Genomic DNA, 57,671 nt, shown 5'->3' with positions numbered 1-57,671 from the left:
AATTTCCTATATGGGTATTTTTAAGCTGGCATTTTGGACGCAAATGCGCTAAAGGCCCTACATCGCTATTTTCTACTATACTATCTTCAATCACACTTGAGCTTTTAATGATAGAATTAATGATTTTTGATTTTCCTTCTATACGCACATTTTCATACACTTCACACTCGCCTACAAACTCAACCTCATCTGAAATAAAAGTCGTCGCAGGCATGTGAAAAATCACCCCTTGCTTCATCCATTCTTTTTTAATCGCTTCTTGCATAAGATCTTGAGCTAGACAAAGCTCTACTTTATCATTTACCCCCATAAAATCTTGCTCATTTACAAACACCGCATCGATTTCATAGCCCTTTTCTTTTGCTAAATAAACCGCATCGGTTAAATAATACTCTTTAGCTTTATTATTATTTTTTATCAAAGGCAATACTTCTTTTAAAATTTGTGCTTTTATGGCATAAACACCGCTATTGCAGATGTTTATAGCAAGTTCTTCTTTGCTTGCATCTTTTGTTTCTACTATTTTTTGAATTTTATTTTCTTTTAATACTATTCTTCCATAACTTTTTGGATCTTTTGCCTCAAAAACAGCCACATTAAAATCACTCTCATTTAAAGCTATTTTTTCCAAATCATCTGCTTTAACTAAAGGCATATCACCACATAAAATCAAAACTTTTTCATGCTTACTCTCATAACCCCTTAAAGCTCCTGCAGTGCCTGGAAAATTTTGCAAGTCTTGCTCTAAAAAGCGTGTATTTGGAAAATGCTCTAAAACAACTTGCTCAACCTTTTCTTTTTGATGAGAAAGCACCACACATACATCATCACTAATTTTATATGCTTGTTTTAAAATATGTAAAATCATTGCTTTTGAGCAAATTTTTTGAAGCACTTTTGGATTTTGTGATTTCATACGCGTGCCAAGTCCAGCAGCCAAAATAAGCACAGAAATTTTCATAATTTACCTTTGTTTTAAAAATTATTGCTTATTTTAACAAGCTAAAGTAAAAATTCTTATTTTTTATAAAATCATTTTTATTCTTTTAAGAGTAAAATTGCTAAAATAACGCTTTTAATTTTAACCAAGGAAATATTTTGAGGGTTTTACTAGCTTTATTTTTATCAAGCTTGGCTCTTTTAGGCGCTGAAGCAACCATACCAACTGTAAATTTAAGTCTTAGTGCTCCAAATAGCCCACAACAACTCGTAACAACCCTAAATATAGTCATAGTTTTAACCATACTAGCTCTTGCGCCTACCATTGTTTTTGTAATGACTTCTTTTTTAAGACTTGTTGTAGTGTTTTCTTTTTTAAGAACAGCTCTTGGCACTCAAACTATGCCACCAAATACTATTTTGGTTACCTTAGCTTTGATTTTAACTTTTTTCATTATGGAGCCTGTGGCTACAAAATCATACAACGAAGGTATAAAACCCTATATCGCTGAACAAATAGGTTATGAAGAAGCTTTTGCTAAAGGTGTTAAGCCTTTTAAAGATTTTATGCTAAAAAACACCAGGGAAAAAGACTTAGCGCTTTTTTATAGGATTAGAAATTTAGAAAATCCAAAAACCATAGATGATGTGCCTTTAACAGTTTTAGTGCCAGCCTTTATGATAAGCGAGCTTAAAACTGCTTTTGAAATAGGCTTTTTACTTTTCTTGCCATTTTTGGTTATTGATATGGTAGTAAGCTCGGTGTTAATGGCTATGGGTATGATGATGCTACCTCCTGTTATGATTTCTATGCCTTTTAAACTTTTGATATTTGTGCTTGTAGATGGATGGAATTTACTCATACAAAATTTAGTCAAAAGCTTTTTAACCTAGCAGAATAAAATGTATATTTTTTCTTCCTTATTTAGTATATTTTGTTTGCTTTTTGGTGGATATTTTGCTAAAAAAATCAAAATTTTAAAACAAAAACAAGCGCGTGCTTTTTTAGATTTTGCTATTATTTTTGCCTTGCCTTGCTTGATTTTTGAGCGTGCTTATCATTTAAATTTTGATTTTTCTTTGATTGTTATTATATTGCTTGGGTTGGGTTGTGCTATTTTTTCAGCATTATGTTGTGTATTTTTAGCTCTTTGCTTTAAATTTAGCAAAAGCACTCTTGTAAGTATTTTTTTACTTTCTAGTTTTGGAAATACTTTATTTGTAGGTATACCTATCATTAGTGGAATTTATCAAGATCCTCATTTTTTAGGCGAGATTATCCTTTATGATGCGCTTGCTACTTCTTTGCCAGTGGCACTGCTTGCTCCCTTTATCATCTCTTTAGCTAGCGAGCAAAAAGTAAGCTTTTTACAAAATCTTAAAAAAGTTTTTACTTTTCCACCTTTTGTTGCTTTGATTTTAGGACTTTGTTTTAAGTTTACTGCACTTCCTGATTTTATCTTTGAACCTTTGCGTATGCTTGGAGCTAGTGCCACACCTATAGCGCTTTTTGCCATAGGTTTAAATTTAGGCTTTTTAAGTATAAAAACTTCTTATAAAGCAACTATAATAGTCATTTTTGGTAAAATGATACTCACACCTTTAATCTTTTTAGTGCTTTTAAAGCTTTTAAATTTCAAATTAAATCCTAGCTCTATCATCGCCTTACTTGAATCAGCTATGCCTACTATGACAATGGTTGCAGCTATGATTATGAAAGCAAAACTTGATACGAATTTAGCAGTTAGTTCTGTGGCTTTTGGTATAGTTTTTGCCTTTATTTCTTTACCTATTTGGGTATATTTATTAAACTAAGGATATAAATGGCATTTGCTATCTTTGGAAAATATCTTTATAATGATCTTGCCTTTACCCTTAAAGCCTATACTCAAAAAGAAAGTAAAAAAGCTTTTAAAACCATAGAAAAATATAAAAATCAATATTATTTTTTAGGTTATATTCAATATGAATTTTATAAATATTTAGAAGATAAAAATTATAAAAGCAAAGAGCCTTTTTTATATTTTTTTGCTTTTAAATCAAAAAAAATCTTTGCAAACGAAGAAAAAAATTTAGACTTTTATCCAAGCTTTTCATCTAATTTAAATCAAGAAAAGTATTTTGAAAACTTTGACAAAGTCAAAGATGCCATAGCTAAAGGTCAAAGTTATCAAGTTAATCTTACTCAAGAACTACACTTACAATCAAATCTTAATGTGTATGAGAGTTTTTTAAGCCTTTATCCTAAGCAAAATACCCCTTATAAAGCTTATATGAAAAATGAATTTTTAGAACTAGCTTCATTTTCACCTGAACTTTTTTTTAAAATCAAAAATAAAAAAATCATCACAAAACCCATGAAAGGTACAATCAAACGCTCAAATGATCCAAAAGAAGATGAAAATCTAAAAAACTTTTTAAAATGTGACGAAAAAACCATTAGCGAAAATGTAATGATAGTTGATTTATTACGCAATGATATTTCAAAACTCATCAAAAAACATTCTTTAAAATGCGAACTTTTTAAGGTTAAAACCTACCCTACCCTACACCAACTCATTTCAAAAATAAGCGGAAAATTAAAGCAAAAAAATGATTATTTTAAAATTTTCAAAGCCCTTTTTCCATGTGGATCCATCACAGGTGCACCCAAAATAGAAACCATCAAACTTATAGAAAATTTAGAGCAAAGAAAACGCGGAATTTATTGTGGAGCTATAGGTTTAATCCATAAAAACAAAGCAAAATTTAGCGTAGCTATACGCACTTTAGAGAAAAAAAATAATGATGATTTTTTAAGATATAGTGTAGGAAGTGGACTTGTGTGGGACTCACAAAAACAAGATGAATTTGAAGAATTAAAACTAAAAAGCAAAATTTTAGAACCCAACTTTTACTTGTTTGAAACAATGTATTATAAAAATCATTCTATTTTATTTTTCAAAGAACATTTACAAAGAATTTTAAACTCAGCTAATTTTTTTGGCTTTGATACTCAAAGATTAATACATGATTTTAAAAATATACTAGAGAGTAAAGATAAAAAATTCCATTGTAAATCTTTACAAAATTTTAATAATTTTGTTTTCAACCATCATCATTTTTTTACAAAAAGTAATTTTACTCAAAAAGGTTCAAAAGCTATTAAACTAAAACTTTTCAAAAATGGCCTTTATGAGTTTGATTTTAACAATATACAAGAAAATTCAAGCAAAAAACTACTCATAAGTAAAGACATCGTAAAAATAAATCTTTTAACACACCATAAAACATCTCTGCGTAGTTTATATGAAGCAAATTCACATCTATGGAAAGAAAATATTTGCTATGATATGGTTTTTTTTGATGAAAAAGGCATACTTTGTGAGGGTTCAAGAACTAATATTATCATAAATTTAAACAACAAATATTTTACTCCTTATGCTAAAAACTGCCTCAATGGTATTTATAGACAAGCACTCTTAAAACATAAGCTCATCAAGGAAAAAGATATCGCTAAAAATGAGCTTTTAAATGCTAAAGAAATTTATGCTATTAATTCTTTAAGAGGCTTAAAAAGGGTGTTTTTGTGAAAGTTTTGATTATAGATAATTATGATTCTTTTACCTACACCATAGCCTTTTATTTAAAAGAATTAAACATTACTTATAAAATCATTAAAAACGATCAATTTAAAAATCCAAAAAAGCTTAAAAAATATGATTTTACCCATCTTTTAATCTCCCCTGGACCAAATTCTCCAAAAGAATCAAAGTTAAGCTTAAAAGCTATAAAATATTTTAAAAAAGATAAAAAAATTCTTGGAATTTGTCTAGGACACCAATGCATAGCACATGTTTTTGGTGGTAAAATTTCTAAACTTCCAAATCCAACTCATGGTAAGGTAAAAACTATAAAATTTAAACCAAATCCACTTTTTAATAATCTTGAACAAAATTTTAAAATTTGTTTATATCACTCTCTTTATGTTAGTCATATAGGTAAAAAATGTGAAATTTTAGCCCAAAGTGAAGATAATATCATCATGGCTTTAAAACATAAAAAATACGACATTTATGGAGTTCAATTTCACCCAGAAGCCATACTAAGTCAAAATGGCAAAAAGCTACTTAAAAATTTTCTTGCTTTATCATTACTTTAAGTTATATTTTCTATAATAAAACAAAAAGTTTAAAAATGAAAATTTTATATTTACTTTTCTTGCCCTTATTTTTGCTAGCTAATAATCTTAAAGAATTTATAGATTTAAGTTTAAACAATGAAAATTACTTACAAAAGCAACTCCAATTTTCAAAAAGTATTTTAGAACAAGAAAGCGTGCAAAATGCTTATTTGCCAAGTTTACATTTAGGTGTTTCTTATCTTGGCTCAAACAAAGATCGCTTTATCATAGAACCCCAAGAAAGTCTAATGAGCACCCTTTCACTTAAATTTTTACTTTTTGATGGGGGGTAATAGAGAAGCAAAAATCGCTAGCATGCAAAGTCTAAAACAACTTGCTCATCTTGAAAAAGAAAACATGGCAAATTATATGGCACTTAGTGCTAGTGTTTTGTATTTTAATTATCTTAGCTTAGAAAGTATTATAGCAAGCGATAAACAAAAAGAAATCACTCTGCAAAATCAACTCAAGCGCTTAGAAAATTTTTACCAAGCTGGACTTGCTAGCCAAAGTGAGCTTGAGAGCATAAGAGCAAAATTTGAATTAAGCTCTTATGAATTAGCTCAAAATGAATTAAAACTATATGAATTAAAAAATGAAATTTATAATCTTAGTAAAACGCATTTTACGCCTTCTTTTCAAAATATTTTACAAGAACCAAGTGTAGAAAAAAACAAAAGCTATGAAATAGCCCTTATGCAAGAAAAATTAAATTTAGAAAATTTAAAAATAGACTCTGCTAGAGCTGAGTTGTTTCCAAAAATATTTTTACAAAATAGTTTTAGTTTTTATGATATGAACTACAATCCTAAATTACCGCATGAGCTAAAATCAACAAGCGAAAGCTTTCTAAAAGAACATGGGCAAAGCAATCGTTTTATTTTAGCTTTTGAGTGGAAAATTTTTGATTTTGGCGCTAATCAAAAAGCCTTAGAAGCTCAAAAATATACAAGTAAAATCACTCAATTAGAGCTTGAAAAAACTAAAAGAAAAGTAAATATAGAACTAGATAATCTTTTACAAGAAATTGAAATTTCTAAAGTTAAAATAAAAGCATTAAATGCAAGTTTCAAAGCAGCTAACTTAGCTTTTGAGGCTATTGAGAAAAAATACACCGCAGGACTTTGCTCATATGTAGAATACCTAAATGCATTAGAATTAAAATACAAAAGTCAAAGTCAGCTTGAACTAGCTAAAAATGAACATGAAATCACAAAAGCAAGGTATTATTTTACAGCTGGAATTGATATAAAAACAAAGGTTTTAGAATGAAACTGGTATTTTTAATTTTATTTTCTCTACTCGCTTTAAAAGCTGAAGAAATTTATGCTAGTTTTGATGTGCTCGCACAAAATCAATCAAAATTATCCTTGCAAAGTGCTGGTATAGTTAAGGCAATTTATGTGAATGTTAATGATAAGGTAAAAAAAGATCAAGTTTTACTTAAACTTGAAGATTCTAGCGAGCAAATAGCCTTAAAATTAGCACAAAATGAATACAAACTTGCCACTCTTACACTAGAACATGCTAAAAGTTCTTTAGAAAAATTTAAAAAGGTACAAGAAGTTATAGATAAGCAAAGTTATGAAAATATTTTATTTGAGTTTCAAAAAGCACAAAGCTTGCAACAAAAAGCCTTTTTAAATATACAACATTACAAAGACTTAATTGATAAAAAAACTCTAAAAGCACCTTATGATGGGATTATTTCTAACAAATATATCGACATAGGCGATGGAGCTAGGGGAATTTCTCATGTTTTATTTGATTTTTTTTCTTATCCAAAAGTAAAATTGCTTTTAAGTTTTGATGAAAAATTTAAAGACAAGGTAAAAATCGATGATATTTTTATTTATAAAATAGACTCAAATGAAAAAGAATATCAAGGTAAAATCACACTTATTTATCCAAGTATAGACATAAAAACACGAAAAATTTATGCAGAAGTTGAGGCCTTAAACTTTACTCCAGGTTCTTTTGGAGAAGGAAAAATCATTACCAAGGATTAATCTTGTATCGTTTTGCTATTAATAATCCTATTGCTGTTTTGATGTTTTTTATCGCTTTGGTGATTTTTGGTACTTTTTCTATTTTTAGTATGCCCATTAATCTTTATCCAAAAGTAGATATTCCTTTGATTAAAATTACCACAACCGCTAATGGAGATTTAAAATTCATAGAATCTAAAATAACCAAAGAAATAGAAAATGCAATTTCAGATGTACAAGGAATAAAAAATATCAATTCTACAAGTTATAATAATTTTTCTATTTCTGTTGTTGAATTTGAATTAGGCAAAAACTTAGAAGTAGCTGCAAATGATATTAGAGATAAACTTAACACTATTAATCTTCCAGCAAAGCCAACCTTAGAAAAAATATCCCCTGATGCAGGATCTGTTGTATCATTATTTTTAAGCTCCAAAGATCATTTAAAACTTATGCGTAAGATTAACAATGATATAAAACCATTTTTACAAAAAATTTCAGGAGTTGGAACGATCAATGATATAGCCTTTTTAAAACCACAAGTTCAAATCAAACTCTTGCCTAATGCCTTACAAAAATACCACATTAATGCACTTGATGTAGCTAAAATCATCCAAAGCCATAATTTTAAACAATATCTAGGTGAGTTTGAAAATTCAAAAAATAATTTCACTATCAAAGGATATTTTGAAGCACAAAATTTAAAAGAGTTAGAAAATATACGCATTTTTAGTGGAATATTTTTAAAAGATATAGCAAATATTAGCTATGGTTTAGAAGATCAAAAGCAGTTTGCAATGCTTGATACAAAAGATGGGGTATTACTTGAGCTTAATAAAATTTCTGGTTATAACTCCTTAAAAGTTATAGAAAATATCAAAAATTCCTTAAAAACACTACAAACAATAGCAGGCAATGAAATAGAAATTAAAATAGTTTATGATAAAAGCCAAAACATCTTAAAACATATCAATCAGGTTATTTTTGATATGGTTTTTGGTGTGATTTTAACACTTTTAATAGTGTATGTATTTTTAAGAAATATCAGTGCGACTATTTTAGCTTTTATTGTTTTGCCAACTTCAATTATTTCTAGTTTTTTTCTCATTAATCTTTTAGGTTATGATATTAATCGCTTAACCATCATAGCTCTTACTTTAAGTATAGGAATTTTTATAGATGATGCTATAGTCATCATTGAAAGTATAGCCAAAAAAGCAAAAACACTTCCTCCTTTACAAGCTTCATTTGAAGGGATCAAAGAAATAGGCTTTAGCGTCTTAAGCATTAGTGCGGTTTTATTGTGTGTATTTATACCTATTGCTTATATGAATTCAGTTCCTGGTTTATTTTTTAATGTATTAGCTACCAGCGTTGCTTCTGGTGTGATTATAAGCTATCTTGTAAGTGTATTTTTAATACCTACCTTAAGTGCTAGATTTTTAAATACTAGCGAAAGCACATTTTATAAAAAAAGTGAATTTTTATTTATAAAACTTGACTTATTTTATGAAAAGCTACTTTATAAAGTTTTAGCTAATAAAATTAAATTTATCCTATCAACGCTTGTTGTAATTATTTTATGTTTTTCTTTAGCTCCTAAAATAGGCTTAGATTTTCTACCTATAGAAGAAGATAGTGAAATACAAGTTTTATTAGAAAGCAAAAACGACTTATCTTTAGAAGCTATGAAAGCAAAAAGTTTAAAAGTATATGAAAATATAAAGCAAGATCCAAGTGTTGCTTATGCATATTTACTTATAGGATATAATGACGCAAAAGAAATTAAAAAAGCAAAAATTTATGTAAAATTAAAACCTTTAAATGAAAGAAAATTTAGACAACCTAAGCTTATTAGCCTTTTTCAAGAAAAATTAAACTCCTATGAAGACTTAAAGATAAAAGTTTTAGAACTCCCTAAAATAGAAGGAGCAGGCATTGAAGATCCGGTTCAAATTCAAATTTTAGGTGATGATTTAAAGCTAATAAAAGAAGCCATTGATAGAATGAAAGAAGTGTTTTCAAAACACGAAGGTTTTGTTGCTATAGATGATAATGAAGGGGATTTAAAAGAAGAAATTGCTATTAACATCAATAGAGAAAAAGCTGCTAAACTTGGTATTAACCCCCAAGAACTTGCTTATGTCTTGGCTTATTCCTTTGGAAATTTAAGCGTTGGAAATATGGATTATAAAAATTTTAAAGATGAAATTATCCTTAGCTTTGATGAAGCTTTTAAGCAAAATCCAACTAGTTTAGAGCTAATAGAACTTAAAAATCATAACAATGAAAGTATAAAACTTGCTAGTATTGCTAGCTTTTCTTATAAAAAAGATCTTTCTTTAATTAACAGACACAATAAAACTACTAGTATAAAACTCACTTCAAGCATAGAAAACATTTCTTTAGGTGAAGTAAGAAAAATTTTTAAGTCCAATTTAGCTTATATTTTAGGAAAAAATAACCTATCTTTTGCTTATTCTGGTTTTTTGGACTTTTTAGATGATACCATTAGTGGGTTTTTGTTTTCTATATCTTTGGGGATGATTTTGATTTATTTAATCCTTGCTTCTTTGTATTCAAGTTTAATACTTCCTTTAATCATCATGATAAGCATGCCTTTGGCTTTTGGTGGAGCTTGTTTTGGAATTTTTATCACAGGAAATCACTTTTCTTTATTTGTACTTGTAGCTATTATTTTGCTTTTTGGAATGGTAGGAAAAAATGCTATATTATTAGTAGATGTAGCTAATAAAAAATGCGATGAAGGTATGGAAGTAGAAAAAGCACTAATTTATGCAGGAAAAAGTCGTTTAAGAGCTATTTTAATGACAACTTTTGCGATGATTTTTTCCATGCTTCCACTAGCACTTTCAAGGGGTTCTGGCTTTGAAGGAAATTCTCCTATGGCCATTGCTATTATATTTGGTCTTATTAGCTCAACCTTACTTACACTTTTAGTAGTGCCAGCTTTATTTAAATTTGCTCACAATTTAGATGTAAAAATTAAAAAAATCTACCAAAGAGAGAAAATTTAATTAAAAATTCTCATATTCTTTAGCTATAAAAACTTCATCATCTTTTATGATTAATGGGCGTTTTATAAGCGTTGGATTTTGTAAAATCATCACTTTAATCTCATCTTGGCTTAAATTTTGGAGTTTTTCTTTATTTAAGCCTAATTTTCTAGCACTCATACCCGCTGTATTTACAAGCTCTAAAACACTTCTTTTACTAAGCCAAAAATCCAAAGTTTCTTCATCTAGCTTTTTAATGTCTAAAAATTCAAATTCAACTTGCTTAGAATTTAAATAATCCATAGCTTTTTTAACACTATTGCAATTTTTAATACCATAAAATTTTAACATTTTCTTGCCTTTTTAACTAAGTCTGCTATGATAAATGCTAATTCTAAAGCTTGATCAGCATTTAATCTTGGATCACATTGTGTTTCATAGCGTTTAGAAAGTTCTTCTTGAGTGATATTTAAAGAGCCTCCCACACATTCTGTTACATTTTGCCCTGTCATTTCCAAATGTACCCCACCAGGATACACTCCCTCGCTCATAGCTATCTCAAAAAACGCGCGCACTTCTTGGATGATTTTATCAAATTCTCTTGTTTTAAAATTACCCGATTTAACCGTATTTGCATGCATAGGATCTATGCTATAAAGTATATTAAATCCTTCTTGTTTTAACTCTTTAAATAATTTTGGTAAGGCTTTTTCTATCTTATCGCATCCCATACGGATGATGAAATTTAATCTTCCTGCTTCATTATGCGGATTTAAAATACTTACTAGCTTTTTAATCTCATCTAAATCATAATTAGCACTAAGCTTAACACCGAGTGGATTTTTTACTCCACTTAAAAAATGCACATGTGCTTCATCTGCCTTTCTAGTGCGCTCACCTATCCAAAGCATATGTGCTGAACAATCATAAATTTCCCCGCTTAAACTATCTACCCTAGTTAAAGCTTCCTCATAAGGCAAAAGCAAGGCTTCATGAGAAGTATAAAAGGCTGTTTGAGAAAGATTTGGAGTATCGGTAATGCCACAAGCTTGCATAAAGGCTAAGGCTTGAGTGATTTTTTCACTAAGTTCATCATATTTTCTCCCAAGCTCTGCCTTTTTTAAAAAACCCAAATTCCACTTATGTACTACTCTTAAATCCGCTAAACCACCTCTTGAGAAAGCTCTTAATAAATTTAAAGTTGTAGCACTTTGATAATACGCTTCTAGCATTCTTTTAGGATCGGCTATTCTTGATTTTTCATTAAATTCAAAACCATTAATAATATCCCCACGATAACTTGGAAGCTTTACTCCTTCAACTTCTTCAAGATCACTGCTTCTTGGCTTTGCAAATTGCCCTGCAACGCGCCCTACTTTAACGATAGGACAAGATCCTGCAAAAGTAAGTACTATAGCCATTTGAAGCATAACTTTGAACATATCTCTTATATTATCAGCGCCAAAATTTACAAAGCTCTCCGCACAATCTCCTCCTTGGAGTAAAAATGCTTGAGAATTTACAACCTTAGCAAGGGATTTTTTTAACTTATCCACCTCACCTGCAAAAACAAGCGGTGGTAGTTTTTCTAATTTTTTAACAACATCTTGTAATTCATTTTCATCAGGATATTGTGGCTGTTGCTGAATTTTATAATTTTTCCAAGAATCTTTAGTCCATTTCATAGCTTAACTTCCTAATTTTAGTAAGCTAAAATTATACAAAATGAGGCTTAAATTAAGATTTTAAAACACTTTCAACACGCTCAAGACTATCTTGCTTATACAAAGTTAAGCGTACTATAGAATCTTCTAGTGCTAAAAGATTATGAATCTCATGAGCTTTTAAACTTATACTATCTAGCGTTTTAAGTAGAATTTTTTGATCTAAAACTCCAAAATCAATGGAGCCTTTTAATACTTGTATGGTAATATCAAAAGGTGCTTTATGATCTTTCATAAAGCTATCTTTTGACATAGTTATGCAGATTTCTTTAGCATAAGCATTTTCTATTTTCTTAGATATATTAATGCCGTTTTGAATTTCTTGTTCCCAAGAAATTACTTCATATATTTGAGTTCTAAATTTCACTTTTATTTTTTAAGTTCTTTAATACGAGCAGCCTTACCTCTTCTATCTCTTAGGTAGAATAATCTAGCACGGCGCACACGACCTCTTCTTAATACTGTAATACTTTCTAAACTTTCACTATAAATAGGGAAAATTCTTTCAACGCCTACATTATTAGCACCTATTTTGCGCACGATGAAAGTTTCATCTACACCATTTCCTCTACGTGCTATACAAATACCTTCAAAATTTTGAATTCTTGTTTTATCGCCTTCTTTAATGCGAATAGCAAGTCTTAAAGTATCTCCAGCACGAAATTCTGGAACATTTTTACCTTCAATTTGTTTTTGCTCAAATTGCTCAATGTATTTATTTTTCATAACGATATTCCTTAAAATTTGCGTTCATGCTTTTGATACAAATCAGGACGAAAATATTTCGTTTTGCAAGACGCCAAAGTAGTTTTTAAAGCTGTGATTTTAGCGTGATTTCCCTTTAAAAACTCTGAAGGCACATAAAATTTTTCATTTTCCTTTTCAAAAATAAAAGGTTTAGAAAACGATGGGGCCTCTAATAAGTCATTTTCAAAACTTTCTTCACTTAAGCTTTCGCTATTTCCAAGAACATCTTGAATATTTCTGCTAATAGCATCACACATCACCAAAGACGCTAACTCTCCACCTGTAAGTATAAAATCACCTATAGAAAATACCTCATTAGCAAATTCTTCCACAATACGCTCATCCAAACCCTCATATCTACTGCTTACAAAGCAAATATGATCTTTCTTGCTTAATCTTTTAGCATCAGTTTGTTTAAAAGTCTTAGCACAAGGTAAAAGAAAAACAAAATGAACATTTTTATCTTGCTTTTTAATATACATTAAGCAATCATACAAAGGCTGAGCTTGTAGCAAAAGCCCTGCACCTCCTCCTATTTTATAATCATCTACTTTAAAGTGCTTGTTTGTGGTAAAATTTCTAGGATTAACAAAAGCAAATTCTAATATCCCTTTTTCTTTTGCTCTTGCTAAAATAGAAGTTTGAAAATAAGGTTCAATAAGCTCTGGGAATAAACTTACAAAAGTATATTTCATGAATTTTCTAAAATATCTAAAGCAGATTGCGTGAATATCTTTTTATTTTCTACATCAACTTTTTGAATATATTTATCAACATAGGGAATATAAAAGTTTTTAACCTTTGTCTGCAGTTTTTCATCGCATTTTATACAAAATAAAAATCCTGCTCCACTTTCTAAAATGTCTTCAACTACACCTAGTTTTTGCTCATTTTCAAAAACATCACATCCAATTATATCAAAATAAAAATATTCATCTTTTTTTAATTTACAAGTTTCTTTTGTGGCTTCAATAGTTTGAAAAAGAGTAATATTAGTTAAGATTTTGGCAGTCTCAACACTCTCAAAGCCTTCAAATAAAACTAAAGATCTAGTTTTATCAAAAGCTTTTATGGTGTAAATTTTTTGATTAATATCAAAAAATTTAGCACCTATTTTAAACTGCTCATAAAAATCACTAAGATTATGTAATTTTACATAACCTTTTAAACCAACACTTTTCCCAAGTTTAGCAACTTGGACTAAATCATTCTTCAATGGCTTTTACCGTTATACGATATGAAGTTGCATCTTTAACTTTATAAGCCATAATGACTGTTTTTATTGCGTTGATTAATTTTCCATTTTTTCCGATCAACTTACCAGTATCAGATGGATCGACATAAATGATAATTTCAGCAAAATTATTTTCTAAATTTTGTCTTTGTATATCAACTTTTTCAGGAAAATCAACAATTAATTTTGCGTATTCTCTTAAAAAATTTTCAACCATTTTTATTTGCTTGTAATAGCTGCTACTCTATCGCTTAATTTAGCACCTACGCTTTTCCAATAAGCTAAACGCTCAGCATCAAATTTTACCACTTCAGGCTCAACCATAGGATTGTAATATCCAATGCTTTCTATCCAGCTACCATCGCGTCTTTTTCTACTATCAGTTACAACTATACGATAAAATGGTCTTTTTTTACGTCCCATTTTTGTAAGTCTGATTACTGTCATTTTAATACTCCTAAAAAAATTAAAATTTTGTTATAGATATTTTAACTCATATATCCATAAAAAAGCTTTAATTATTGCGGTCTTTTAGCTTGCTGCAACATATTCATAAAGTTTTCCATTCCTTTTTTGTTTGAAAATTTCTTTGCCAACTTAGCTGCATTACTAAATTGTTTTAAAAAGCGATTTACTTCCATTTGAGATAAACCAGCCCCCTCTGCAATACGACGCTTTCTTGCATTGTTTAACAAATCAGGATTTTCTCTTTCTTTTGGTGTCATCGATGAAATCATTGCTTTAATATGAATAATTTCTTTAGAATTATCCAAATCAATATCTTTAATATTTGCTGCCATGGACGATAAACCAGGTATCATACCAATGATTGATTTCATGCTACCAAGCTTTTTAACACTTTCCATTTGATTTAAAAAGTCATTAAAATTAAATTCACCTTTTTTAATTTTCTTATTAAGTTTTTTTGCTTCTTTTTCATCAATAATCGCTGCAGTTTTTTCAGCCAAAGTCGCTAAATCACCCTCGCCCATGATACGATTAACAATTCTATCAGGGATAAACACTTCTAAATCAGCTACTTTCTCACCAACACCAATAAATCTTAAAGGCACACCAATTTGTTTTGCTATACCTAGTGCAACACCACCTTTAGTATCTGCATCAAATTTACTTAAAATAACCCCTGTAATTTCTAAAGCTTCATTAAAGCTACTTGCAGTTTTAACTCCATCTTGACCACTCATAGCATCAGCTACATAAAACACTTCATCAGGATTTAAAATAGCTTTTACTTCTTTAAGCTCATTCATCAAAGCCGTATCAATTGCTAAACGGCCGGCAGTATCTACAAGTAAAACATCATACATAGAATTTTTTGCTTTTTCTAAAGCTTGTTTAGCCACATTTAAAGGAATACTTTCATTTTCTATGAAAAATAAATCAAGCTCATTAGCTTGGGTAAGTTGTCTTAGCTGTTCTACTGCAGCTAATCTTTGTAAGTCACATGCAGCAATTAGTACTTTTTTATTTCTTAGTTTTAAGTAATTAGCAATTTTTACTGTAGTAGTAGTTTTACCACCACCTTGCAAACCACACATCAAAACAACTGTAGGTGGTTTACTAGCAAATACAAAACCTTGATTTTTACCTTTAACACTAAGAATTTCTTCTAAATTTTTCTTAATTGAATCTAAAAATTGTTTTTGACCTATACCATTAGTTTTCACATCATTTTCTACTAAAGTAAGTAGTTCTTTAGTAACTTTATGATGTACATCTGCTTTTAAAAGGGCTTTTTTTAAAGTGTCAAGAGCATTTTTTAAAGCTTTTTCATCATCAACAAAACGAAGTTTATTAACTGCGGATTTAAATGACTCACTAACTATCTCAAACACTTTATTTTCCCTTTATTAAAATTTTAAAAAGCTAAATTATAAACCCTTTTAGCTTTAAACGCCTTTAAAAATTTAAATTTTTTATTTCAAAACCATAAGCATTGAAGCTCTCATCAAGTAAGGCTTTAAATTGATAATCAAAAATATGCGTTTCATAAGAGTGTAAATACATTCTTGATGAACTAATTTTTGCATATTTTTCATCACCGATAATACCATGTTTTATATGATTTAAATGTACTCTAATTTGATGTGTTCTACCTGTTTTAATGACTGCTTTTATTAAGGTTTTTTTAGCATTTACCATTAAGGGTATAACTTGGGTATGAGCTTCTAAGCCAAATTTATCGATTTTACTAAAGGCTCCAGTTTTATTTTTTATAGTAGTTATTTTTTCACAAATTTCAAGTTCTTCAGCAATCACTCCATCAACAATAGCTAAATAACTTTTATAAACATTTTGCTTTTTATATTCTTGAATACATTTTAGTCTAAATTCCTCATCTTTGCTTAAAAGCAAAACCCCACTTGTTTCTTTATCAAGTCTATTAATTAATTTAGCATTATAAACACTTTCTAAATTCTCACTAATCTCTCCATAAGGCTTATTTAAAGCTATGATTTTATCATCTTCAAAAAGTATTTTTGCTTTCTTGATTTTTTGCACAACAAATCTTGTTTTTGAACTCATCAAAGCTCTAGCTATAACAACCTTTCTACCCATAGCAAAAACACAGCCTTTATCAATCAAATCTTTTGCTGCGTTATTAGAAATTTTTTCTTGCATTGCAAGCAATTTATAAGCTTTTTCTTGCATCTAAACCTTCTTTTATACTTAATATAACTTCACTTAAATCACTTTGTTCTTTAAGTTGTGCTTGTGATAATTTTTGTTTTAAAAAATTATTTATATCTTTTACACTCTCGCAAATATATAAACCATCAACTTCTTGATATAAACTTTCTTGATTAAAAAAATATTTCCCTGAGATAATAATATTATTCCATCTAGCTGCTTCTATAGGATTATGCCCACCTATGTTATTTATGAAAGAGCCACATAAAAAAACCACATCACTAATCTTATAAAAACTTTCTAGCTCACCTAAAGTATTTAGCAATAAACATTTGGTATTAAAAAAATTTGCAAAATCATTTTCACTTAAAGTAAAGTCTGAAAATTTTTGCATATTATAGTGGTTTTTTTGACAAAAATCTTTTAAAATTACCTCAACCTCGCCAAAACGCTCCGGATGTCTTGGGGCAATAATCAATTTATCATTTTCTTCTAATTTAATTTCATCAAGCAATAATTGCTCTTCATTTTCATGTGTGCTAGCAAATATAATAATCCTGGCTTTAGGTTTGGAATAGCTTTTCACTTGCTCTTGTTTTATATTAGCTTTGATATTCTTATATGCTATAACATTTTTAGCACCCAAACATTCTAATCTTTCTTTGTCTTTTTGACTTTGTGCAAATACAACATCAATATATTTAAAAATCAAACAATAAAAAAAACTAAAACGCTTGTAATTTTTTAAAGATCTATCACTAATCCTAGCGTTTAACAAAATCACTTTTGCATTGTGAAATTTAGCCATCAATACAAGCATAAGCCAAAGCTCTGCTTCAAAAATAACCAAAACTTTACAAGACCTCATCCAAAAAGGTATGAAAATTTCAAATGGTAAAAAATTTACTTTTTTAGAATGTCTTAAAGCTTCATTAAATCCAGTTTGTGTGATGGTTGAAATTTTACAAGTTGGAAAAAGTTTTATTAAAGGAATAAGGCTTTTAATCTCACCAAAAGAACAAGCATGAAAATACATATCACCTTGCTTTTGCCTTAAATTTTTGTAAAGAAAAAATCTTGATTTTAATGATATTTTATACTTTTCCTTACAAAAACTTAAAATCAACAAAAAAGGAGCTGCAATTACATATATAATCGCAGCAAAAATATAATAAAAAAAAATCAATTTTGATTTTCTTCTTTTTCTTTGTATAAAATTCTTCCACAATGTGGACAAGTTACGATTTCATCGCCTTTTAAAACAGCTAAATAAGTTTTGTCATAAATTCTCATAAAACAGCCATAACAAGCATGTTTTTTTACAGGAACTACAGCACTATTTCCCGCCCATTTTCTAATTTTTTCATAAAAAGTTAAAACTTTTTGATTTATTTCACCCATCAGTTTAACTTTTTTATCATAAATTTGTAATCTATCTTTTTCAATATCTACTAATACAGCTTTAGTTTGAGCATCAATTTGGTCCACTTCATTTTCAAGTTCGCTTCTTTTAGCTTGTAATTCTTGTATGAATTTTTCTTTATTTTCTAAAATTTTATCTAATCTTTCTATTTCTTCATTTGCTGCATCAAGTTGCTCTTTAGCTATATCTTCTTCAATTTTTAAAGCATTTGCTTCTTTTTCAGTTTTTACTGCAGCACTTTTTTTAGCTATTTCCTTGATTTTTATACCAAATTCTGCAATATGGTTATTGTTTTGAATTTTTTGATTTTCTATATCTTTAATATCTTTCTCAAAACTAGCAATTTCCTCTTCAGTTTTATCAAGCAAACTACGCTTTTCTTTTAAATCTTTTGTAGCATCTTCTACTTTATTTGTAAAACCATCAAGTTCTTTATCAATTTGTGATAAAGTTATAAGTTGTTCTAGGTATTTATTCATTGAATTTTTCCTTAAAAATATTGAAATGGATTTTTTGAAACTGATATTATAACTTCTAAATGAAATTTTTGCAAATCTTTTGCTAAAATTTCACTAAAACAAGATTCGCTTTCATAGTGTCCTGTATCAATCAAACTAAGTTTATTGTGATAACTTTCCAAAGCTTGATGATATTTAAAATCTCCACTTAAAAAGCAATCTGCCTTAACACTAGAAATCAAATCTCCCCCACTGCCTGTGCATATTGCTAAAGTTTTAATTTTCTCATTACCTGCATTTACAACTCTTATACAGTCAAGCTTTAGTTTTTTTTTCACATGAGTAATTAAATCACTAAATTTAAAATCAACATCACAATAAATTAAAAACTCATTTTGCTCTTTGATTTTAAAACCTAAAATTTCATTAGCAAAATAAGCATTTAAATGACTTAAATCAAAATTCGTATGCATAGCAATTAAGGCTATATTTTTTTGTATCATTTTAGTAAGAATATTTTGCGGATAAAGCACTCCGCTTAAATTTTTTAAACCTTTAAAAATTAAAGGATGATGAACTATAAAAAGCGAATTTTCACGTGCATTCTCAACTAAATGCATATCTACATCAAGAGCAAGATAAATTTGATTTATTTCTTGATCTAAAGTTCCAAGTAATAAGCCACTATTATCCCATGAACTTTGCGTATTAAATGGACTAATAGTATCCAAATAATCATAAATTTCTTTAATTTTCATCTAAACTTTCTTTATATACCAAAGCACAGTTTTTAGATAATTCTCTAATTTTAAGCATAAAATCTTGTCTTTGAGTTACTGAAATAGCCCCTCTTGCATCAAGCAAGTTAAAAGTATGTGCTGCTAACATACAATAATCATATGCGGGTAAAGCAAGCTTTGCTTCTAGTGCATTTTTACACTCATTATAAGCATTTTCAAATTGTATATTTAAAGTTTTAACATCACTTATCTCAAAATTATATTTACTAAATTCAAACTCACCTTGCTTATGGACATCTTTATAAGTAATTTTTTCGCCGTTAAATTCATTCCATACTATGTCATATACATTATCTACATCTTGCAAATACATTGCAAGTCTTTCTAAACCATAAGTAATTTCAGCACTTACTAAATCTACGCTTATACCGCCAACTTGCTGAAAATAAGTAAATTGTGTCACTTCCATACCGTCAAGCCAAACTTCCCAGCCCAAACCCCAAGCACCTAAACTTGGACTTTCCCAGTTATCTTCAACAAAACGAATATCATGTGATTTTAAATCAAAGCCTAAATTTTCTAAACTTTTTAAGTATAATTCTTGGATATTATCAGGACTTGGTTTAATCAAAACTTGAAATTGATAATAAGCACCTAGTCTATTAGGATTTTCACCGTATCTTCCATCAGTTGGTCTTCTACTTGGTGCTACATAAGCAGTTGCCCATGGTTTTTTTCCTAAACTTCTTAAAAAAGTTGCCGGATGAAAAGTCCCTGCACCTGCTGGAAAGTCATAAGGTTGCATAATAGCACAACCTTGCTTTTGCCAAAATTCTTGTAAATTTAATATCATTTGAGAAAAGGTCATTTTTCTTCCTTTATTTCTTCTGGCTTTTCAGGCGAATTTGCATATAATTCTACTGTTTTATTCCACATCATTTTATATTTTCTTTTTAGAAATTCTACTTCATTACGCGCATATTTAAGTTGCTCGTTAAGATTTTCTATGGTTTTTCTATCCTCATCGTAAAGTTCTTGCATAGAATAAAGAGCATCTTTTAAAAATTTATTCTCACCCTTTAAAGCTTCTAAGGTCTCATCCTTAGCATCAAGAACTTTTTCATGTAAATTTAAAATAGTTCCTATGGTTTTTTCTACAAAACTTTCTCCTGCTAAAGTCATAGAGTTTACCATAGCAGGTTGTTTTGAACTCATAGGCACCACACTAAAAGTTCCTTGGTTGGCTTCTATATAAATTTTACCCTCTTCTTCTTTGAAATTTAAAGCACCATTTGCCATCATTCCTTTTACAACATCTTCAGATAAATGCACTAATTGACAAAATTCTTTTAATTCCAAGTAAGTTTGCATATATGCTCCTTAAAGAAAAACTTCAATTGTATTAGAATCTTGGATTAATTTTTCTTGTTGTTTTTGTCTATCTTCTAATAATTTTTGCGCTAAAGATTCATCTTCTATTGCCAAAATTTGCACAGCTAAATAAGCTGCATTAATAGCCCCTGCTTTACCTATAGCTACAGTTGCAACAGGAATTCCACTTGGCATTTGCACAGTAGAAAATAAAGAATCCATACTTGCTAAATTACTTCCTGGCATAGGTATACCTAAAACAGGTTTTGTTGTGTGCGCTGCAACAGCCCCTGCTAAATGTGCTGCCATACCCGCTGCGGCGATAAATACTTTAGCACCTTTTTCTTCTGCGTTTTTAATGTATTCTTGAGTTCTTTGAGGACTTCTATGAGCTGAAGTGATTAAGATTTCATATTTAACATCAAATTTTTCCAAAATTCCCAAAGCTTCTTTTACCACATCATAATCACTCTTGCTTCCCATTAATATAGAAACAAATTTCATTCAACACTCCTTCTTAAAAAGCTAAATTCTGGAAACTTAAACGGTAAAGTAATTTCGTTTTCATTACCACTATGAATTTCACTAAATTCTTTATTATTTTTGGCTAATAATTGTTTAAAAACTATAAATTTCTTACCATCATTTTCATAAATTAAACCTAGTTTATTTTCTCCTAATTCTATATTAGAATTAACCGGGGCTAAAATTTCATATTCTTTGTTTAATTCAATTTTGCCTTTACATTTAAAAAACTCACCATCTTCGCTAATAGCATGTACTTGATGGGTTCCTTCTTCTATGCTTGTATCATGATTAATAGAATCGGTTTTTTCATAAGCTCTTGAAACTAAATATCCATCCGTAAAACCTCTGTGTTTTAAAGTATGAATTTCTTTTTCGTATTTAACAGCATCAAAAGTATTTTGCAATACATCTTGCACTGCCATTTTATAAGTTCTTGTAGTCAAAGCTACATAATACTCACTTTTTGTTCTTCCTTCTATTTTAAAAGCATGAATACAATTTTCTTGCATAATTTTTTGAATATATGAGCTTAAATTTAAATCTTTAGAATTAAATACATGTGTGCCATTTTCATCTTCTTCTAATCTAAAAAGCGTATTTGTTTCTGGATTTTTCGCATAAAGCTCATAATTAAATCTACAATCATTTGCACAAGAGCCACGATTACTCATACGCCCACTTTGCACTGAACTTATTAAACATCTACCAGAATATGCAAAACACATGGAACCATGCACAAAACTTTCAAGCTCGATATCACAATTATTTTTTAAATCTTTTGCATCTTTTAAACCTAGCTCCCTTGCTATAACAACACGTTTAGCTCCCATATCTTTATAAACTTGAGCGTCTAAATAGTTTAAAATATTAGCTTGAGTAGATACATGAAGATTAATTTCAGGTGCAAGTTCTTTAACTAAACGCATAGCACCCACAGAAGCTACTATAAAAGCATCAGGTTTCATTTCTTTTAACTTCAAAATATGTCTTTTTAAACCCTCAATTTGCGAACTAAAATGAAAACCATTAATGGTTACATAAATTTTTTTTCCTCTTGCATGCGTATAATCAATAGCTTCTTTAAAAGTTTCATAATTAAAATCTCTAGCAGTTCTTGCTCTTAATGAAAAATTACTCACTCCTGCATAAACAGCATCAGCTCCATAAGCTAATGCTATTTTTAACTTTGTAAAATTTCCCGCAGGAGCTACTATTTCAGGAATAATCATTTTTTTCCTAAACTTGCGATTAATGCCTCAATATCATCATTACTTACAACATCTGTAGTTGTATCACCTTGGATATGCACAGCCGATCCTACGCGTTTTTCATCATCAATTTTACCCTCAAATAAACTACTCATATATCTACTTAAAGCTCTCATAACATTAATAACACGTTCGATTTTTTGACGATGAATATCTTGATATTGCATAGCATCCATTGCCATCATAACCTCATCTTGCCCAGTTTGCAAACAACCTGTAATTTCATCTATAATATTTTTAGCATTATTATTAGTTTCTATAGCCTCTTTAAAGCTTGCAACATTAGGAAATTTTGCATTTAATTTTTCAAAAATTTCTATATTTTTATTTAAAGCATCACTAATTACACAAAGCTCATTTTCTGAATTTGCAAAAAAATCATTAATAGCTTCTAATTTTTCCATCATTTCAGTTGCTTTGATTTCGCTATCTCTTGTAACATCATCGAGTTGATGTACAACTTTATGTTCTTTACTAGGTGGTGGTGGTGGCCAAGCCATATCTGCCCTTGCTTTATAATCACCATTAATCATATCATTTACAATTTGCTGATTTTTTTCCTCATCTTCATAATCTGTCTCAGGTTTTACTTCCACATCCTCCGCAGAGTCAAGATCTAAGTCTTCAGTGCTATTCATTAAAGCATCTAATTCTTCTTGAGTCATTATTACACCTTTTTTAATAATAAAAAAACTAATGCGAGATTATATTACAAAAAAATATAAATCAATATTAATTTTAGTTTTTTTATACAAAATAACATTTTTTTATATTTGACTATAAAAAAAATATTAATTTAAACTTAATTTAAAAAAAATATACTACAATCTTAAAAAATAAATTAAAACCTGGTAAAAAGGAGAAAAAATGGGTAAGTTTGTAAATAATATTGATGAGTTTTTTAGCTATTGCCAAGAACATGAAGTTTTGTTTGTTGATTTTAGATTTACTGATATGATAGGTACTTGGCACCATATCACTTATAATATAAAAGCAATTGATAATAAAACTTTTGAAAATGGAATTCCTTTTGATGCAAGTTCTTTGCACGGTTGGCAACCTATAGAAAAATCAGATATGATTTTAAAACCTGATGTAGAAAGTGCGTTTTTAGATCCATTTACAGCAGATCCTACTATCATAGTAATTTGTGATGTATATGATATTTACAAAGATCAAATGTATGAAAAATGTCCAAGAAGTATTGCTAAAAAAGCAATGCAACACTTAAGTACAAGCAATATCGCTGACACTGCTTATTTTGGTCCTGAAAATGAATTTTTTATTTTTGATAATGTAAAAATAGTTGATTCTTCTCATTGTGCAAAATATGAAGTAGATACTGAAGAAGGTGAGTGGAATGATAATAAAGATTTCACAGATAGTTACAATAGCGGACATCGCCCAAGAAATAAAGGCGGATATTTTCCTGTAAGTCCTATTGATTCTAGTGTAGATATTAGAGCTGAAATGGTACAAGTTTTAGAAAGGGTTGGCTTAAAAACTTTCGTACATCATCATGAAGTAGCACAAGGACAAGCTGAGATTGGTGTAGAATTTGGAAATTTAGTTGAAGCTGCTGATAATGTACAAATTTATAAATATGTAGTGAAAATGGTCGCACATTTAAATGGAAAAACTGCAACCTTTATGCCAAAACCACTCTATGGAGATAATGGAAGTGGTATGCATGTGCATATGAGCCTTTGGAAAGATGGAGTAAATTTATTTTATGATAAAGAAGGCTATGGAAAATTAAGCGAATGTGCGATTAATTACATCGGTGGAATTTTAGCTAATGCAAGAAGTGTTGCAGCATTTACTAATCCTAGTTCAAACTCTTATAAAAGAATAGTTCCAGGTTTTGAAGCACCTTGTATATTAACTTATTCTTGCCAAAATCGCTCTGCAAGTTGTCGCGTGCCTTATGGTATTAACGAAAAAAGCGCAAGAGTAGAAATAAGATTTCCTGATAGTACTTCTAATCCCTACTTGGCTTTTACAAGCTTGCTTATGGCAGGACTTGATGGTATTAAAAACAAAACCATACCGGTTGGCCCTATGGATGAAAATTTATTTGCACTAACCCTAGATGAAATTAGAGAAAAAGGTATAGAACAATTACCTCATACTTTAAGAGGATCTTTAGAAGCACTCATTAGAAAAAATGCTTTTTTAAAGCCTGTTATGAGTGATGTGTTTATTGATGATTATCAACATATGAAATTTGAAACCCAAGTATGGCCTGTAGAAGCTAGACCAACTGCATATGAATTTAAAACTTGTTATTCTTGCTAATTTTTGATGCCTTTTTGGCATCAAAAATTTAAAATACTATTGTTTTATTTTCGTGTATAAAAATCCTATCATCAAACACTAAATCCAAAGCCTTAGAAAAAACATTTTTTTCCACATTGCGTCCTGCTTGTTGCATAGCCTGCCAAGAATATTCATGAGTAACCGGTATAACATCTTGGGTGATAATTGGTCCCTCATCTAAGTTATTATTTACAAAATGTGCTGTTGCACCTATAATCTTCACTCCTCTTTCATAAGCTTGCTTATAAGGATTAGCTCCTATAAATGCAGGTAAAAAAGAATGGTGGATATTAATAATTTTTCCTTCAAAATGCTCCACAAAAGATGGAGATAATATTCTCATATATTTTGCTAAAACAATATAATCAAACTCATATTGTTTTAAACACTCTAGTAATTTTTCTTCATGCTCTTGTCTGCTTAAATCCTGTGCCAAAATAGTATGAAAAGGTATGTTAAATTTATCCACTAAAGGTTTTAATATCTCATAATTTGCAACAACTGCTTTAATATTTGCATTAAATTCGCCACTAAATTGACGGATAAGCAACTCACCTAAACAATGAGTTTCTTTAGTAGCTAAAACAATAATATCTTTTTTTCTCTTTGGTGTAATTTCAATTTGTGCATTATCAGGAAGCATAGCTTCAAGTGTTCCTTTAAAAGCTTTTATATCAAGCTCACCTTCTAAATGTGCTCTAAAGAAAAAACGATCTTCTCCAACAAATTCATCATTTTTTATAATATTAATTCTATATTTAAAAATAACATCTGAAATTCTATAAATCAACCCTTTCTCATCACTACTTGAAATTTTTAAAATATATTCATTCATTTTTGCTCCTTTATATAGTTTTTTAATTCTTGTAATCTTCTTTTTTCAAGCTCAATCCCAAGTTCTTTCCCACTAAGTCCTTCCTTTAGTAAATCATTTGCACTAACTTTACTTTCAAAAGCATGATGATATAAATTTAATTTCTTTGCCTGTACCATACGCTCATCATCCCAGAGCCCAAGCCATTTGCAAAGTGGTATTTTTAAAGCAATTTTAGCCAAATCAAAAACATCAATTTTACCTAAAATAAATTCTTGTTCACATTTTTTTAATAGTTCTTTTTTTAATTTTGTTTTTTTAAAAAAATCCTCTTTATTTATATGAAAAAAATTCAAATACAAATACAAAAACAAAGCCTCATCGCAAATTATTTTTTGACTTTGTTCTAAAAGTCTTTCAAATTCTTTATTACAGCTTTGATGAAAAAATATTTTTTCCTCTAAGTTTAAAATTTTGAAATACTCATAAGCTTTATTTAGTCTTGAAGTTTTAAAAATTTTATAAAGTTCATTGTTAATACGCTCTTTAGATAAATCACTTATATCCATAGTTTGCATTAATTTTAAACTTTCTTTTGCAATTGTTAAATCAAACCTGCATGCAAAAGAAATTCCACGAAGCACTCTTAAACTATCTTCAACAAAACTTTTATCATCAATATGCTTTATAATCTTTGCTTGCAAATCTTGCAAACCATTAAAAAAATCTAAAAATTCAAAATCAAAAATATTTACCATCAATGCATTAATGGTAAAATCCCTTCTTTTAGCACCTTCTTGCTCATCATTACAAACTTTAACTTCAAAACCTCTATGGCCTGTAGAAATTTTATTTTCATAACGTGCTAGAGCTAAATCAAATTTTTTGTATTTATATACAAAAAAACTTTTTCCTACTCCATTTGCACCAAGTTTTTGCATAAGCTCATCAAAAAGCTTAGGCTTAATATCATAAATTTCTATATCATAATCATCACTAGATAAATCTAAAAAAGAATTCCTTACACAACCACCTACTAAATAAGCCCTTCGTGTGTAAGGCTTAAGTATATTTTTAATACTTAAAAAATCTTGGTCATTTTTTAAGTCTATCTTCAATCTTTGCAAGCAAAAACTCTAAAAAAGTAATGGTCATATCTAATCTTTTTTCTATATGCTCATCTTTAGTATTTTTTAATCCTTCAAATAAAACCAAGATACGCTCTCTAAGATTTTTTAAGAAAAATTCTTCATTGTTTATAATACTTTCTTCTTTTTCTTCTAAAGCTTCAACCTTAATAGCGACATTTTGCTTCTCATCTTTTACTTTTACTTCTAAATCATCTAATTCTTGAATTAGCTCTTGCGTAACCTTGCTAATTTCTTCTTTGATTTTTTTCTCTTGAGTATTAACACTTTTTTCTTGAGTAATTTCTTCTACCATAGGAGCAAATTCATCATTTTTACTTTTTTTGTTATCTAATTCTGAATTAACTTCACTTATGGCCATTTTTGCTAAATCTTCTATATTCATAGTTTTATCAACCACCTTTTAAATTCATTAATTTCTTCTTCACTTTTCATATTGACAAAAAAATCAAGCATATCATAATTTAAATCTTCATGATTAGAACGCAAACCACTTAAACGCCTTATAGCATCAATGGCATTTTTATTTTGCGGATCTTGTTTTAATATATTTTTATAAATCTCCAAAGCTTCATCTTTTAAACCTTGTGCTTCATAAATAGAGGCTTCTGTTACTGTATATCGCATTATCAACTCACAAAAAAAATAAAATGTCAAAATTCTAACAAAAAAGACTTTAATTTATTTTAATTTTTACTTAATCACAGGAGCTTTATAAGCTAAAAATACAAAAATATTAAGTATTACAGCTACTACAATAAGCATAATAAAGCCTGAAGTGAAATTTCTAAAATTATCATGGAGCATACCTATAATCCAAGGTGCTTGAGCTGCTATTAAATATCCTATGCCTTGTGACATGGCAGAAAGTTTAGCTGCTATAAAAGAATTTGAACTTTTTATAGCAATAAACAATAATGAAATTGTAAAAACCCCACTAGATGCAAAACCTAAAAAAATAGCTGCTAATAGTAACACTAATTTTACATCACAAAAAAACACCAAAATAAAACTTAAAACATATAAAAAACCTAATATTATAATAACAAAACTCTCAGCATGAGCTCTTAGTTTTCCTAAAACAATAGGCAATAAAAATGCCACAGGCATGCCTATGATTTGAGAAAGTAATAAAACATTAGAACCAAAATCAATTCCAAAACCTTTTTCACTTATCATCACACTAAGCCAAGCAAAAAGACTATAAGATAAAAAACTTTGTAGTCCCATTACAATAGTAACTTTCCAAGCTGTTAAATTTAAAAAAAGATTTATTTTATTGATATTTTTCTTTTTAGGACGCAATAATCTTTTATTTTTCAAATGTGGAAAATAAAAAATCAAAGCAATCAAAGCTAATATAACCCAAAAAAACATAGCCTGAGGTACTTCAAAAATTTTAAGCAAAGGAAGCGATAAGGCCACGCCAGCAATTGAAGATAAACCCATAATCGATCCATATAAACCCATTATTTTATAAGCATTTTTTGCAAATTTTTCTTTTACAAAAGAAGGTAATAAAACATTAGCTATTGCAATGCCTGCTCCGATTAGAAAAACCCCAGAAAATAAACCTATATTACCCCCATAACTTCTAATAAACTCTCCAAAAACAATCAAAATTAAGGCAAAAAACAAAGCTTTAATTTGCGAAAAATACGCTACAAAAAAAGGTATAAGCCCAAAAGCTATTAAAGGTAAGGTTGTTAGCATACCTGCTAGGGCTGAATTTATTTTATAATATTCTTGGATATATTCTATCATAGGGCCTATGGAAGTTATAGGTGCTCTTAAATTTAAAGCAAGGGTAATTACAACTAAAATATTAATCCAAAAGAATTTTTTATATGAAATTTGCGTATACATGATTATTTTTGATTTAATATATTTTCAAGATATTTTTGTTTATCTTGCTTAGTATCTTTTTGTTCTATTTGTTTTTGCTCTTTTATTATTTCATTTTCTTTAGAAAAATAAAAATAATCAATAATAAAAATAGAAGATATGATCGCTATCAAAGGTATTAAAAAAATCATAATCAATACTTCCTAAAGACATTACCATAGTATTCTATATTATCTTTTTTTAAATTCTCATCAAAAGTATTTGCTTCAAAATTTGCTTTTAAAATTTTCTCTCTTTCTTCGTCTAAATCCTGATAAGAAAAAACCATATTAATACTCACCACCCCATCAAGTTGTTCTAATTGTTTATATGCTTTTAACTCATCATCTAAATTTTCACTTTCTATTACCACTATAATTTTTTCATCCTGAGCTAATTCCACACTACAGCAAGGTGTTTGTTGAATTTGCTTTTTAAGTTTTTCTAATTTTTCTTCTTTAGTTAAAATCAACACACTAGAAAGATTCATCTATACTCCAAAATATAATTTTGTTTTCATAACCTGCGCTAATAAACTCATGCTCGTTTAAAAATATAAGATATTCTAGCAAAAAATCTTTATTTTGGAATTTTTTTATCGTTTTTAAATTTTTAGTATCTATAAGTTCTATGATATTTTTTTCATTATCTCCAAAAACTGCTATTGAGCCATCTTTATTTAAAGCACAAGTATAAATCAAAAAATCTCTTTCTATATTTTTTTCTTGGTCATTTTGTATTATACCTAATTTTCTATCAGTGCTACAGCTTGCAATAGCTGTGTTTTTAAAATCAAGTTGATAGATATTATCCTTATGAATACTCTTATAGCTTTTTATTTTTTGCCATTTTTTCACATCAAAAAGTATTATTTCGCCACTTTCAAAACCTGCCACTAATTGAGTTTTTGTTTCATTTAAAACCACATCACTTAAGCTTGAACTAGAAAAAGTAAAATTTTTTACAACACTTTTTGTTTTTAGATCAAAAAGCTCTATATTAGAACCTAGCAAGGCCAATAAAATAGTATTATCATCTAAAAACAAAGCCTTTTTCACTCCATCATTAGTTAAATCATAGCTTAAAAGTTGTTTATTTTTGTAAACATGTAATTTTTTGCTTCCAAAATCACCTTCACTTAAAATCAAAATAGCCCCATTTAAGTAATCAATACTATAAATTCTAGGGCTAAGATTTTCTTCATAAAAATTTTTAATCTTATCTAACTGAGTGATTTTTTGCATTTTTTTATCTTTAATGAAATATTGGTTTATTTCTCCATTATCAAGTCCTATAAACAAACTATTATCAGTAAGCTTTAAAGCATTTAAATTTGAATCAAGTTTAAGCTCATAGCTAAATACATAAATACTCACTAACAAGATTAAAAATATTTTTTTCATAATTTTATTTTACACCTTCATTTAAAACATCTAAGAAATTAGATTTTCTCTTTGATTCCTCGCTTTTAAATTTAGCTTCAAAGCTATTTCCCACTAAAGGTTTAGCATCACTTTGTGGTACATGACATTGCGTACAATTAAATCTTGCATCACTTACCATATCTTTAGTAGATTTATTTTTTCTTAAATCAAAATAATGGCTACTTGGAAGTGCTGTCGCAGCTAAGTCTTTTGCTACTGCTTTATCATGGCAACTTAAGCAAATATTATTATCTTTGGTAATTGGAAGCATATCCTCTAAGGTATGTGGAATCAATGGTGGAGCATTTTCAAATGACCTCTCAATCAAAACAGATTCACCAGCTAAAGCTTGAGAGTATTTAGCATCCAACAACTCTACATTTTCACTTTCTAAACTTGTTTTTCTTAAACCTATATCTTTTGAATCAACACTTTTAACAGCAAGCCCACAAGCACTTATTAAAACAGCTGCTGCTAAGGATAAAAAGATTTTATTTTTCATTTTCTCTCCTTAAATTTATTATACTAAAACCTAAAGCATCATCACCGCAAACATCAATACATTTTCCACATCTTATACATTCACCCGATTTTATATCTTGATTTTCTTTGCCTATCATCCAAAGTACTTGCTTTTCAGGACATACTCCAAGGCATTTGTAACACTTAGTGCATTTTTGCAAGTTATATCTTACTTTTAGTAATGAAAAATGCGAACCTAAAGCCCAAAAAGCCCCTAAAGGACAAAAATGCGAACAAGTAAATCTTGGACTAAAAAATGTATCTATACAAAAAATAATCAAAGCTACAAAAAGCCAAGAAACACCGCCAAAAATAATCCCTCTTTGGATTATTCCTATATAAGAAAATTCCTCAAAAACAGGAAAAGAAAAAAGAAAAGAAAAAATCAAAACAAAAGCTAAAACATAATAACGTAAATTTTTATTTACATTAAAAACTCTTGCTTGATTAAAGCCTAATTTATTTCTAATAAAATAGGCAAAATCAGTAATGATATTCACAGGACAAACCCAAGCACAAAACGCTCTTCCGGCAAAAATAGCATAAAATAAAAATACTATTAAAGCACCACTTAAAGCCATTAAATCTACTTGCAAACTTGCTAAAGCAAGTTGAATAAATGCAAAAGGATCACTTAGTGGCACCGAAGAAAATAAAACCGAAGAGCTTAAATTTCCTTTTAATATAAAATTAAATACACCAAAAGAAAAAAAAGTCAAAATAGACAATTGCACTATTCTTCTTAAAATAAGATATTTCATAGCAATTCTCCATCATTAAGATAATCTTTAGCCTTATTTTTATTGAAATTTTTATCTGTGTTTACATCTTGCAAACGTTTTTCATCTTTTTCATCCCAACCTTTGATGTAATTATCCCCAGCTTTTCCTAAAACAAACTCTCTAGGTAAAACTCTAATAGCTGCCTTTTGTGTTATACAAGCTTTTTCACAAATCCCACATCCAACACACACTTCATGATCTACCACAGGTAGTAAAAATGCGTGCTTTGCGGTTCTTTCATTGCGTTTTGTTTCAAGTTTTAATGCTTTATCTATTAAAGGACAAGCCCTATAACAAGCATCACATTGAATTCCCCAATAAGCAACACAACTTGCACTATCAATTATAGCTATACCCATTTTTGTTTTATAAATTCCATTATTTTGCTCTAGATATTTATGATCTAGAGCATTTGTAGGACAATCTCTTATACAAGGTATATCCTCACATAACCTACAAGGATTTTCTCTTGCTACAAAAAAAGGTGTGCCATTTTTAGCACTATTTTCTAAATTTGCTAGCTTCAAAACATCATAAGGGCAAGCTTTTACACAAAGTCCGCATCGTATGCATTTTGATAAAAATTCTTTTTCATCATCTGCTCCAGGAGGTCTTAAAAAATACTCCTGATTTGAGCTAAATGCTAAACTTGCCAAAAATGCACTTCCGCTTCCTATACATAAAAGCTTGAAAGCAAAGGCTAAAAATTCTCTTCTATTTTTCATTTTTATGCTTTAGTAATTTTTACGGCACATTTTTTGAAATCTGTTTGATTAGACAATGGACAAGTTGCATCTAGTGTAACTTTATTTATATACACATTCTCATCAAACCAAGGCACATACACAAGGCCTTTAGAAGGTTTATTTCTACCACGAAAATCTACTCTAGCTTTTACTTTGCCACGGCGTGATTCTACCCATACGATATCACCTTGATTAATTTTCATAGCCTTAGCATCATCTTCATTCATATAACAAAGTGCTTCAGGTACTGCACGGAAAAGCTCAGGAACCCTCATAGTCATAGTTCCACTATGCCAATGCTCTAAAACCCTACCAGTACATAACCAGAATGGATATTCTTTGCTTGGTCTTTCAGGTGCTTTCATAAATGGTCTAAAGAAAATTTTCACTTTGTTTTTTAAACTATATTTTTCTTTAGTTTGTGGAGCTAGTAAATCTCCTTTTGGTAATTCTTTGGCAAAATCACCATAAAACGCAAAGTCTGAATTTGGAGCAGCTTTTTTAGCATAATAATCAAATTTAGTATTAAATCTCCATTGAGTTTCTTTACCATTTACCACAGGCCATCTTAAGCCCCTTACTTTATGATAAGTATCAAAATCAGCTAAATCATGTCCATGACCCAAGCCAAATTTGCGGTATTCTTCCCATAGATATTTTTGTACAAAAAATCCATATCCATTAAATTCTTTACCATCGCTACCTACAACTTTTCTCTCATCGCCAAATACTTCAGAATTATCAAATCCTTTTGCAATATTATCTTTAGCTTTGAAAGATTTTGCTTCTTTATTAGCAAATAATACATCATATAAAGTATCATCTTCGCTATAACCCATAGCTTTAGCTTCTTCTAAAACACTTGGCAGGGTAAGTTTATCATTTACCTTAGTTTCACCCCAAACTTCTTTTAATTTAAAGCGTTTTGAAAATTCCATGATTTGCCAAGTATCACTCATAGCTTCACCTACAGGCAATACTTGTTGTTTCCAGTGTTGAGTTCTTCTTTCAGCATTACCATAAGCACCCCATTTTTCATAAATCATAGCACTTGGTAAAATTAAATCTGCCACCTTAGCACTAATTCCTGGGTAACAATCACTCACAACGATAAAATTATCCATTTCTCTAGCTGCTGCTATCCAGTGATTTGCATTAGCTGTATTTTGCCAAGGATTATTTACTTGCACCCAAGCAAATTTGATATTTCCATCTTCTAAATCTCTCATGATTTTTAAGTATGGAGCGCCTGGTTTAGGATTGATTGTTTTTGCAGGAACTTTCCAAATTTTTTCACTAATTTCTCTGTGTTTAGGATTTGCAACCACCATATCAGCAGGCAAACGGTGTGAAAAAGTCCCTACCTCTCTTGCAGTTCCACAAGCACTTGGTTGCCCTGTTAATGAAAAAGCACCATTACCTGGCTTGGCTTGTTTACCAAGTAAAAAATGCACCATATAAGCTTGCTCATTTACCCAAGTACCTCTTGTGTGTTGATTAAAGCCCATAGTCCAAAAACTTACAACTTTTCTATTTTTTTCTATATATAAATTTGCTAATTCTTGAAGTTTTTTCTTAAATTCTTCTATACTTTCATCTTCATTACCCTTAGCAACTTTAGCAACATAATCAAGCGTATAAGGCTCTAAAGCTTTTTTGAAATCTTCAAATGAAATTTCCCAATGCGCATCAGGAGCACTTTGGTGTTTCATTTCAAATTTATCGCCTGCTTTTACCCCCAAATAAGCCAAAGATACTGCTTCTTCTTCATCTACAATAATAGCATTTTGTTTTGCTACGGTATCTTTTTCACTTGCTTTAAATTTAGGATGGTTTGGATTATTTCTCATTCCATAACCAATATCAGCATAACCTGTTGTAAAAATACAATGTTTTTCAATAAATTCTTTATCCATAGCTTCAGGATGATTATAAACAATCTCTCTAGCGATATAATTCCAAATAGCTAAATCAGTATTTGGCTTGAAAATAATTTCAGTATCTGCTATATGAGAAGTTCTATTAGAAAAAGTAGATAAATTTACGATTTTAACTTTATCTAAATTGCTTAATTTTCTATCACTTACCCTTGACCATAAAATCGGATGCATTTCTGCCATATTTGCACCCCAAGTAATAATAGTATCAGTAAGTTCTATATCATCATAACAACCAGAAGGCTCATCAACCCCAAAAGTTTGCATAAAACCAACAACAGCACTAGCCATACAATGACGTGCATTTGGATCTATATTGTTTGATCTAAAACCAGCTTTTACTAATTTTGCAGCAGCATATCCTTCTTGTATAGTATATTGACCACTTGCAAAAATTCCAATTCCCTCAGCACCTTTTTCTTTATAGGCTTTTTTGAATTGTTTTTCCATTTCATCAAAAGCTCTTTGCCAAGAAACTTGTTGGAATTTTCCTTTTTTATCAAACTCACCTTTTGCATTTACACGAAGTAAAGGTGTTACTAAGCGATCTTCTCCATACATAATTTTTGCATTAAAATAACCTTTAATACAATTTAACCCACGATTTACCGGAGCTGCTGGGTCTCCTTTTACAGCAACAATTTTACCATCTAAACTTGCAACTAAAATTCCACAGCCTGTACCACAAAATCTACAAACAGCCTTATCCCAACGCCATTTATTCTCAGTATTTGCAAGCACACTACTTGGAACACTAAGACCTGCAACACCACAAGCACTAGCAATAGCGGTATTTTTAATGAAGTCTCTTCTGTTCATTATATCCCTCGTTATTGTTTTATTTATGTATATAAAGAATACATAAATATAATATTACTATGATTAGTTTAAATTTAAATTATAAAAAGAATATTTTATAAGTATTTATAAATAAGAGTTTTTTAGTATTTTTTTAATATTTTTTGCATATTATAAAACGCTAGTTAATTCTAGCGTTTTAATTGATTTACAATTCCAAGCATATCATCACTTGTAGTGATTGCCTTTGAGCCTGCCTCATAAGCTCTTTGCCCTGTGATAAGATCTGTCATTTCTTCTACAAGCTGAACATTACTTAGCTCTACAAAGCCATGTTTGATTACAGAAAATCCATTCTCTCCCGCTATACCTGCAATAGGCGCTCCACTTGCATCAGTTTCTACTAAAAGATTATCCCCTAAAGCATGTAAACCTGCAGGATTAATAAAATTTACAAGCTCAATTTGACCTATTTGAGTTTCAGCTGTATTTCCTGGTTGCATAACAGAAACCGTTCCATCACTTGCTACGTTAATAGCTGTAGCATCCTCAGGTATAGTCATTTCCGGCAAAAGTCTATAACCATCTGAATTTACAATATTTCCTTCAGCATCTTTAGTAAATTGACCATTTCTAGTATAAGCTATAGTTCCATCAGGCATTTGAATTTGAAAAAAACCATTATTACCAGCAATTGCCATATCAAGACCTGAAGTTGAAGTTTGCTTTAAACTACCTTCGCTAAAAATTTTACTCACAGCTGTCACTCTTGAGCCAAGACCCACTTCTATACCACTTGGGTGTTTTGTAGTGCTTGAAGTTGAAGTACCTGCGTATTTCATCGTTTGATACATTAAATCTGCAAATTCTGCACGCGATTTTTTATAACCTACTGTATTAACATTTGAAATATTATTTGAAGTTACATCAATTTGTGTTTGTTGTGACACCATCCCTGATGCTGCTGTGTATAATGATCTTAACATTTTATCTATCCTTAGTTTTATTTAGTACTTGCTAATTTATTAATAGCTTCTTGATTTAAATCATCCATATGAGATGTCATAACTTTTTGGTACATCTCAACCATTCTATTTGCTTCGATTAATCCTACCATTTCTGTAACTGGATTAACATTTGATCCTTGAGTAAAACCTTGCTTAATGGCATTTGAATTTGGCAAATCTCTAATTTTGTTTAAATTATCGATTTTATACATATTATCGCCATCTTTTTGTAAATCTCTCAAATCATCAACTTGTGCGACGAATAATCTTGCTATATCTTGATTAGACGCACTAATGATTCCGTTTTTATCCACATTAATAAAAGAAGTAGAATCTCCTATGCGTATGCCATCATTTTCAGTATTGTTAAAATAATCACTGCTTAAAACTCTATATCCTTGACGATTTACCAAATAGCCCTCATCATCAAGCTGGAAATTTCCATCTTGGCTTAATCTTACTTCGCCATTATTTGTTTTAATTAAGTAAAAAGTATCTTCACGAGTAAGAGCTAAATCCAAAGGATTATGCGTCATTTTCATAGAACCTACGCTAAAATTTGTATAGACATGATTAACTTGTGGAACTCTATCTATAGTTGTATTTACAAATCTTGCAGCATCTCTTGTGTGATTTTGTATAGGCAACTCATCTTGAGTTTCTTTAAAAATCCTTTTAAAATCTGCAATAACAACATTATCTCTTTTATAGCCACTTGTATTTACATTTGCTAGGTTATTAGTTACAACATCTAAGCGATTAAACTGCGTAACCATAGCACCAGTGGCTTGATAATACCCATTTTGCATTGTTTTTCCTAACTAAAATCTTAATTTTTCACTAACAAAGCAAAAGCTGTTCCAAAATGTTTTTATTTGTTTTTAATTAATCTTTAGGCATAATATTTAGTTTTACACTCATTACTTAAATACAAGGGGTATCCATGGCTAATGAAACCAATGTTTTAGAAGAACTTTTCAAAGAAAATTCTAAAGATTATATCACATATGAAAAACTTGTCAAGTATTTTGCAAAGCTTCCAAATGCAACAAGTGCAAAAAAAATCCGTGATTTAATGGATAAATACAAAGTAGAATTAATCTCTTCAGCCGAAATTGCTAAAAAAAGAAATTTAGAAGAAGCAAAAAAATTACAAGAAGAAAAACAAAAATTACAAGATACAAGTTTAGAAAATGAATTTGATTTAGCCAATGAAAATGATTTATTAGAATGGAGTAGATCAGACTCACCTGTTAGAATGTATTTAAGAGAAATGGGACAAATTGCTCTTTTAAACAAGGATGAGGAAGTTGAAATTTCTAAAAAAATTGAACTAGGCGAAGACATTATCATCGATGCTTTTTGTTCGGTGCCTTATTTGATTGATTTTATACTTGATTATAAAGAACCTTTGATTAATAGAGAAAGAAGAGTAAAAGAGCTTTTTAAAAGCTTTGAAGATGATGACAAAAGTGATGACGATAAAAGCGATGATGAAATAGACTCTGAAGAGGAAAATGAAAACGAGGAAAATGAAAGCTCAAGCGAAAAAAAACCTAAAAAAACAAGTAAAAAAGAAGACGAAAGAACCTTAAAAGTTATAGAAAGTTTTAAAGCTTTAGAAAAAGCAAAAAAAGAATGGTTAAAAACCATATCTACTATTAATGCAGAAAAAAACGATGATGAATTATTAGATAAATTAATTATTGCTTTTAAGAAAAATATATTAAAAGAAAAACTGATGGATCTAGGTCCAACTTCAAAACTTATCTCTGAAATCGTAAAATCCATGGAAACAGCTTTAAAAAGCGATGAAGAATTTGACAAAGAATTAAAACGCTTAGAATATCGTTTGCCGATGTTTTCAGAAGAATTAAAACAAAGACACCAAGATATCTTAAAAGATATTACCAAACTTAGCAAAGAAGAAATCGCTGAACGCGCACTAGAAACTACCATGGTAAGCACTTATATGGAAATAAAAAAACTCATTCAAACTAAAGAGGCTAGTCAAAATTCTTTTGATTTAGAAAAAGATCAACTAAAAGAAATTTTAGAGCAAATCAAACGCGGTAAAAAAATCTCAGATGAGGCTAAAACTAGAATGGCAAAATCAAATTTACGCTTGGTTGTAAGCATTGCCAAAAGATATACCAATCGTGGATTACCATTTTTAGATTTGATCCAAGAGGGCAATATAGGCTTAATGAAAGCGGTAGATAAATTTGAATATAAACGCGGTTATAAATTTTCAACCTATGCAACTTGGTGGATTAGACAAGCTATTTCAAGAGCAATTGCTGATCAAGCAAGAACGATTAGAATTCCTATTCATATGATAGAAACTATTAATCAAATCAATAAAATCATTCGCGAGTATTTGCAAAAAGAAGGTAAAGAACCTGATGTAAGTATTATTGCTAAAGAAGTGGGACTTAGCGTAGATAAAGTAAAACAAGTGATTAAAATCACTAAAGAACCAATTTCCCTAGAAGCACCTATTAGCAATGAAGATGATGGTAAATTTGGAGACTTTGTAGAAGATAGAACTTCAATTTCACCTATGGATCATATCTTAAAAGATGATTTAAAAGAACAAATTGATGAGGTTTTAGATCAGCTTAATGATAGAGAAAAAGCTGTTATTAGAATGCGTTTTGGTTTAATGGATGATGAAAGTGATAGAACCTTAGAAGAAATCGGTAAAGAATTAAATGTCACAAGAGAAAGAGTAAGACAAATAGAAAGCTCAGCTATAAAAAAACTCAAACATCCAAAAGTTGGTAGAAAACTTAAAAATTATATAGAAGGTTGGAAATAATCCTTGCTAAAAAGCAAGGATTAGCTATCTCTAAAAAGCTTCGTTGCTAAATGTGCTGCTCTACTATGATCAGTATCTTTTTTTAAGGTATTAAAAATTCTACTAATGTATTCTTCTAAGATTTGCTGAGAATTATTAACTTTTTCTGCTTCATTTAAAGCAACCTTGCGATATCTTCCTTCGCTATCTAACTCATAAGCCAAATCATTATCGCTTAATTGCAGTTTTAAAATTTGAGCTAGTTTTGCACGCGAATGCTCATCAAAAATAGGAGTCATTAATTCTAGTCTTCTTTCTAAATTTCTTGGCATCCAATCAGCACTTGAAATAAAATAATTTGGCTCAGTGTGCTTAAAATATAAAATTCTAGCATGCTCTAAATATTTTCCTACTATACTTCTAACCTTTATATTTTCACTATATCCTTTTACCCCAGGTCTTAAACAACAAATTCCACGCACAATAAGATCTATTTTAACACCCTTATTTGAAGCATCATATAAAGCTTTAATCACATCACCATCTACCAAAGCATTCATTTTAGCTATGATTACTCCATCTTTTCCATGATTTGCTTCAGTAGTTATCATATCTAAAATTCTTTCTTTGATTTGCTTTGGACTCATTGATAAAGTCTTTAAGCGACGGCTTTTACTATATCCTGAAAGTATATGAAAAAAGGTTGTGGTATCTTGAGAGTATTCTTCTTTTGAAGTAAAATAACTTACATCAGTATAAATTTTAGCCGAACTTGCATTATAATTGCCTGTACTTAGATGATTATAAATTTTTAATTTTTCCCCTTCTTTTCTAATCACTTGAGCCACTTTTGCATGTACTTTAAAACCCGTAATGCCATATATTACATGAGCTCCTGCATTTTCTAATGATTTTGCCCAGTGTAAGTTATTTTCCTCATCAAAACGCGCCTTTAACTCTACCATTACAGTCACTTGTTTACCATCGCTTGCTGCGTCAATTAAAGCTTGGACTATGTTTGAATTTTTTTCCACCCTATAAAGAGTCATTCTTATAGAAACAACTTTAGGGTCTTTACTTGCTTCTTTGATAAATTGATACACAGGCTCAAAACTCTCATAAGGCTGTATAGCCAAAATATCTTGTTTATCAATTGCGCTAAAAATAGATACATTATCTCCAAAAGGTGGTAAAATTTTTGGTGTATATACAGGGTTTAGCAAGTGTGTAAATTCTTTATTAGAAATAATTTGCCACAGTGATGGTAAATTTAAAAGTATACTGTATTCGTAAATATCTTTATGAAAAATATTCATATGGGAACTTAAAAACTCAATCAACTGCTCATCTGCGCCTTTTTCTATTTGCAAGCGTATAAAAGCACCTTTTCTACGAAGCTTTAAACCCTGCTCTAAAATCAACATAAAATCATCAGCCTCTTCTTCTTCTATCTCCATATCTGCATTTCTGGTTACTCTAAAAGCAGCAGATGATAAAAGCTTATAGCCAGGAAAAATATGCTCAGTATGGTGACGCACTATACTTTCTATAGGCACATAAATATTCGAACTTACTTGGTAAAATCTTGGTAAAACCCTAGGTATGCGTATCATGCCAAATTTTAAAAGCTCAGGATGCATAGGATCACAAAGCTTTACTGCTAAAGAAAATGAAAGATTGTTTAAATGCGGAAAAGGATGGGTTGCATCAACTGCAATAGGTACTATCACAGGAAAAATATTAGAAAAAAAATGCTCATTACATTGCTGTTTTAAATCCTCATCAAGCTCTTCGTAAGAACGAATAAATAAATTTTCTTTTTCTAAATCTTGAGTTATTTTAGTAAAATACTGCTCTACTACATATTTTTCTTCGTGTAAATAATTTCTAATGGCTTTAAGTTGCGCAAGTGGGGTCATTTCATCATTACTTGCCGTACTTATTCCTGCTACAAAAAGCTGTTTTAATCCTGCCACTCTTATCATATAAAACTCATCTAAATTTGTACAATATATAGCAATAAATTTAAGTTTTTCAAGCAAGGGAAGATCTTTAGAGCATTGATCCAAAACACGAGAATTAAATGCAAGCCAAGAAAGTTCTCTATTGATATACATTGATGGTTGAATTTGCATAATACACCTACCTTATTTTCTAGTATTTAATATTTTAGTATTTCTTTCATTAAAATTTATTTTATTTTTATAATAGTAAATAAAATTATATAAAAAAATAATACTTTTTTTCTCTTATTAAAAAAATAATAAATGATTAATAAACTTATATTTACTTTTTAAGTTTTATAGTGTAATATAATTGCACTTAAGTTCTTGTAACTTAAACTTCATTCAAAGGAGAGACTTTGAAAAAAGCAAACTCAAAACTTTTTGCTGTTTTCCTCTTCTTACTTGTAATTTTAGCAGGCGTGGGAATGTATACTTTCCATAATGCCAAAGGCACTTCTTATTTTAGCGATGCTAGTGAAAGCTGTAATAATTGTCACATTATGAACGAGGTTTATAATGATTATTTAAAAGCTTCACACTCTAAAGAAGTTGATGGTAAGCCAAGAGCAACCTGTAATGATTGCCATTTACCACATAGCTTTTTTGAAAAATGGATTGCTAAAGCTCAAAGTGGCTTAGGACATGCTTATGCATTTACTTTCAAACTTGATTCTTTACCTATGCATTTAAGTGCAAATGCAAAAAGTAAAGAAATAGTCCAAAATAACTGTATAGAATGTCACAAAGAAATTGCGAGTAACACTATCAACCCTACTCTAGATCCACATAAAGATAATGCTTTAAGTTGTGTATCTTGTCATCAAGGTGTTGGTCATAAGAGAGGATTTTAAATGAAAGGAGTATTTAATGAATAACAAAGGCATTTTATATAGTGCTATTAGTGCTACTATAGTAGCTATTGCAGGCGTATTGTGGTTAAATCAAGATATCACAGCCAAAACAAACGATTCAGTAGGTGGAATCATCTCTCAAGAAATTGTAAAACTTGGCGATGAAAATCCTACTTTTGACTACTGGGGAAAGAATTTTCCTGATTATTTAGACATGCATACAGCAGTGGAAAAACAAGCACCTAATGCAACAGAATTTGGTGGAAATTTAGCTTATTCAAAACTAATTCGCTATCCACAATTAACTGTTCTTTGGGCTGGCTATCCATTTAGTATTGATGCTAATGAAGAAAGAGGTCACTTTTGGGTTCAAGTAGATCAAATGGATACAGCTAGAAACAATAAAGATTTCTTGAACGCACACGGTTTTGCAGGATTTGGTGGCCAACCAACAGCTTGTATGAATTGTCATAGCGGATGGACCCCTTGGCTTTTAAACAACACTGCAAAAGGTGATTGGGTAGCATTTAACTCTGCAAAATATTGGACTATGGTTAAAACTATCCCAGCTGTAAATGGAGCTAAAGAAAACTCACCTGAGCACAGCGGACCTCATGGCGGAAAAAGAATGGGTGTAACATGCGCAGATTGCCATAATCCAACAGATATGAGTTTAAGACTTACAAGACCAGCTTTAATCAAAGCATTAATTTCAAGAGGTTATGAAGCAGATGAAAAACAAGGCATTAAAGCTTCAAGAAGTGAAATGAGAACTTTAGTATGCTCTCAATGTCACGTTGAATACTACTTCAAACCAACAGGCACCAAAGTAAAAACTATCGGAGAAAGTATAGCTAATGATAGTTCTAAAAAATGGTGGAATGGTACTCAAAAAACTTATGATGAGTTTGATTCTTGGAGAGATGGTAATAAGCCGGTTGAAATCGAAGTAGATGGTATAGAACTAGCATTTCCTTGGAGTGAGTGGAAAAAAGGTGAACCATTTAGAATAGAAATGTTTGATGATTATTATGAAAAAAATAGAGAAAATTTCCCAAGTGACTGGGTTCATAAAATCACCAAAGCGCCTATGCTAAAAATTCAACATCCAGAAAGCGAACTTTACAGTGGTGGTGTACATGCTGCAAATGGTGTAAGTTGTGCAGATTGCCATATGCCTTATATTAGAAAAGGTGCAAAAAAAGTTACTAACCACAATATCACTTCACCTTTAGTTGATATTAACTCAGCTTGTAAAACTTGCCATACTCAAAGCGAAGGCTATTTAGCTAAACAAGTAAAAGATATTCAAAATTCAGTAGCTCATGATTTAAGAACAGCTGAATATTCTTTAGTAAGCTTGATTAAAGATGTAGAAACTATTCGCGCAGAGCTTGGAAAAATGCCTAAATTCCAAACCAATGGCAAAGCAGATGATGCTAAAATTTCAGCTGAATTAAAAGAAGTATTAGAACTACATAGAAAATCTCAAGTAAGAGCAGACTTTGTAGGTGCTGAAAACTCAACAGGATTCCACAATCCTAGAGAAGCTTCAAGAATGCTTTTGCAATCAGTTGATATGTCAAGACAAGGACAAACTAAATTAGTAGAAATTGCAGCCAAAAACGGTATTAAAGATTTCAAAACTTCAAATTTAGGTTTTGAAGATATTCAAAAATTAAATCCAGGTGAAATTCACTATAAAGTAGATTTAAACGGCAACAAAGCAGGAGATCGCTACTACAAACATCAAGAAGTAAATGGTAATCCACCAGCAAAACTTCTTGAAGATGATAAAAATCTAAAACCTTATAATTATAAAGTAATAGATTAATCAAAATAAACCCTCATAGTCGAGGGTTTATTCTTTTATCAAACTTACATCCTCGCCTTTTAAAATTTTATTCATAGTATTCATAGCACACATTTTTCCACACATTGAGCAAGAATTAAGTTCTTCAGGCTTTCTTTCATTAAACATTTTCTTAGCCTTTTCTCCATCGATTGCTAATTTAAACATTTTTTCCCAATCAATATCTTGTCTAGCTTTACTCATTGCATCATCTATTTTTCTTTCTTTAGGAAGTTTGGCTATATCTCCTGCATGAGCTGCTATTTTAGTCGCCACTATACCATCTCTTACATCTTCTAAATTTGGAAGTCTTAGATGCTCAGCAGGGGTTACATAGCAAAGTATATCAGCACCAGCTGCTGCTGCAACTGCTCCACCGATTGCTCCACTTATATGATCATATCCTGCGCCTATATCAGTAACTAATGGTCCTAAAACATAAAATGGAGCTCCATTGCAAATTCTTTTTTCAAGTTGCATATTAGCTTCTATTTCATTAATAGCCATATGACCAGGTCCTTCTATCATCACTTGCACATCTTGAGCCCATGCTCTTTTTGTTAGTAATGAAAGTTCTATAAGTTCAGCAATTTGAGCTCCATCGCTTGCATCATGGGTGCAACCTGGTCTTAGCGCATCGCCCAAAGAAAGTGTCACATCAAATTCCTTACATATAGCAAGCAAATCATCATAATATTCATAGAATGGATTTTCAGCATCATTCATTTGCATCCAAGCATAAAGAACTGAACCTCCTCTTGAAACTATATTAGTAATCCTATCACACTCTTTAAAAACCCTAGCAGCACGAGAATTTATCCCTGCATGAATTGTCATAAAATCCACTCCGCTTTTGGCATGATGATACACTACATCTAAAAAATCTTTTGCCTTAATATCTTTTAAATCTTTTTCTAAAAACCCAACCGCATCATAAACAGGTACGGTACCTATCATAGCTTTTGAGGTAGTAATTAGCTCATCTCTAAAACGACTAGTTTTACCATAATTGCTAAGATCCATAATAGCTTCTATATTAAATTTATGAGCTAACTCTACCTTTTTCATTTCTTCACTATAATCTACGCAATCATTTGAAACACCTAAATTAACATTTACTTTTGTTTTAAGTCCATAGCCAATACCATTTGGATCTAGTGCTTTATGATTGATATTTGCAGGAATGATAATTTTTCCACATGCTATGTTTTCAAGCAAAAAATCTTCACTTACTTGCTCTTTTTGTGCAACAATTTGCATTTGTTTTGTGAAAATTCCTTCTTTTGCATAAGACATTTGAGTTTTCATTTAAATTTATCCTTAAAATAAAATTTGGATAAATGAAGGGTATGTGAGTAGTTGATAAATTATCCCAACGCTAGCATTACCTAGTTCTGGTGCGGTCTAAGCTTTTAGCTTACTCTCAGCCTGTATCACAAGCTCCCGTCATTTATGCAAAGCAAGTATAGCAATAAATACAAAACAGAATTTATTTTTTTATTTGATTTTTAGCTTGCTTGCTAAAATGTAACAATTCTTCAGTGGTTTTTATATAAAAAGGAATTTTTTTAAGACAGTATTTTAAAATTTCACTTGCAGCCAAAGCATCACTTAAGGCTCTATGATGCTTACTTTCAATACACAAAAACTCTTTTAGAGCATCAAGGCCGTATTTTGGACTTTCAATGCATTTTTTAGCTAAATCAATAGTGCATAATCTTCTATTTAAAAGCACTCCAAAATCATTTTCATACATAGCTTTAGATATAAAATGATAATCAAAACGCACATTGTGTGCTACAAAAATACTATCTTTTAAAAACAACTTAAAATCATTTAGCACAGCTTTCAAAGAAGGTGCATTTTCTACCATGTCCAAACTGATTCCAGTTAATTCTGTAATATTTTCAGGTATGCTTTCTACTTTTATAAAACTTTCAAATCTATCAATTTCTTTATAATTTTGAATTTTCACTGCACCTATTTCTAAAATTTGACCACTTTTTATCCCGCCGGTACTTTCAATATCTACAACACAAAATATCTCATCTTTTATTTTTGTATTTTTACTTTTTAAACACAAACAATTTTGCGCATTAAGCTCTACCCCTAGCCCTAAAAGCTCAAAAATATATAAATCAAATTCATAGTGGTTTAATTCTTCTATTTTTGCAAGCTCTTTTAAAACCCAAGGAAAAGGTTTGTTTTCTTTACTTAGCTTGATGATTAAATCATCTATTTGTTGTTGGCTCAAAATTCAAGCTTTAAAGAATTGATTGCTGTTTTTTTATCTTGCGAGGAAAAGATATAACTACCCGCAACTAAAATATCAGCTCCTGCTTCATCTAAATCAGGTGCATTTAAGCCATTTACTCCACCATCAACTTCTATAAAAACTTTAAGATTTTTTTTATCTATCATTTCCCTTAACTGTCGAATTTTATCATACACCAAAGGTAAAAAATTTTGCCCACCAAAGCCTGGATTAACACTCATTAAAAGCACCATATCTACAAATTCTAAAATATACTCTATACTTGAAACGGGGGTATGTGGATTTAAAACAATGGCCGGATGAATACCATTTTTTCTTATATACTCACATACCCTAATAGGATGATTTTCAGCTTCTAAGTGAAAGCTGATAAATTTTGGCTTTATTGGGATAAATAAATCTACAAAACTACTAACATTATGCACCATTAAATGCACATCTAAAGGCACTGAAGTAATTTTTGAAATATTTTCAACCGCACAAGGACCAAAAGTAAGATTTGGGACAAAATGTCCATCCATCACATCAATATGCAATAAATCAGCCCCTGCTTGAGATACTTCTTTAATCTCATTTTCTAAATTTAAAAAATTTGCAGACAATAAACTTGGCGCTACATACATTTTATATCTCCAATAATATTAAAAAATAATTTTATCATACTTATTATCAAATTTTCTTTATGTATTTTTGATAATATTTGATTTTTTTAAGCTTGCTTTAGATATAATGCTAAAAATTATTTTTATTTCATAAGGAAAAATTTATGTCAAGAATTTGCCAAATTACAGGAAAAGGACCTATGGTAGGTAACAATGTTAGCCACGCTAACAATAAAACTAAAAGACGCTTTTTGCCAAATTTAAGAACAGTTCGTATCACTTTAGAAGATGGAACTACTAGAAAAGTTAGAGTAGCTGCTTCAACCTTAAGAACACTTAAAAAACAAAGTAGCAAATAATCCTTAATGTAAACGAGGAATTATTATGTCTTTTTTGAAAAAGCTACAAAAATTCCTCAATTGGTCTCCCTCTCCAAAACCTTCAATTAATCTCAATGACGAGCTTTACGAGCAACTTAGATTTTTAAGAATTCCTCTTATTGCTGTTGTAATGATGACATTAATTGGGGCTTTTGGCTATATGCTCACAAGCAATTATAACCTTAACGATGCTATTTATCAAGCTGGTATGACTTTTACCACTTTAGGTTATACTGAAGTAAATCCCATACCAACAGCAGGTAGAATTTTTACTGTTGTATATGTATTATTGACTTTTACAATATTTACTTTTTGCATGGGTTTGGTAATAGAAATAGTCAAAAAAGGTGTTTTGTCTAATATCATCAAGGAAAGAAGAATGCTTCATAAAGTTGCAAGATTAAAAAATCATTTTGTAATATGTTACCATAATGATTTTACCATAGAATTAGCACAGCAATTTAGAGAAAATCATATTCCTTTTGTTGTAGTTGATGAAGTTGAAAATTTTAGTGAGATTGCTGAAAAATATAATTATCCTTATTATATAGAAAGCGCACCTCACACCAATACAGCCTTTTTAAAAACCAATCTTTCTAGCGCAAAAGGCGTAATCACCCTTAGTGATAACATAGCAGATAATATTGCTATCATTGCCTCAGTAAGATTATTTGAAAAAGAATTACAAAGAATTAATCCTTATTTTATACTAGCTAGCTCAAGCAATGAAGATGAGACAGAAAAACTCAAAAAACTTGGAGCTAATTCTATAGTTTCTGCCACAAAATTAGTCGCACAAAGACTTAGCGCAATGTCGGCAAGACCAGATATGGAAAATTTATTAGAAAATTATCTTTACAAAAAAAATAGCCCTATTGATTTAGAAGAAGTTAAAATTCCTGATGACTCATGGGTAAGATTTAAAAGATTAAAAGAAATCCATTTAAGAGATATGGCAAATGTAAGCATAGTAGGAATTTTGGAAAACAAAAAATTCACACCTATGCCAAGAGGTGAAACTTTAATAGGTACTGGAGCAAAATTATTAATCGTAGGCACAGCAGATAGTATAAAAATAGCTAAAAAGATTATCAAAAATAAACAAAAACCTGATGAGTTAAAATATATTTAACTTATTTTAAGCTATAATCAAATACTAATTTAAAAAAGGAGGCTAATATGCTACACGAATTTAGAGATCTAATCACTGAGTTAAAAGGTAAGGATATGCACTTTGATAAACTATTTGAAGAGCATAATGAACTTGATCATAAAATCAAAGACGCAGAAGAAGGTAGAATTCATTTAGATAGCTTAGAAATAGCTAATCTAAAAAAAGAAAAATTAAGATTAAAGGATGAATTAAATACTTACTTATCAAATTACAAAAAATAATTCTCTGTAAAATTTACTTTAAGGATAGAACATGTTTGGAAAAAAAACCAATCAAAAGCAAGAAATCAAGGATTTACAAAACAGACTCAGGGAATTAGAAGAAGAAAATAAAAAACTTCTTTTGGAAAAGCAAGAACTAATTGAGAATTATGAAAAACAACTACAAGGAGATTGTGGGAAAGCTGAACTTGAAACCCATCTTTTAGAAATGCTACTAAACGGTGTTTTAAAAGGTATTTCAAATGTTCAAAGTGACATGCAAGAAAATGTTAATAAAGCGGAAATGATTTCTCAGTATTCTGATTCTTCTTTAGAAGATATGCAAGAGTTAAATTCTATTACTCATTCTATTATATCTTCACTTCAAAGCATTATTGAATCAGCTAATCGCTCAAGAGATACAGCAGGTAATTTACACCGCAGTGTTGATGAGATCACTAATGTTATTAACTTAATCAAAGATGTATCTGATCAAACCAACCTATTAGCACTCAACGCTGCTATTGAAGCTGCACGTGCAGGAGAACATGGTAGAGGTTTTGCTGTAGTTGCAGATGAAGTAAGAAAACTTGCTGAAAAAACACAAAAAGCAACATCAGAAGTAGAATTAAATATTAATCTACTCAAACAAAATGCAGATGAAATGTATGGGCAAAGCGAACAAGTAGAAAAAGTATCATTAGAATCAAACGAACACATAGTACAATTTTCTAGCAAATTTACTCAACTTATTTCGAATGCAAACTCAACTAGCTCTCATGCTAAACGTATTGCTTCTGAAATTTTTGTTTCTTTAGCTAAACTAGATCACGTTGCTTTTAAACTCAATGGTTATAATGAAATCATTCATGCTTCAGGTAAAACATTATCTGATCATTTAAGTTGCAGGCTTGCAAAATGGATCGCAGGAGTTGGCAAAGAAAGATTTTCTAGCGGAAGAGCTTTTGGTAAGTTAAATTTACCACATCAAAAAGTGCATGAAAATATCAACCAAGCTGTTGCTTTAGCTCATGATGAAGATACAAGCAACAAACTAGTACAAAATCAAATTTTAGACAAATGCTCTAATGCTGAAAAATCCTCAGAAGATTTATTTAATATCTTTAAAGAAATGCTTGATGAAAAAGATCCAAACATTGAAAATAAGGAAGAAAAAAAGTAAGAAGGTAAGATTAATTCTTACCTTTAAACCATAAATACGCATATTCAAGCAAAGGAGTTTTGATAGGATTTTCTTTAGAAAATTGCTCAAAGTCTTTTCTTTTTATCCATACTGCTTGAATATCCTCTCCATCAATTCCACCACCATGACCAATTTTATCACCTTCGCTAATTTCAGCATAGAATAAAAACTGTCTGCTTACACCCGAACCAAAACCTGTATAAAATTCCCCTATTTTTTCTACAAGTTTAGGAGCATAACCTAGTTCTTCAATACATTCTTCTTTAGCTATTTCCTCCAAACTCAAATTTTTATCAACAAGTCCTGAGCAAAGCTCTATACTAAATCCTATCTCATCTAAATTTAAATTATTACGTTTTTGATAATCCCATAAAGGAATTCGAAATTGCTTTACAAAAACAAAAGAATCTTTTTGAGTATGATATAAAAAAACAGAAACACTATCTAGTGCTTCTATAAAATCCCAAGTGTATTTTTTGTTATCTTTACCTATATAAGTGTATCTTTTAGGTTTAATATATTTTGAGTTAGAAAATTGTTCTTCTTGTAAATTGTTCATGTAAAATCCTTGTAATTTTACATCTATTATAACAAAAATAAAAATCAGTGCAGAAAAATAAAAAAGAATGAGTTGCTTTACATAAAAAGCAACTCAAAAGCAGCAAAAAGATGGTATTACATCATACCACCCATGCCTCCCATACCGCCCATGCCACTCATATCAGGCATAGCAGGTTTATCTTCTTTAATTTCGCTAATTGTAGCTTCAGTTGTTAAAAGCATGCTAGCTACTGAAACTGCATTAAGTAAAGCCACTCTTTCTACTTTAACAGGATCAATAATACCGCTTTCAAGCATATTTACATACTCACCTTTTGCAGCATCAAAACCAGTATTTTCTTCTTTACTATTTTCTACTGTATTTACAACTACACCAGCATCAAATCCAGCATTTTCAGCAATTTGTCTTAAAGGTGCTCTTAATGCTCTTTCTACAATAGCTGCACCAATAGCCTCATCACCTTCTAAATTCAAGCTGATTTTTGATTTTGCTTTGATTAATGCAGCACCACCACCTATTACTATACCTTCTTCAACAGCAGCTTTTGTAGCACTTAATGCATCATCAACTCTATCTTTTTTCTCTTTCATTTCAGTTTCAGTAGCCGCACCAACTTTAATCACCGCTACACCACCGCTTAATTTAGCTAATCTTTCTTGTAATTTTTCTCTATCATAATCTGAGCTTGTTTCAGCAATTTGAGCTTTGATTTGGTTAATTCTTGCATCAATATTTGCTTTCTCACCTGCTCCATTTACAATAGTTGTATTATCTTTATCAATAATCACACTTGAAGCTTGACCTAAATCTTGAATACTAGCACTTTCTAAAGTTCTTCCAAGCTCTTCAGAAATCACTTCACCACCTGTTAAAATAGCAATATCTTCAAGCATAGCTTTTCTTCTATCGCCAAAACCAGGAGCTTTAACCGCTGAAATATTTAAAACACCTCTTAATTTATTTACAACTAAAGTTGCTAAAGCTTCACCTTCAATGTCTTCAGCTATAATTAAAAGTGGTTTTCCTGTTTTTTGAATTTGTTCTAAAATAGGTAGTAAATCTTTTAAATTAGCAATTTTTTTATCAAATAACAAAATAAATGGATTTTGTAATTCAGCTGTCATTTTTTCAGTATTTGTAATGAAATATGGGCTTAAATATCCTCTATCAAATTGCATACCTTCAACCACATTTAATTCATCATTGATTGATTTTGCTTCTTCAACAGTGATAACACCATCTTTTCCAACTTTTTCCATAGCATCAGCAATTAAATTTCCGATTTTCTCATCTGAATTTGCAGAAATTGTTGCAACTTGAGCGATTTCTTTTTTATCTTTAACTTCACGAGAAAGTTTTTTAAGTTCAGCAACTATAGCTTCACAAGCTTTATCCATACCTCTTTTAACCTCGATAGGATTAGCACCTGCTGTGATATTTCTTAAACCTTCTTTAAAAATAGCATGCGCTAAAACTGTTGCTGTTGTTGTTCCATCACCTGCTTGATCGGCTGTTTTGCTAGCTACTTCTCTAACTAAAGAAGCACCCATATTTTCTAAAGAATCTTTTAATTCTACTTCTTTAGCCACACTCACACCATCTTTTGTGATAGTAGGAGCACCAAAACTTTTTTGGATTAATACATTACGACCGCGTGGTCCCATAGTAACTTTTACTGCATCATTAAGTTTTTTAACACCTTCATAAAGTTTATTTCTTGCTTCATCTGAAAAAAATATTTCTTTTGCCATTTTTTATCCTTTTTTATTTAATAATCCCTAAAACATCTTCAACATTAAGAACTAAATACTCTTCATTATCAAGTTTAATTTCAGTCCCACCGTATTTTGCAAACATTACTTTATCACTTACTTTAATATCTTCTATTTCTTTACTTACTGCAACAACTTCACCATTTAATGGTTTTTCTTTAGCATTATCTGGTATAATAATCCCAGAAGCAGTAGTTTTCATTTCTTCTAAGCGTTTTACTAAAATACGCTTTCCTAGAGGTTGAAAATTCATTTTTTATCCTTTCTAAAATGTGCTATTTTTAGCACTCTTTGTTTTTGAGTGATAGAATTATACATTAAAGAAAGTTAATTGTCAATAAATTAAGTAAAATATATCATATAAGTTTAGTCTATTACACTAAATTTTTATGATATATCATTATAAAGGTTTCTCATGAAAAAAATTCTTTACATTCTTTTAGGCGTAGTATGTGTAGCATTATTAGCCATATATACATTACTATTTACAAGTATGGGTAATGATTTTTTAAAGCCAAGAATCGAAACGATAATTGCTCAAAAAAGCGGTATGAATGTTAAATTTGAAAATTTTAAAATTAGTTTTTCACAACTTGACATTAAAGCAAATATTGATGATAAATTTTTTGCTAACATAGAAGGTGGTATATCACCTTTAAGACTAGGGTTTGATTTAAACTATCTTTTAGGACTTAAACAAAATTATATTCAAGAACTTGGCTTAAAAAGCGATAAAGATTTTACATTTAAGGGCAATGTTGTAGGTAAAAGTAGCGATTTTTTAGTAAAAGGTAATGGGTTTTTGTTTGATTCTAATCTTAGTTTAGATGCAAAAATCGTTGATTTTTCTCCTATAAATCTTGAATTTATTGGCAAAAATATAGATATAGCCCAAATTTTAGATTTTGCTAATCTACCAAGATATGCTCAAGGAAAAATTAGTATCATCAGTGATATACAAGCTAAAGATTTAAAACCAAATGGTAATGCTTTGATTAATTTTTACACAAGTTCTATCAACAATACTCTCATTGAAAAAGATTTTAATCTAAGCCTGCCAAAACAAAGCTATATAAAGGGTGAAATAAGATCTTTGATCCAAAACAATGAAGTTATATCTAAAAGTGAAATTTTAAGCAATTTTTTTAAATTTTATACACAAAAAAGTATTTATGATGTAACAAAACAAAACTTAACTAGTGATTTTGACATCAAAATAGATGATTTTAATCAATTTTCATCTCTAGCTAAAATGAAACTCCAAGGTAACAGTCAAATTCAAGGTAATTTACTTTTTGCAAGCAATCAATTGCAAAAATTAGATGCTCACTTGCTTGGATTTGGTGGTAACTTAAAAGCTATTTTAGAAAATAATAATCTTAACATCAATACAACTAATATAGAAGTAGCAGAGCTTTTAAAGACTATCTCTATACCTGCTTTTATTAATTCTAAATTAGTTTTAGATTTAAAAGCACAAGGGCTTGATTTTAAAAATTTCAATCTAAATGCTAGATTAAATAATGCAAATATAAATGTTATAGAATTTAAAAAACTAAGCAATCTTGATTTTCCAAAAACAAGTTTTAACTTACAAGCTAAAGCAAATGCGAAAAATTCTTTGATTGATTATGAAGCTTTGCTTGATTCAAACATAGCAAAAATATCTCAGCTAAAAGGCTCATATAATCTTACAAATAAAGATTTAAAAGCACAAATTAGTGCTTTTGTAGATAATCTTAATAAATTAAAACCTTTAACCAAGCAAGATCTCAATGGACCTTTAAATTTAGATGCCAAAGTTGATCTTAAGGCAAATCAAATTCAAAATCTTGATGCAAATATTAAAATCATGCAAGGGCTTATCAATGCAAAATCTAATGGAAAAAGTTTACAAGCAAAAATTGATAATATAAAATTAGAGCAACTTTTTCCTTTAATAGGACAAAAAGTTTTAGCATTTGGTGATATAAATGCTGATATTGATTTAAAAACACTTGATTTTAACAATATTAATGGCGATTTTAAAGCAATTATTAATTCTTCTTTTAATGAAGTAGAATTATCTAAGCTTTTAGAGAAAAAATTTCCAAAGAATACTTCAGCAAAAATCAATCTTGATGGAAAAATTTCTAAATCAATCATTGATTTTAATGCTAAAGCTCTAAGTTCATTTGCAAATATTAATTCATTAAAAGGCAAATTTGATCTTAATCAAATGGCTTTAGCAAGCACTTATAATATTTCATTGCAAGATTTTTCTAAGCTAGGATTTTTAGTTGATAGAAACTTAAAAGGCAAGGCTGATTTTGAAGGAAAATTTGATTTTAAAAACGCTTTAATAGATGCAAGCATTAATAGTAAAAATATATTTAACGGCTCATTAAATGCCACTTTAAAAAATAATATTTTTAACGCTAAAATGCAAAATACCGATCTTTCAAATTTAGCTCAAAGTTTAGATTTACCTGATTATTATCAAGCAAAATCAAATTTAAGTATCGATTATAATCTTTTAAAAGAAAGCGGTGTGGTGCTAATGAATTTAGCTGATGGACAACTTAAGAAAAACCTCATCACAAGCGCCTTAATGCTACTTTTACAAAAAGATATCACTCAAGATATATATCGCAATGGTGAAGCCAAAATAAATATCAATAAAAATCTTATAGATTTAAATTTAAACCTAGTGGCCGATAGAAGTAACATAAACATCAGCAAAGGTAAGATTGATACAAAAAGTACTAAATTAAACATTCCTTTTAATATTGTTATTGATAGAGCAAATTTTAAAGGCATTATAAAAGGAACAACACAAGATCCTAAAGTAAGCCTTGATACAAAAAGTGTTGTAAATTCTATTGTTAATACAATAGGCGGAAATGCTAGTGATGGTGCTAAAAATACGGGTAAAAAAGTAAATCAAGCAATAGATAAAATCTTTAACAAACTCTTCTAATACATCTAGCCTTTAAAAAAGGCTAGATTTTTTTAAAATAAACCAAATTTACCATCTTTTTTCTTATATAAAACCCTCATTTTTGCATCTATATCATTAAAAACTAAAAATATATCTTTACTTGCTTTTAGCTTTTCTAATGCCTCTTCAATTTCTAAAGGTTTATATAATTCAAGCTCCATTGGAACTATCTCATCTTCCTCAATCACACTTGGCAATACTAAATTTTCTTTTATCTCATCTTGATGCTTATGGGTAATATTTTTATCATGCAATCTTCTTAAAACCTTAGAAATTCTATCAATAGCTAAATCTATAGCAGCATATAAGTCTTTATCCTTTTGCTTTACAACCACTGTATTAATACCAGCTAAGTTAATGCTAAATTCAGCCCAAAATCCTTTCTTTCCATGCCTTTCATCAGCACTTATAACACAACGCGCAGAAATCACATCTAAGCCATATTTACTTAAAGCATCAAAGCTTTTTTCCACATACTCTTTTATAGACTCAGTTAGCTCAAATTGCTTTCCAACTATACTTGTATTCATTACTTCTCCTTTTTATGAAGTTAAATACATTATAGCACTTTAATCGTAAAAAATTAACTTTTTAAATAAAAAATAAATTTAAAATTTTAAAGGATCTAAAATAAGCGCACCATCTGCTGAAAGTTTTTTACCTTGAAAATGCATTTTACAAAAAGAAACAATTAAAGCATGAAAAATTTGATAAAGCTCGTATAATTTACATTCTTTTTTTAGTAAAACACACAATTCTTGTTGGTTTTTAGCTATGTCTTTTTTAAAAAAATCTGCCAATTCATCATAACTTTGACACTCATAGCCTAAATAATTAGCTATTTTTGCGCTATAAGCATCAACTACTAAAACTTCTTTTTTGCATATATAATTTAAAATTCCATCTGCACTTTCTTGACCAAAACCCTTAATACTCAAAAGCCATTCTCTATCTACTTCTTCTTTAAAAAACTCAAAAGAATTAAAATCTTGGAAATATTTTTGAGTGAAATTTTTAATATATTTTGCCTTGGTATTATAAAATCCACTTGGTTTTATTAAAAGCGCTAAATCTTGAGTGCTTAAATTTGATAAATCTTCTATCTTAGTAATATTTGCTTGTTTTAAATTTGTCAAAGCTTTTAATACATTTTTCCAGTTTGTATTTTGAGTTAAAACCACAGAAATTAAAATTTCAAACTCGCTTAAAGTATTATTTTCTAGCCACTCAAAATCTTTATAATCAATATTTGCATTAACTAAAGCTTTAAAAATTTCATATCCGCTCATGCTTTTTCACTCTTTCTTAAATGCATCAAAATAGCCTCAATTACATCATCATCGTCTTTACTTTTTGCTTTAATAACTTCCTTGCTCTCATCATCTTTTACAAAACAAATATTTTGTTCATAATTGCTCACTAACTTATAATGCTTGCTAGCTAAAATTTTTATGATGATTAAATCCAAAAATTGCTTAGTAAAAATATCGGGCTTACCAAAACGATCATTCATCTCACTTTCTATCTCATAAACTTCATTAACACTCATACACTTACTAAGTCTTCTATAAAGTTCTAATCTCAAACGATCTTCACTAATATACTCACTATTTAAAAAGGCATTGATGTTAAGCTTTAAATCTATTTTTTTCTCTTTAGTCTCTTCTTTTTTACTTAGCTTATTAATTTCATCTTCTAACATTTTAAGATACAAACTATAACCAATTTGCTCTATATGCCCACTTTGATCTACACCTAATAAATTTCCACCCCCACGAATTTCTAAATCATGGTAAGCAAGCACGCTTCCTGAACCTAAATAAGAATTACTCTCTAAGCTCGTAAGTCTTTTTAAAGAATCTTTTGTGATTTTTTCCTTATCTTCAATCAAAAAATAACAATATCCTTGCTTAGCACTACGCCCTACTCTTCCTCTAAGTTGGTGCAAATCAGCCATACCAAAGCGATCTGAATTTTCTACTATAATAGTATTTGCATTTGCCAAATCAATACCACTTTCAACTATAGAAGTACAAAGCAATAAATCATATTCTTTATTTTCAAATTTAATCATTTCTTCTTCGGTAGTTTTTGCGTCTATTTTAGAATGCAAGATTAAAATTTTTAAATTTGGAAACAAATCTAAAAGATATTTTTTACACCCATCAATACTTGCTATATGATTGTGTATATAAAAAATCTGCCCTGCTCTTCTTAATTCTCTTGAAATAGCTTCTTTAATCAAAGCATCATTACTTTCTCTAACAAAGGTACGCACATCCAAACGATCCTCAGGTGGAGTTTGTAAAACACTATATGATTTTAAAGAACTAAGAGCTTGATTTAAACTTCTTGGTATAGGCGTTGCTGACATAGATAGAATATGGGAGTTTTTACTTAATTCCTTGAGTTTTTCTTTTTGTTTTACACCAAATTTATGCTCCTCATCTATCACAACTAAACCTAAATTTTCACATTCAACCCCTAAAAGAGAATGCGTTCCAACCACCACACAAGGCTTATTTTCTTTTAAAAATGCTAAAACTTGTTTTTTTTCTTTAGCACTAGTAAAACGATCTAGTTTAAAAACCTCTATATCAAAAAAATCAAATCTTCGTTTTAAGGTTTTAAAATGCTGGGCTGAAAGCAAAGTAGTTGGCACAAAAAATAAAGCCGTATAACCACTTTTTACACAAGTAAATATAGCGTTCATAGCAACTTCTGTTTTACCAAAACCCACATCGCCACTTAAAAGCCTATCCATCACCTGCATACTTTTTAAATCTTGAGTGATTTCTTGACAAACTTGACTTTGATCTTTAGTGTAAAAAAATCCTGCCTTATTGATAAATTCATCTTGTAATTCTTGAGAAATTTTTAATTCTTTTGCTTTTATCAAAGCTCTAGCCGCTGCTAAAGAAACTATATTTGAAGCAATGGCAAATAATTTTTCTTTTAATCTTTCCTTGATTTTTAGAAAACTTCCTTTTCCAAGCTTATCAAGTAAAGGCACACCACCACTTGCACCGATATATTTATCAATCATATATAAATTTTCAACAGGTAATAAAAGCTTGTCATTATTTAAATACCCAAGAGCTACAAATTCTTTTTTTGCTCCTGCAATTATAATAATCTCAAGACCTAAAAATTTAGCTACACCATAATCTTCATGCACAACAAAATCCCCAACCCTAAGCTCATCTATTACCAAACTTGCTTTTCTAACTCTTTTACTTTTTTCTTTTTTATTTAAAGAGATGATAAGCTCATCTTGAGTGCTTAAATTAATTCTTTCTTGAGATATTTTTAATTTAATATTTGGAAATTCTTGCAAATTTAAAGCTTTAAACAAAGCTTCATTTTTTGCTAAAATAGTAA

At 29.7% G+C, this 57,671-nt stretch carries 60 protein-coding genes, 1 pseudogene and 1 riboswitch (1 of these 62 running past the window's edge); of the genes and pseudogenes, 18 read left to right on the top strand and 43 right to left on the bottom strand.

Annotation, left to right across the window (positions count from 1 at the left end):
* Positions 1-961 carry the 5' portion of a bifunctional UDP-N-acetylglucosamine diphosphorylase/glucosamine-1-phosphate N-acetyltransferase GlmU gene (gene glmU, locus L8W55_RS02960; RefSeq protein ID WP_263677269.1) on the bottom strand. Its footprint begins 332 nt before the window's first position, so only the first 961 of its 1,293 coding nucleotides appear in the window; its start codon is at positions 959-961; its stop codon lies beyond the left edge, outside the window.
* Positions 962-1,098: 137 nt separating this feature from the next.
* Between glmU and fliP the strand changes: the two genes are divergently transcribed.
* From fliP to L8W55_RS02920, 8 genes are read left to right on the top strand one after another with little or no spacing between them, the layout of a single operon-like run.
* Positions 1,099-1,833 (top strand): flagellar type III secretion system pore protein FliP, encoded by a 735-nt coding sequence (fliP, locus tag L8W55_RS02955; protein ID WP_012661688.1) that lies wholly within the window; start codon positions 1,099-1,101, stop codon positions 1,831-1,833.
* Positions 1,834-1,842: 9 nt separating this feature from the next.
* Positions 1,843-2,754 carry an AEC family transporter gene (locus tag L8W55_RS02950; RefSeq protein WP_263677268.1) on the top strand — a complete coding sequence of 304 codons (912 nt, stop codon included), beginning with the start codon at positions 1,843-1,845 and terminating at the stop codon, positions 2,752-2,754.
* Positions 2,755-2,762: 8 nt separating this feature from the next.
* Complete coding sequence (locus L8W55_RS02945; protein ID WP_263677267.1) at positions 2,763-4,511, top strand: bifunctional anthranilate synthase component I family protein/class IV aminotransferase; 1,749 nt, start codon at positions 2,763-2,765, stop codon at positions 4,509-4,511.
* Complete coding sequence (locus tag L8W55_RS02940; protein WP_263677266.1) at positions 4,508-5,080, top strand: anthranilate synthase component II; 573 nt, start codon at positions 4,508-4,510, stop codon at positions 5,078-5,080. The genes L8W55_RS02945 and L8W55_RS02940 overlap by 4 nt, the downstream gene beginning before the upstream one ends.
* Before the next feature lie 35 nt (positions 5,081-5,115).
* Positions 5,116-5,394, top strand: a complete 279-nt coding sequence (locus L8W55_RS02935; RefSeq protein WP_263677265.1) for a TolC family protein — start codon at positions 5,116-5,118, stop codon at positions 5,392-5,394.
* A gap of 22 nt (positions 5,395-5,416) precedes the next feature.
* Positions 5,417-6,373: a TolC family protein gene (locus L8W55_RS02930; protein WP_263677264.1), complete on the top strand. Its 957-nt coding sequence runs from the start codon at positions 5,417-5,419 to the stop codon at positions 6,371-6,373.
* Positions 6,370-7,110 carry an efflux RND transporter periplasmic adaptor subunit gene (locus L8W55_RS02925; RefSeq protein ID WP_263677263.1) on the top strand — a complete coding sequence of 247 codons (741 nt, stop codon included), beginning with the start codon at positions 6,370-6,372 and terminating at the stop codon, positions 7,108-7,110. The genes L8W55_RS02930 and L8W55_RS02925 overlap by 4 nt, the downstream gene beginning before the upstream one ends.
* 2 nt (positions 7,111-7,112) lie before the next feature.
* Positions 7,113-10,127, top strand: coding sequence for an efflux RND transporter permease subunit (locus L8W55_RS02920; protein WP_263677262.1), 3,015 nt, complete (start codon positions 7,113-7,115; stop codon positions 10,125-10,127).
* On the opposite strand, the gene L8W55_RS02915 is transcribed toward L8W55_RS02920, so the two are convergent.
* From L8W55_RS02915 to L8W55_RS02830, 18 genes are all read right to left on the bottom strand, one after another.
* The gene (locus L8W55_RS02915; protein WP_263677260.1) at positions 10,128-10,457 is read right to left on the bottom strand and encodes a Spx/MgsR family RNA polymerase-binding regulatory protein; all 330 of its coding nucleotides are present in this window, start codon (positions 10,455-10,457) and stop codon (positions 10,128-10,130) included.
* A complete protein-coding gene (locus L8W55_RS02910) occupies positions 10,451-11,791 on the bottom strand; it encodes a class II 3-deoxy-7-phosphoheptulonate synthase (protein WP_263677258.1) in 1,341 nt (446 codons plus the stop codon). The genes L8W55_RS02915 and L8W55_RS02910 overlap by 7 nt, the downstream gene beginning before the upstream one ends.
* Before the next feature lie 52 nt (positions 11,792-11,843).
* Positions 11,844-12,197 (bottom strand): cupin domain-containing protein, encoded by a 354-nt coding sequence (locus tag L8W55_RS02905; RefSeq protein WP_263677256.1) that lies wholly within the window; start codon positions 12,195-12,197, stop codon positions 11,844-11,846.
* Positions 12,198-12,199: 2 nt separating this feature from the next.
* Positions 12,200-12,556: a 50S ribosomal protein L19 gene (gene rplS / locus L8W55_RS02900; RefSeq protein ID WP_012661698.1), complete on the bottom strand. Its 357-nt coding sequence runs from the start codon at positions 12,554-12,556 to the stop codon at positions 12,200-12,202.
* An 11-nt stretch (positions 12,557-12,567) separates the two neighbouring features.
* Positions 12,568-13,272: a tRNA (guanosine(37)-N1)-methyltransferase TrmD gene (gene trmD, locus L8W55_RS02895; RefSeq protein WP_263677255.1), complete on the bottom strand. Its 705-nt coding sequence runs from the start codon at positions 13,270-13,272 to the stop codon at positions 12,568-12,570.
* A complete protein-coding gene (gene rimM, locus L8W55_RS02890; RefSeq protein WP_263677254.1) occupies positions 13,269-13,793 on the bottom strand; it encodes a ribosome maturation factor RimM in 525 nt (174 codons plus the stop codon). The genes trmD and rimM overlap by 4 nt, the downstream gene beginning before the upstream one ends.
* Positions 13,783-14,028: a KH domain-containing protein gene (locus L8W55_RS02885; RefSeq protein ID WP_012661701.1), complete on the bottom strand. Its 246-nt coding sequence runs from the start codon at positions 14,026-14,028 to the stop codon at positions 13,783-13,785. Before L8W55_RS02885 ends, rimM begins: the two co-directional genes overlap by 11 nt.
* 2 nt (positions 14,029-14,030) lie before the next feature.
* Positions 14,031-14,258 (bottom strand): 30S ribosomal protein S16, encoded by a 228-nt coding sequence (gene rpsP, locus L8W55_RS02880; protein WP_012661702.1) that lies wholly within the window; start codon positions 14,256-14,258, stop codon positions 14,031-14,033.
* A gap of 71 nt (positions 14,259-14,329) precedes the next feature.
* A complete protein-coding gene (ffh, locus tag L8W55_RS02875) occupies positions 14,330-15,667 on the bottom strand; it encodes a signal recognition particle protein (protein WP_263677253.1) in 1,338 nt (445 codons plus the stop codon).
* Positions 15,668-15,731: 64 nt separating this feature from the next.
* On the bottom strand, positions 15,732-16,484 hold the full coding sequence (locus L8W55_RS02870; protein WP_263677252.1) for a pseudouridine synthase family protein: 753 nt from the start codon (positions 16,482-16,484) through the stop codon (positions 15,732-15,734).
* Positions 16,465-17,649 carry a lipid IV(A) 3-deoxy-D-manno-octulosonic acid transferase gene (gene waaA / locus L8W55_RS02865; RefSeq protein ID WP_263677251.1) on the bottom strand — a complete coding sequence of 395 codons (1,185 nt, stop codon included), beginning with the start codon at positions 17,647-17,649 and terminating at the stop codon, positions 16,465-16,467. Before waaA ends, L8W55_RS02870 begins: the two co-directional genes overlap by 20 nt.
* Positions 17,646-18,365 (bottom strand): zinc ribbon domain-containing protein, encoded by a 720-nt coding sequence (locus tag L8W55_RS02860; protein WP_263677249.1) that lies wholly within the window; start codon positions 18,363-18,365, stop codon positions 17,646-17,648. The genes waaA and L8W55_RS02860 overlap by 4 nt, the downstream gene beginning before the upstream one ends.
* 11 nt (positions 18,366-18,376) lie before the next feature.
* A complete protein-coding gene (locus L8W55_RS02855) occupies positions 18,377-19,102 on the bottom strand; it encodes a Nif3-like dinuclear metal center hexameric protein (RefSeq protein ID WP_263677248.1) in 726 nt (241 codons plus the stop codon).
* On the bottom strand, positions 19,092-19,952 hold the full coding sequence (glyQ, locus tag L8W55_RS02850) for a glycine--tRNA ligase subunit alpha (RefSeq protein WP_263677246.1): 861 nt from the start codon (positions 19,950-19,952) through the stop codon (positions 19,092-19,094). Before glyQ ends, L8W55_RS02855 begins: the two co-directional genes overlap by 11 nt.
* Positions 19,949-20,455, bottom strand: coding sequence for a DUF3972 domain-containing protein (locus tag L8W55_RS02845; RefSeq protein ID WP_039618600.1), 507 nt, complete (start codon positions 20,453-20,455; stop codon positions 19,949-19,951). Before L8W55_RS02845 ends, glyQ begins: the two co-directional genes overlap by 4 nt.
* Positions 20,456-20,464: 9 nt before the next feature.
* Positions 20,465-20,959, bottom strand: a complete 495-nt coding sequence (purE, locus tag L8W55_RS02840) for a 5-(carboxyamino)imidazole ribonucleotide mutase (RefSeq protein WP_263677245.1) — start codon at positions 20,957-20,959, stop codon at positions 20,465-20,467.
* Positions 20,956-22,212 (bottom strand): peptidase U32 family protein, encoded by a 1,257-nt coding sequence (locus tag L8W55_RS02835; protein ID WP_263677244.1) that lies wholly within the window; start codon positions 22,210-22,212, stop codon positions 20,956-20,958. Before L8W55_RS02835 ends, purE begins: the two co-directional genes overlap by 4 nt.
* Positions 22,209-22,916, bottom strand: a complete 708-nt coding sequence (locus L8W55_RS02830) for a protein phosphatase CheZ (protein ID WP_263677243.1) — start codon at positions 22,914-22,916, stop codon at positions 22,209-22,211. The genes L8W55_RS02835 and L8W55_RS02830 overlap by 4 nt, the downstream gene beginning before the upstream one ends.
* A gap of 202 nt (positions 22,917-23,118) precedes the next feature.
* Here L8W55_RS02830 and glnA point away from each other — a divergent pair, with 202 nt between their 5' ends.
* A complete protein-coding gene (gene glnA, locus L8W55_RS02825; protein ID WP_263677242.1) occupies positions 23,119-24,549 on the top strand; it encodes a type I glutamate--ammonia ligase in 1,431 nt (476 codons plus the stop codon).
* A gap of 28 nt (positions 24,550-24,577) precedes the next feature.
* On the opposite strand, the gene purU is transcribed toward glnA, so the two are convergent.
* The 14 genes from purU to L8W55_RS02755 form a co-directional block, all read right to left on the bottom strand.
* Positions 24,578-25,405, bottom strand: coding sequence for a formyltetrahydrofolate deformylase (purU, locus tag L8W55_RS02820; RefSeq protein WP_263677241.1), 828 nt, complete (start codon positions 25,403-25,405; stop codon positions 24,578-24,580).
* The gene (locus tag L8W55_RS02815) at positions 25,402-26,511 is read right to left on the bottom strand and encodes a CCA tRNA nucleotidyltransferase (protein ID WP_263677240.1); all 1,110 of its coding nucleotides are present in this window, start codon (positions 26,509-26,511) and stop codon (positions 25,402-25,404) included. Before L8W55_RS02815 ends, purU begins: the two co-directional genes overlap by 4 nt.
* On the bottom strand, positions 26,480-26,917 hold the full coding sequence (gene ciaD, locus L8W55_RS02810) for an effector protein CiaD (protein ID WP_047208402.1): 438 nt from the start codon (positions 26,915-26,917) through the stop codon (positions 26,480-26,482). Before ciaD ends, L8W55_RS02815 begins: the two co-directional genes overlap by 32 nt.
* Positions 26,914-27,162, bottom strand: coding sequence for a hypothetical protein (locus tag L8W55_RS02805; RefSeq protein ID WP_087691144.1), 249 nt, complete (start codon positions 27,160-27,162; stop codon positions 26,914-26,916). Before L8W55_RS02805 ends, ciaD begins: the two co-directional genes overlap by 4 nt.
* Positions 27,163-27,225: 63 nt before the next feature.
* Positions 27,226-28,398 (bottom strand): MFS transporter, encoded by a 1,173-nt coding sequence (locus tag L8W55_RS02800; protein ID WP_263677239.1) that lies wholly within the window; start codon positions 28,396-28,398, stop codon positions 27,226-27,228.
* Between the two features lie 2 nt (positions 28,399-28,400).
* Positions 28,401-28,568 (bottom strand): hypothetical protein, encoded by a 168-nt coding sequence (locus L8W55_RS02795; protein ID WP_263677238.1) that lies wholly within the window; start codon positions 28,566-28,568, stop codon positions 28,401-28,403.
* 2 nt (positions 28,569-28,570) lie between these two features.
* Positions 28,571-28,906 carry a chaperone NapD gene (locus tag L8W55_RS02790; protein ID WP_039618619.1) on the bottom strand — a complete coding sequence of 112 codons (336 nt, stop codon included), beginning with the start codon at positions 28,904-28,906 and terminating at the stop codon, positions 28,571-28,573.
* A complete protein-coding gene (locus L8W55_RS02785) occupies positions 28,893-29,819 on the bottom strand; it encodes a WD40 repeat domain-containing protein (RefSeq protein WP_263677237.1) in 927 nt (308 codons plus the stop codon). The genes L8W55_RS02790 and L8W55_RS02785 overlap by 14 nt, the downstream gene beginning before the upstream one ends.
* Before the next feature lie 4 nt (positions 29,820-29,823).
* On the bottom strand, positions 29,824-30,342 hold the full coding sequence (locus tag L8W55_RS02780) for a nitrate reductase cytochrome c-type subunit (protein ID WP_047208405.1): 519 nt from the start codon (positions 30,340-30,342) through the stop codon (positions 29,824-29,826).
* Positions 30,332-31,123 carry a quinol dehydrogenase ferredoxin subunit NapH gene (gene napH / locus L8W55_RS02775; RefSeq protein ID WP_263677235.1) on the bottom strand — a complete coding sequence of 264 codons (792 nt, stop codon included), beginning with the start codon at positions 31,121-31,123 and terminating at the stop codon, positions 30,332-30,334. Before napH ends, L8W55_RS02780 begins: the two co-directional genes overlap by 11 nt.
* Positions 31,120-31,869 carry a ferredoxin-type protein NapG gene (gene napG, locus L8W55_RS02770; protein ID WP_263677233.1) on the bottom strand — a complete coding sequence of 250 codons (750 nt, stop codon included), beginning with the start codon at positions 31,867-31,869 and terminating at the stop codon, positions 31,120-31,122. Before napG ends, napH begins: the two co-directional genes overlap by 4 nt.
* A 2-nt stretch (positions 31,870-31,871) precedes the next feature.
* Entirely contained in the window at positions 31,872-34,646 is a 2,775-nt protein-coding gene (gene napA / locus L8W55_RS02765; protein ID WP_263677231.1) for a periplasmic nitrate reductase subunit alpha, read from the bottom strand.
* Between the two features lie 170 nt (positions 34,647-34,816).
* Positions 34,817-35,611: a flagellar basal-body rod protein FlgG gene (gene flgG / locus L8W55_RS02760; RefSeq protein WP_039626513.1), complete on the bottom strand. Its 795-nt coding sequence runs from the start codon at positions 35,609-35,611 to the stop codon at positions 34,817-34,819.
* Between the two features lie 17 nt (positions 35,612-35,628).
* Positions 35,629-36,441 (bottom strand): flagellar hook-basal body protein, encoded by an 813-nt coding sequence (locus L8W55_RS02755; RefSeq protein ID WP_263677228.1) that lies wholly within the window; start codon positions 36,439-36,441, stop codon positions 35,629-35,631.
* Positions 36,442-36,575: 134 nt separating this feature from the next.
* Between L8W55_RS02755 and rpoD the strand changes: the two genes are divergently transcribed.
* Entirely contained in the window at positions 36,576-38,453 is a 1,878-nt protein-coding gene (gene rpoD / locus L8W55_RS02750) for an RNA polymerase sigma factor RpoD (RefSeq protein WP_263677227.1), read from the top strand.
* Between the two features lie 20 nt (positions 38,454-38,473).
* Here rpoD and L8W55_RS02745 read toward each other — a convergent pair whose 3' ends face one another.
* On the bottom strand, positions 38,474-40,567 hold the full coding sequence (locus L8W55_RS02745) for an RNA degradosome polyphosphate kinase (RefSeq protein WP_263677226.1): 2,094 nt from the start codon (positions 40,565-40,567) through the stop codon (positions 38,474-38,476).
* A gap of 227 nt (positions 40,568-40,794) precedes the next feature.
* Between L8W55_RS02745 and nrfH the strand changes: the two genes are divergently transcribed.
* Together nrfH and L8W55_RS02735 are read left to right on the top strand one after the other, a co-directional pair.
* The gene (gene nrfH / locus L8W55_RS02740) at positions 40,795-41,289 is read left to right on the top strand and encodes a cytochrome c nitrite reductase small subunit (RefSeq protein WP_263677224.1); all 495 of its coding nucleotides are present in this window, start codon (positions 40,795-40,797) and stop codon (positions 41,287-41,289) included.
* A 16-nt stretch (positions 41,290-41,305) separates the two neighbouring features.
* Entirely contained in the window at positions 41,306-43,123 is a 1,818-nt protein-coding gene (locus tag L8W55_RS02735) for an ammonia-forming cytochrome c nitrite reductase subunit c552 (RefSeq protein WP_263677223.1), read from the top strand.
* A 27-nt stretch (positions 43,124-43,150) separates the two neighbouring features.
* Here L8W55_RS02735 and thiC read toward each other — a convergent pair whose 3' ends face one another.
* The 3 genes from thiC to rpe all read right to left on the bottom strand — a co-directional run bounded on the left by thiC (position 43,151) and on the right by rpe (position 46,039).
* Positions 43,151-44,449, bottom strand: coding sequence for a phosphomethylpyrimidine synthase ThiC (thiC, locus tag L8W55_RS02730; RefSeq protein ID WP_263677221.1), 1,299 nt, complete (start codon positions 44,447-44,449; stop codon positions 43,151-43,153).
* A 44-nt stretch (positions 44,450-44,493) separates the two neighbouring features.
* Positions 44,494-44,598: riboswitch (TPP riboswitch) on the bottom strand.
* A 32-nt stretch (positions 44,599-44,630) separates the two neighbouring features.
* Complete coding sequence (locus L8W55_RS02725; protein WP_263677220.1) at positions 44,631-45,395, bottom strand: 3'-5' exonuclease; 765 nt, start codon at positions 45,393-45,395, stop codon at positions 44,631-44,633.
* Entirely contained in the window at positions 45,392-46,039 is a 648-nt protein-coding gene (rpe, locus tag L8W55_RS02720; RefSeq protein ID WP_263677218.1) for a ribulose-phosphate 3-epimerase, read from the bottom strand. Before rpe ends, L8W55_RS02725 begins: the two co-directional genes overlap by 4 nt.
* A 143-nt stretch (positions 46,040-46,182) precedes the next feature.
* Here rpe and rpmB point away from each other — a divergent pair, with 143 nt between their 5' ends.
* The 5 genes and pseudogenes from rpmB (at position 46,183) to L8W55_RS07950 (ending at position 48,955) form a co-directional block, all read left to right on the top strand.
* Positions 46,183-46,377, top strand: a complete 195-nt coding sequence (gene rpmB / locus L8W55_RS02715) for a 50S ribosomal protein L28 (protein WP_012661734.1) — start codon at positions 46,183-46,185, stop codon at positions 46,375-46,377.
* 25 nt (positions 46,378-46,402) lie between these two features.
* Positions 46,403-47,530, top strand: coding sequence for a potassium channel family protein (locus L8W55_RS02710; RefSeq protein ID WP_263677217.1), 1,128 nt, complete (start codon positions 46,403-46,405; stop codon positions 47,528-47,530).
* Positions 47,531-47,577: 47 nt separating this feature from the next.
* On the top strand, positions 47,578-47,793 hold the full coding sequence (locus tag L8W55_RS02705) for a YdcH family protein (protein ID WP_012661736.1): 216 nt from the start codon (positions 47,578-47,580) through the stop codon (positions 47,791-47,793).
* A gap of 427 nt (positions 47,794-48,220) precedes the next feature.
* Positions 48,221-48,508: pseudogene (locus tag L8W55_RS07955) on the top strand (methyl-accepting chemotaxis protein); the annotation flags it as partial.
* On the top strand, positions 48,491-48,955 hold the full coding sequence (locus L8W55_RS07950; protein ID WP_412175264.1) for a CZB domain-containing protein: 465 nt from the start codon (positions 48,491-48,493) through the stop codon (positions 48,953-48,955). The pseudogene L8W55_RS07955 and the gene L8W55_RS07950, both read left to right, overlap by 18 nt.
* 10 nt (positions 48,956-48,965) lie before the next feature.
* Here L8W55_RS07950 and L8W55_RS02695 read toward each other — a convergent pair whose 3' ends face one another.
* The 3 genes from L8W55_RS02695 to groES form a co-directional block, all read right to left on the bottom strand.
* Positions 48,966-49,535, bottom strand: coding sequence for an NUDIX domain-containing protein (locus tag L8W55_RS02695; protein ID WP_263677214.1), 570 nt, complete (start codon positions 49,533-49,535; stop codon positions 48,966-48,968).
* A 116-nt stretch (positions 49,536-49,651) separates the two neighbouring features.
* Positions 49,652-51,289 carry a chaperonin GroEL gene (gene groL / locus L8W55_RS02690; protein WP_039641822.1) on the bottom strand — a complete coding sequence of 546 codons (1,638 nt, stop codon included), beginning with the start codon at positions 51,287-51,289 and terminating at the stop codon, positions 49,652-49,654.
* Positions 51,290-51,302: 13 nt separating this feature from the next.
* On the bottom strand, positions 51,303-51,563 hold the full coding sequence (gene groES, locus L8W55_RS02685) for a co-chaperone GroES (protein ID WP_039664227.1): 261 nt from the start codon (positions 51,561-51,563) through the stop codon (positions 51,303-51,305).
* Positions 51,564-51,725: 162 nt separating this feature from the next.
* On the opposite strand from groES, the gene L8W55_RS02680 reads away from it, so the two are divergent.
* The gene (locus tag L8W55_RS02680) at positions 51,726-54,269 is read left to right on the top strand and encodes a hypothetical protein (protein ID WP_263677212.1); all 2,544 of its coding nucleotides are present in this window, start codon (positions 51,726-51,728) and stop codon (positions 54,267-54,269) included.
* Between the two features lie 32 nt (positions 54,270-54,301).
* Here the strand turns inward: L8W55_RS02680 and hpf are convergent, their stop codons facing one another.
* From hpf to L8W55_RS02665, 3 genes are all read right to left on the bottom strand, one after another.
* Positions 54,302-54,820, bottom strand: coding sequence for a ribosome hibernation-promoting factor, HPF/YfiA family (hpf, locus tag L8W55_RS02675; RefSeq protein WP_039618662.1), 519 nt, complete (start codon positions 54,818-54,820; stop codon positions 54,302-54,304).
* Positions 54,821-54,898: 78 nt separating this feature from the next.
* Positions 54,899-55,579 (bottom strand): 3-methyladenine DNA glycosylase, encoded by a 681-nt coding sequence (locus L8W55_RS02670; protein WP_263677211.1) that lies wholly within the window; start codon positions 55,577-55,579, stop codon positions 54,899-54,901.
* Positions 55,576-57,671 (bottom strand): DEAD/DEAH box helicase (locus tag L8W55_RS02665; RefSeq protein WP_263677210.1); only part of this gene is annotated, 2,096 nt, incomplete at its 5' end. The genes L8W55_RS02665 and L8W55_RS02670, both read right to left, overlap by 4 nt.

Origin of the sequence: Campylobacter sp. FU_520 (genome assembly GCF_025772385.1) — a bacterium.
GTDB classification, from domain to species: Bacteria; Campylobacterota; Campylobacteria; order Campylobacterales; family Campylobacteraceae; genus Campylobacter_D; species Campylobacter_D lari_C.
This window is presented reverse-complemented; position numbering and strand designations above follow the sequence as displayed.

Excerpts from the sequence above, each read along its gene's own strand:
- flgG (WP_039626513.1), bottom strand. The coding sequence starts at position 35,611 with ATGTTAAGATCATTATACACAGCAGCATCAGGGATGGTGTCACAACAA.
- purU (WP_263677241.1), bottom strand. The coding sequence starts at position 25,405 with ATGAATGAATATATTTTAAAAATTTCAAGTAGTGATGAGAAAGGGTTG.
- L8W55_RS02870 (WP_263677252.1), bottom strand. The coding sequence starts at position 16,484 with ATGCAAGAAAAAGCTTATAAATTGCTTGCAATGCAAGAAAAAATTTCT.
- L8W55_RS02785 (WP_263677237.1), bottom strand. The coding sequence starts at position 29,819 with ATGAAAAAAATATTTTTAATCTTGTTAGTGAGTATTTATGTATTTAGC.
- L8W55_RS02670 (WP_263677211.1), bottom strand. The coding sequence starts at position 55,579 with ATGAGCGGATATGAAATTTTTAAAGCTTTAGTTAATGCAAATATTGAT.
- L8W55_RS02950 (WP_263677268.1), top strand. The coding sequence starts at position 1,843 with ATGTATATTTTTTCTTCCTTATTTAGTATATTTTGTTTGCTTTTTGGT.
- L8W55_RS02845 (WP_039618600.1), bottom strand. The coding sequence starts at position 20,455 with ATGCAAACTTACTTGGAATTAAAAGAATTTTGTCAATTAGTGCATTTA.
- napH (WP_263677235.1), bottom strand. The coding sequence starts at position 31,123 with ATGAAATATCTTATTTTAAGAAGAATAGTGCAATTGTCTATTTTGACT.
- L8W55_RS02885 (WP_012661701.1), bottom strand. The coding sequence starts at position 14,028 with ATGGTTGAAAATTTTTTAAGAGAATACGCAAAATTAATTGTTGATTTT.
- purE (WP_263677245.1), bottom strand. The coding sequence starts at position 20,959 with ATGAAATTTGTTTCTATATTAATGGGAAGCAAGAGTGATTATGATGTG.
- L8W55_RS02710 (WP_263677217.1), top strand. The coding sequence starts at position 46,403 with ATGTCTTTTTTGAAAAAGCTACAAAAATTCCTCAATTGGTCTCCCTCT.
- L8W55_RS02835 (WP_263677244.1), bottom strand. The coding sequence starts at position 22,212 with ATGATTATTCCTGAAATAGTAGCTCCTGCGGGAAATTTTACAAAGTTA.
- L8W55_RS02780 (WP_047208405.1), bottom strand. The coding sequence starts at position 30,342 with ATGAAAAATAAAATCTTTTTATCCTTAGCAGCAGCTGTTTTAATAAGT.
- L8W55_RS02910 (WP_263677258.1), bottom strand. The coding sequence starts at position 11,791 with ATGAAATGGACTAAAGATTCTTGGAAAAATTATAAAATTCAGCAACAG.
- rpmB (WP_012661734.1), top strand. The coding sequence starts at position 46,183 with ATGTCAAGAATTTGCCAAATTACAGGAAAAGGACCTATGGTAGGTAAC.
- L8W55_RS02790 (WP_039618619.1), bottom strand. The coding sequence starts at position 28,906 with ATGAATCTTTCTAGTGTGTTGATTTTAACTAAAGAAGAAAAATTAGAA.
- thiC (WP_263677221.1), bottom strand. The coding sequence starts at position 44,449 with ATGAAAACTCAAATGTCTTATGCAAAAGAAGGAATTTTCACAAAACAA.
- L8W55_RS02930 (WP_263677264.1), top strand. The coding sequence starts at position 5,417 with ATGCAAAGTCTAAAACAACTTGCTCATCTTGAAAAAGAAAACATGGCA.
- L8W55_RS02735 (WP_263677223.1), top strand. The coding sequence starts at position 41,306 with ATGAATAACAAAGGCATTTTATATAGTGCTATTAGTGCTACTATAGTA.
- trmD (WP_263677255.1), bottom strand. The coding sequence starts at position 13,272 with ATGAAATATACTTTTGTAAGTTTATTCCCAGAGCTTATTGAACCTTAT.
- L8W55_RS02695 (WP_263677214.1), bottom strand. The coding sequence starts at position 49,535 with ATGAACAATTTACAAGAAGAACAATTTTCTAACTCAAAATATATTAAA.
- L8W55_RS02855 (WP_263677248.1), bottom strand. The coding sequence starts at position 19,102 with ATGAAAATTAAAGAAATTTATGATTATTTGGATACTATTAGTCCATTT.
- rpsP (WP_012661702.1), bottom strand. The coding sequence starts at position 14,258 with ATGACAGTAATCAGACTTACAAAAATGGGACGTAAAAAAAGACCATTT.
- groES (WP_039664227.1), bottom strand. The coding sequence starts at position 51,563 with ATGAATTTTCAACCTCTAGGAAAGCGTATTTTAGTAAAACGCTTAGAA.
- L8W55_RS02800 (WP_263677239.1), bottom strand. The coding sequence starts at position 28,398 with ATGTATACGCAAATTTCATATAAAAAATTCTTTTGGATTAATATTTTA.
- ciaD (WP_047208402.1), bottom strand. The coding sequence starts at position 26,917 with ATGAATATAGAAGATTTAGCAAAAATGGCCATAAGTGAAGTTAATTCA.
- napA (WP_263677231.1), bottom strand. The coding sequence starts at position 34,646 with ATGAACAGAAGAGACTTCATTAAAAATACCGCTATTGCTAGTGCTTGT.
- L8W55_RS02945 (WP_263677267.1), top strand. The coding sequence starts at position 2,763 with ATGGCATTTGCTATCTTTGGAAAATATCTTTATAATGATCTTGCCTTT.
- rplS (WP_012661698.1), bottom strand. The coding sequence starts at position 12,556 with ATGAAAAATAAATACATTGAGCAATTTGAGCAAAAACAAATTGAAGGT.
- L8W55_RS02915 (WP_263677260.1), bottom strand. The coding sequence starts at position 10,457 with ATGTTAAAATTTTATGGTATTAAAAATTGCAATAGTGTTAAAAAAGCT.
- napG (WP_263677233.1), bottom strand. The coding sequence starts at position 31,869 with ATGAAAAATAGAAGAGAATTTTTAGCCTTTGCTTTCAAGCTTTTATGT.
- rpe (WP_263677218.1), bottom strand. The coding sequence starts at position 46,039 with ATGTATGTAGCGCCAAGTTTATTGTCTGCAAATTTTTTAAATTTAGAA.
- hpf (WP_039618662.1), bottom strand. The coding sequence starts at position 54,820 with ATGAATACAAGTATAGTTGGAAAGCAATTTGAGCTAACTGAGTCTATA.
- glnA (WP_263677242.1), top strand. The coding sequence starts at position 23,119 with ATGGGTAAGTTTGTAAATAATATTGATGAGTTTTTTAGCTATTGCCAA.
- L8W55_RS02680 (WP_263677212.1), top strand. The coding sequence starts at position 51,726 with ATGAAAAAAATTCTTTACATTCTTTTAGGCGTAGTATGTGTAGCATTA.
- L8W55_RS02830 (WP_263677243.1), bottom strand. The coding sequence starts at position 22,916 with ATGACTCAAGAAGAATTAGATGCTTTAATGAATAGCACTGAAGACTTA.
- glyQ (WP_263677246.1), bottom strand. The coding sequence starts at position 19,952 with ATGACCTTTTCTCAAATGATATTAAATTTACAAGAATTTTGGCAAAAG.
- groL (WP_039641822.1), bottom strand. The coding sequence starts at position 51,289 with ATGGCAAAAGAAATATTTTTTTCAGATGAAGCAAGAAATAAACTTTAT.
- L8W55_RS02860 (WP_263677249.1), bottom strand. The coding sequence starts at position 18,365 with ATGAATAAATACCTAGAACAACTTATAACTTTATCACAAATTGATAAA.
- L8W55_RS02935 (WP_263677265.1), top strand. The coding sequence starts at position 5,116 with ATGAAAATTTTATATTTACTTTTCTTGCCCTTATTTTTGCTAGCTAAT.
- L8W55_RS02745 (WP_263677226.1), bottom strand. The coding sequence starts at position 40,567 with ATGCAAATTCAACCATCAATGTATATCAATAGAGAACTTTCTTGGCTT.
- rpoD (WP_263677227.1), top strand. The coding sequence starts at position 36,576 with ATGGCTAATGAAACCAATGTTTTAGAAGAACTTTTCAAAGAAAATTCT.
- L8W55_RS02925 (WP_263677263.1), top strand. The coding sequence starts at position 6,370 with ATGAAACTGGTATTTTTAATTTTATTTTCTCTACTCGCTTTAAAAGCT.
- L8W55_RS02755 (WP_263677228.1), bottom strand. The coding sequence starts at position 36,441 with ATGCAAAATGGGTATTATCAAGCCACTGGTGCTATGGTTACGCAGTTT.
- L8W55_RS02795 (WP_263677238.1), bottom strand. The coding sequence starts at position 28,568 with ATGATTTTTTTAATACCTTTGATAGCGATCATATCTTCTATTTTTATT.
- L8W55_RS02705 (WP_012661736.1), top strand. The coding sequence starts at position 47,578 with ATGCTACACGAATTTAGAGATCTAATCACTGAGTTAAAAGGTAAGGAT.